General features: G+C 68.5%; 55 protein-coding genes, 1 tRNA gene and 1 pseudogene (2 of these 57 only partly in view). 26 read left to right on the plus strand and 31 right to left on the minus strand.

Annotated elements, in window-relative coordinates:
* The 5 genes from AB0J95_RS02125 to AB0J95_RS02145 form a co-directional block, all read right to left on the minus strand.
* On the minus strand, positions 1 to 277 hold the start of the coding sequence (locus tag AB0J95_RS02125; RefSeq protein WP_364751066.1) for a hypothetical protein. Its footprint begins 458 nt before the window's first position; 277 of the gene's 735 nt are visible here — the first part of the coding sequence; it begins with the start codon at positions 275 to 277; its stop codon lies beyond the left edge, outside the window.
* A gap of 135 nt (positions 278 to 412) precedes the next feature.
* A complete protein-coding gene (locus tag AB0J95_RS02130; protein ID WP_364751069.1) occupies positions 413 to 1,084 on the minus strand; it encodes a Crp/Fnr family transcriptional regulator in 672 nt (223 codons plus the stop codon).
* 152 nt (positions 1,085 to 1,236) lie between these two features.
* Complete coding sequence (locus AB0J95_RS02135) at positions 1,237 to 2,472, minus strand: DUF445 family protein (protein ID WP_364751072.1); 1,236 nt, start codon at positions 2,470 to 2,472, stop codon at positions 1,237 to 1,239.
* Complete coding sequence (locus tag AB0J95_RS02140; protein WP_364751074.1) at positions 2,469 to 3,218, minus strand: Abi-alpha family protein; 750 nt, start codon at positions 3,216 to 3,218, stop codon at positions 2,469 to 2,471. Before AB0J95_RS02140 ends, AB0J95_RS02135 begins: the two co-directional genes overlap by 4 nt.
* 83 nt (positions 3,219 to 3,301) lie before the next feature.
* Positions 3,302 to 3,700, minus strand: a complete 399-nt coding sequence (locus tag AB0J95_RS02145; RefSeq protein WP_364751077.1) for a hypothetical protein — start codon at positions 3,698 to 3,700, stop codon at positions 3,302 to 3,304.
* A gap of 112 nt (positions 3,701 to 3,812) precedes the next feature.
* On the opposite strand from AB0J95_RS02145, the gene AB0J95_RS02150 reads away from it, so the two are divergent.
* Both AB0J95_RS02150 and AB0J95_RS02155 read left to right on the plus strand, forming a co-directional pair.
* Complete coding sequence (locus AB0J95_RS02150; RefSeq protein WP_364751080.1) at positions 3,813 to 4,118, plus strand: DUF4326 domain-containing protein; 306 nt, start codon at positions 3,813 to 3,815, stop codon at positions 4,116 to 4,118.
* Positions 4,119 to 4,184: 66 nt separating this feature from the next.
* Positions 4,185 to 4,793 carry a TetR/AcrR family transcriptional regulator gene (locus AB0J95_RS02155; RefSeq protein ID WP_364751083.1) on the plus strand — a complete coding sequence of 203 codons (609 nt, stop codon included), beginning with the start codon at positions 4,185 to 4,187 and terminating at the stop codon, positions 4,791 to 4,793.
* A gap of 212 nt (positions 4,794 to 5,005) precedes the next feature.
* Here the strand turns inward: AB0J95_RS02155 and AB0J95_RS02160 are convergent.
* Positions 5,006 to 5,078: transfer RNA gene (locus tag AB0J95_RS02160), tRNA-Thr, on the minus strand.
* Between the two features lie 197 nt (positions 5,079 to 5,275).
* On the opposite strand from AB0J95_RS02160, the gene AB0J95_RS02165 reads away from it, so the two are divergent.
* The 4 genes from AB0J95_RS02165 (at position 5,276) to AB0J95_RS02180 (ending at position 11,105) form a co-directional block, all read left to right on the plus strand.
* A complete protein-coding gene (locus tag AB0J95_RS02165) occupies positions 5,276 to 6,700 on the plus strand; it encodes a trehalose-6-phosphate synthase (protein WP_364751086.1) in 1,425 nt (474 codons plus the stop codon).
* 66 nt (positions 6,701 to 6,766) lie between these two features.
* Positions 6,767 to 9,298 carry a trehalose-phosphatase gene (gene otsB / locus AB0J95_RS02170; RefSeq protein WP_364751089.1) on the plus strand — a complete coding sequence of 844 codons (2,532 nt, stop codon included), beginning with the start codon at positions 6,767 to 6,769 and terminating at the stop codon, positions 9,296 to 9,298.
* A 395-nt stretch (positions 9,299 to 9,693) separates the two neighbouring features.
* Positions 9,694 to 10,218, plus strand: a complete 525-nt coding sequence (locus AB0J95_RS02175) for a sigma-70 family RNA polymerase sigma factor (RefSeq protein ID WP_364751092.1) — start codon at positions 9,694 to 9,696, stop codon at positions 10,216 to 10,218.
* The gene (locus AB0J95_RS02180; RefSeq protein WP_364751094.1) at positions 10,215 to 11,105 is read left to right on the plus strand and encodes a hypothetical protein; all 891 of its coding nucleotides are present in this window, start codon (positions 10,215 to 10,217) and stop codon (positions 11,103 to 11,105) included. Before AB0J95_RS02175 ends, AB0J95_RS02180 begins: the two co-directional genes overlap by 4 nt.
* Here AB0J95_RS02180 and radA read toward each other — a convergent pair.
* The gene (radA, locus tag AB0J95_RS02185) at positions 11,095 to 12,462 is read right to left on the minus strand and encodes a DNA repair protein RadA (RefSeq protein WP_364751097.1); all 1,368 of its coding nucleotides are present in this window, start codon (positions 12,460 to 12,462) and stop codon (positions 11,095 to 11,097) included. The genes AB0J95_RS02180 and radA overlap by 11 nt on opposite strands.
* A gap of 30 nt (positions 12,463 to 12,492) precedes the next feature.
* On the minus strand, positions 12,493 to 13,233 hold the full coding sequence (locus tag AB0J95_RS02190; protein WP_364751100.1) for a hypothetical protein: 741 nt from the start codon (positions 13,231 to 13,233) through the stop codon (positions 12,493 to 12,495).
* 294 nt (positions 13,234 to 13,527) lie between these two features.
* Between AB0J95_RS02190 and AB0J95_RS02195 the strand changes: the two genes are divergently transcribed.
* The 7 genes from AB0J95_RS02195 (at position 13,528) to AB0J95_RS02225 (ending at position 19,711) form a co-directional block, all read left to right on the plus strand.
* Entirely contained in the window at positions 13,528 to 14,022 is a 495-nt protein-coding gene (locus AB0J95_RS02195; RefSeq protein WP_033392499.1) for a CarD family transcriptional regulator, read from the plus strand.
* Between the two features lie 47 nt (positions 14,023 to 14,069).
* Entirely contained in the window at positions 14,070 to 14,627 is a 558-nt protein-coding gene (locus tag AB0J95_RS02200) for a 2-C-methyl-D-erythritol 4-phosphate cytidylyltransferase (protein WP_364751103.1), read from the plus strand.
* Positions 14,624 to 15,100, plus strand: coding sequence for a 2-C-methyl-D-erythritol 2,4-cyclodiphosphate synthase (gene ispF / locus AB0J95_RS02205; protein WP_364751106.1), 477 nt, complete (start codon positions 14,624 to 14,626; stop codon positions 15,098 to 15,100). Before AB0J95_RS02200 ends, ispF begins: the two co-directional genes overlap by 4 nt.
* 47 nt (positions 15,101 to 15,147) lie before the next feature.
* Positions 15,148 to 15,813, plus strand: coding sequence for an HAD family hydrolase (locus tag AB0J95_RS02210; RefSeq protein ID WP_364751108.1), 666 nt, complete (start codon positions 15,148 to 15,150; stop codon positions 15,811 to 15,813).
* Between the two features lie 34 nt (positions 15,814 to 15,847).
* Positions 15,848 to 17,239, plus strand: a complete 1,392-nt coding sequence (gene cysS / locus AB0J95_RS02215; RefSeq protein ID WP_364751111.1) for a cysteine--tRNA ligase — start codon at positions 15,848 to 15,850, stop codon at positions 17,237 to 17,239.
* A gap of 1 nt (position 17,240) precedes the next feature.
* Positions 17,241 to 18,209, plus strand: a complete 969-nt coding sequence (gene rlmB, locus AB0J95_RS02220) for a 23S rRNA (guanosine(2251)-2'-O)-methyltransferase RlmB (RefSeq protein ID WP_364751114.1) — start codon at positions 17,241 to 17,243, stop codon at positions 18,207 to 18,209.
* Positions 18,210 to 18,277: 68 nt separating this feature from the next.
* Entirely contained in the window at positions 18,278 to 19,711 is a 1,434-nt protein-coding gene (locus AB0J95_RS02225) for an MBOAT family protein (protein WP_364751117.1), read from the plus strand.
* Here the strand turns inward: AB0J95_RS02225 and AB0J95_RS02230 are convergent.
* Positions 19,708 to 20,442 carry an SDR family oxidoreductase gene (locus AB0J95_RS02230; protein WP_364751120.1) on the minus strand — a complete coding sequence of 245 codons (735 nt, stop codon included), beginning with the start codon at positions 20,440 to 20,442 and terminating at the stop codon, positions 19,708 to 19,710. The two genes, AB0J95_RS02225 and AB0J95_RS02230, sit on opposite strands and share 4 nt — an antisense overlap.
* 148 nt (positions 20,443 to 20,590) lie before the next feature.
* On the opposite strand from AB0J95_RS02230, the gene AB0J95_RS02235 reads away from it, so the two are divergent.
* Positions 20,591 to 21,526, plus strand: coding sequence for an oxygenase MpaB family protein (locus AB0J95_RS02235; protein ID WP_364751123.1), 936 nt, complete (start codon positions 20,591 to 20,593; stop codon positions 21,524 to 21,526).
* Between the two features lie 10 nt (positions 21,527 to 21,536).
* The gene (locus AB0J95_RS02240; protein ID WP_364751126.1) at positions 21,537 to 22,730 is read left to right on the plus strand and encodes a DUF445 domain-containing protein; all 1,194 of its coding nucleotides are present in this window, start codon (positions 21,537 to 21,539) and stop codon (positions 22,728 to 22,730) included.
* Here AB0J95_RS02240 and AB0J95_RS02245 read toward each other — a convergent pair.
* The 4 genes from AB0J95_RS02245 to ugpC form a co-directional block, all read right to left on the minus strand.
* Positions 22,719 to 23,555 carry a metal ABC transporter permease gene (locus tag AB0J95_RS02245; protein ID WP_364751128.1) on the minus strand — a complete coding sequence of 279 codons (837 nt, stop codon included), beginning with the start codon at positions 23,553 to 23,555 and terminating at the stop codon, positions 22,719 to 22,721. The two genes, AB0J95_RS02240 and AB0J95_RS02245, sit on opposite strands and share 12 nt — an antisense overlap.
* 165 nt (positions 23,556 to 23,720) lie before the next feature.
* Positions 23,721 to 24,548, minus strand: a complete 828-nt coding sequence (locus tag AB0J95_RS02250) for a metal ABC transporter ATP-binding protein (RefSeq protein ID WP_364751131.1) — start codon at positions 24,546 to 24,548, stop codon at positions 23,721 to 23,723.
* Positions 24,545 to 25,435, minus strand: coding sequence for a zinc ABC transporter substrate-binding protein (locus tag AB0J95_RS02255; RefSeq protein ID WP_364751134.1), 891 nt, complete (start codon positions 25,433 to 25,435; stop codon positions 24,545 to 24,547). Before AB0J95_RS02255 ends, AB0J95_RS02250 begins: the two co-directional genes overlap by 4 nt.
* Before the next feature lie 151 nt (positions 25,436 to 25,586).
* Positions 25,587 to 26,687, minus strand: a complete 1,101-nt coding sequence (gene ugpC / locus AB0J95_RS02260) for a sn-glycerol-3-phosphate ABC transporter ATP-binding protein UgpC (protein ID WP_364751136.1) — start codon at positions 26,685 to 26,687, stop codon at positions 25,587 to 25,589.
* 295 nt (positions 26,688 to 26,982) lie between these two features.
* On the opposite strand from ugpC, the gene AB0J95_RS02265 reads away from it, so the two are divergent.
* The gene (locus tag AB0J95_RS02265) at positions 26,983 to 28,083 is read left to right on the plus strand and encodes a LacI family DNA-binding transcriptional regulator (RefSeq protein WP_364751139.1); all 1,101 of its coding nucleotides are present in this window, start codon (positions 26,983 to 26,985) and stop codon (positions 28,081 to 28,083) included.
* 92 nt (positions 28,084 to 28,175) lie between these two features.
* Here AB0J95_RS02265 and AB0J95_RS02270 read toward each other — a convergent pair whose 3' ends face one another.
* Positions 28,176 to 28,859 carry a hypothetical protein gene (locus AB0J95_RS02270; protein WP_364751141.1) on the minus strand — a complete coding sequence of 228 codons (684 nt, stop codon included), beginning with the start codon at positions 28,857 to 28,859 and terminating at the stop codon, positions 28,176 to 28,178.
* Between the two features lie 131 nt (positions 28,860 to 28,990).
* Here AB0J95_RS02270 and AB0J95_RS02275 point away from each other — a divergent pair, with 131 nt between their 5' ends.
* Both AB0J95_RS02275 and AB0J95_RS02280 read left to right on the plus strand, forming a co-directional pair.
* Positions 28,991 to 29,482 carry a carbonic anhydrase gene (locus AB0J95_RS02275; protein ID WP_364751144.1) on the plus strand — a complete coding sequence of 164 codons (492 nt, stop codon included), beginning with the start codon at positions 28,991 to 28,993 and terminating at the stop codon, positions 29,480 to 29,482.
* Between the two features lie 16 nt (positions 29,483 to 29,498).
* Complete coding sequence (locus AB0J95_RS02280; protein WP_364751147.1) at positions 29,499 to 30,362, plus strand: A/G-specific adenine glycosylase; 864 nt, start codon at positions 29,499 to 29,501, stop codon at positions 30,360 to 30,362.
* A 79-nt stretch (positions 30,363 to 30,441) separates the two neighbouring features.
* Here the strand turns inward: AB0J95_RS02280 and AB0J95_RS02285 are convergent, their stop codons facing one another.
* Positions 30,442 to 31,251 carry an NAD(P)H-binding protein gene (locus AB0J95_RS02285; RefSeq protein WP_364751148.1) on the minus strand — a complete coding sequence of 270 codons (810 nt, stop codon included), beginning with the start codon at positions 31,249 to 31,251 and terminating at the stop codon, positions 30,442 to 30,444.
* Positions 31,252 to 31,335: 84 nt separating this feature from the next.
* On the minus strand, positions 31,336 to 32,790 hold the full coding sequence (locus tag AB0J95_RS02290) for a M1 family metallopeptidase (protein ID WP_364751151.1): 1,455 nt from the start codon (positions 32,788 to 32,790) through the stop codon (positions 31,336 to 31,338).
* 40 nt (positions 32,791 to 32,830) lie between these two features.
* Between AB0J95_RS02290 and AB0J95_RS02295 the strand changes: the two genes are divergently transcribed.
* Positions 32,831 to 33,565: an alpha/beta hydrolase gene (locus AB0J95_RS02295; protein ID WP_364751153.1), complete on the plus strand. Its 735-nt coding sequence runs from the start codon at positions 32,831 to 32,833 to the stop codon at positions 33,563 to 33,565.
* Here AB0J95_RS02295 and AB0J95_RS02300 read toward each other — a convergent pair.
* Positions 33,558 to 34,079, minus strand: coding sequence for a 2'-5' RNA ligase family protein (locus AB0J95_RS02300; RefSeq protein ID WP_364751156.1), 522 nt, complete (start codon positions 34,077 to 34,079; stop codon positions 33,558 to 33,560). The two genes, AB0J95_RS02295 and AB0J95_RS02300, sit on opposite strands and share 8 nt — an antisense overlap.
* A gap of 198 nt (positions 34,080 to 34,277) precedes the next feature.
* On the opposite strand from AB0J95_RS02300, the gene AB0J95_RS02305 reads away from it, so the two are divergent.
* Positions 34,278 to 34,583: an antibiotic biosynthesis monooxygenase gene (locus AB0J95_RS02305; protein ID WP_364751159.1), complete on the plus strand. Its 306-nt coding sequence runs from the start codon at positions 34,278 to 34,280 to the stop codon at positions 34,581 to 34,583.
* Positions 34,580 to 35,386: a Sir2 family NAD-dependent protein deacetylase gene (locus AB0J95_RS02310; protein WP_364751162.1), complete on the plus strand. Its 807-nt coding sequence runs from the start codon at positions 34,580 to 34,582 to the stop codon at positions 35,384 to 35,386. Before AB0J95_RS02305 ends, AB0J95_RS02310 begins: the two co-directional genes overlap by 4 nt.
* Here the strand turns inward: AB0J95_RS02310 and AB0J95_RS02315 are convergent.
* Complete coding sequence (locus tag AB0J95_RS02315; protein WP_364751164.1) at positions 35,370 to 36,347, minus strand: endonuclease/exonuclease/phosphatase family protein; 978 nt, start codon at positions 36,345 to 36,347, stop codon at positions 35,370 to 35,372. The two genes, AB0J95_RS02310 and AB0J95_RS02315, sit on opposite strands and share 17 nt — an antisense overlap.
* A gap of 98 nt (positions 36,348 to 36,445) precedes the next feature.
* Between AB0J95_RS02315 and AB0J95_RS02320 the strand changes: the two genes are divergently transcribed.
* Positions 36,446 to 37,393, plus strand: a complete 948-nt coding sequence (locus tag AB0J95_RS02320; protein ID WP_364751167.1) for an ATP-binding cassette domain-containing protein — start codon at positions 36,446 to 36,448, stop codon at positions 37,391 to 37,393.
* Positions 37,390 to 38,190, plus strand: a complete 801-nt coding sequence (locus AB0J95_RS02325) for an ABC transporter permease (RefSeq protein ID WP_364751170.1) — start codon at positions 37,390 to 37,392, stop codon at positions 38,188 to 38,190. The genes AB0J95_RS02320 and AB0J95_RS02325 overlap by 4 nt, the downstream gene beginning before the upstream one ends.
* Positions 38,191 to 38,241: 51 nt before the next feature.
* On the opposite strand, the gene AB0J95_RS02330 is transcribed toward AB0J95_RS02325, so the two are convergent.
* Positions 38,242 to 41,397, minus strand: coding sequence for a BTAD domain-containing putative transcriptional regulator (locus tag AB0J95_RS02330; protein WP_364751173.1), 3,156 nt, complete (start codon positions 41,395 to 41,397; stop codon positions 38,242 to 38,244).
* Positions 41,398 to 41,455: 58 nt separating this feature from the next.
* Between AB0J95_RS02330 and AB0J95_RS02335 the strand changes: the two genes are divergently transcribed.
* Positions 41,456 to 42,181 (plus strand): glycerophosphodiester phosphodiesterase family protein, encoded by a 726-nt coding sequence (locus AB0J95_RS02335; RefSeq protein ID WP_364751175.1) that lies wholly within the window; start codon positions 41,456 to 41,458, stop codon positions 42,179 to 42,181.
* Complete coding sequence (locus AB0J95_RS02340; protein WP_364751178.1) at positions 42,178 to 43,014, plus strand: hypothetical protein; 837 nt, start codon at positions 42,178 to 42,180, stop codon at positions 43,012 to 43,014. The genes AB0J95_RS02335 and AB0J95_RS02340 overlap by 4 nt, the downstream gene beginning before the upstream one ends.
* A 114-nt stretch (positions 43,015 to 43,128) precedes the next feature.
* Here the strand turns inward: AB0J95_RS02340 and AB0J95_RS02345 are convergent, their stop codons facing one another.
* From AB0J95_RS02345 to AB0J95_RS02360, 4 genes and pseudogenes are all read right to left on the minus strand, one after another.
* The gene (locus AB0J95_RS02345) at positions 43,129 to 45,681 is read right to left on the minus strand and encodes an ATP-dependent Clp protease ATP-binding subunit (protein ID WP_364751181.1); all 2,553 of its coding nucleotides are present in this window, start codon (positions 45,679 to 45,681) and stop codon (positions 43,129 to 43,131) included.
* 326 nt (positions 45,682 to 46,007) lie between these two features.
* Positions 46,008 to 46,829: an ABC transporter ATP-binding protein gene (locus AB0J95_RS02350; protein WP_364751184.1), complete on the minus strand. Its 822-nt coding sequence runs from the start codon at positions 46,827 to 46,829 to the stop codon at positions 46,008 to 46,010.
* 119 nt (positions 46,830 to 46,948) lie between these two features.
* Entirely contained in the window at positions 46,949 to 47,299 is a 351-nt protein-coding gene (locus tag AB0J95_RS02355; RefSeq protein ID WP_364751186.1) for an Lsr2 family protein, read from the minus strand.
* Between the two features lie 111 nt (positions 47,300 to 47,410).
* A pseudogene (locus AB0J95_RS02360) lies at positions 47,411 to 47,565 on the minus strand (amino acid--tRNA ligase-related protein); the annotation flags it as partial.
* Positions 47,566 to 48,012: 447 nt separating this feature from the next.
* Between AB0J95_RS02360 and AB0J95_RS02365 the strand changes: the two are divergent.
* Positions 48,013 to 48,768 carry a class I SAM-dependent methyltransferase gene (locus AB0J95_RS02365; RefSeq protein WP_364751189.1) on the plus strand — a complete coding sequence of 252 codons (756 nt, stop codon included), beginning with the start codon at positions 48,013 to 48,015 and terminating at the stop codon, positions 48,766 to 48,768.
* On the opposite strand, the gene AB0J95_RS02370 is transcribed toward AB0J95_RS02365, so the two are convergent.
* The 8 genes from AB0J95_RS02370 to folK form a co-directional block, all read right to left on the minus strand.
* Entirely contained in the window at positions 48,765 to 49,547 is a 783-nt protein-coding gene (locus AB0J95_RS02370) for a type III pantothenate kinase (protein WP_364751191.1), read from the minus strand. The two genes, AB0J95_RS02365 and AB0J95_RS02370, sit on opposite strands and share 4 nt — an antisense overlap.
* A 1-nt stretch (position 49,548) precedes the next feature.
* Positions 49,549 to 50,007 carry an aspartate 1-decarboxylase gene (gene panD / locus AB0J95_RS02375; RefSeq protein ID WP_364751194.1) on the minus strand — a complete coding sequence of 153 codons (459 nt, stop codon included), beginning with the start codon at positions 50,005 to 50,007 and terminating at the stop codon, positions 49,549 to 49,551.
* Positions 50,008 to 50,020: 13 nt separating this feature from the next.
* Positions 50,021 to 50,929, minus strand: coding sequence for a pantoate--beta-alanine ligase (gene panC, locus AB0J95_RS02380; protein ID WP_364751196.1), 909 nt, complete (start codon positions 50,927 to 50,929; stop codon positions 50,021 to 50,023).
* Complete coding sequence (locus AB0J95_RS02385) at positions 50,916 to 51,803, minus strand: DUF2520 domain-containing protein (protein ID WP_364751199.1); 888 nt, start codon at positions 51,801 to 51,803, stop codon at positions 50,916 to 50,918. Before AB0J95_RS02385 ends, panC begins: the two co-directional genes overlap by 14 nt.
* Before the next feature lie 752 nt (positions 51,804 to 52,555).
* Complete coding sequence (locus AB0J95_RS02390) at positions 52,556 to 53,683, minus strand: PrsW family intramembrane metalloprotease (RefSeq protein ID WP_364753409.1); 1,128 nt, start codon at positions 53,681 to 53,683, stop codon at positions 52,556 to 52,558.
* A gap of 44 nt (positions 53,684 to 53,727) precedes the next feature.
* On the minus strand, positions 53,728 to 55,392 hold the full coding sequence (locus AB0J95_RS02395; RefSeq protein ID WP_364751202.1) for a DUF6779 domain-containing protein: 1,665 nt from the start codon (positions 55,390 to 55,392) through the stop codon (positions 53,728 to 53,730).
* 79 nt (positions 55,393 to 55,471) lie between these two features.
* Complete coding sequence (locus AB0J95_RS02400; protein ID WP_364751204.1) at positions 55,472 to 55,927, minus strand: DUF3180 domain-containing protein; 456 nt, start codon at positions 55,925 to 55,927, stop codon at positions 55,472 to 55,474.
* Positions 55,924 to 56,306, minus strand: partial view of a 2-amino-4-hydroxy-6-hydroxymethyldihydropteridine diphosphokinase gene (gene folK, locus AB0J95_RS02405; protein WP_364751207.1) — the 3' portion only. The gene runs 112 nt beyond the window's last position; only the last 383 of its 495 coding nucleotides appear in the window; its start codon lies off the right edge, out of view; its stop codon occupies positions 55,924 to 55,926. Before folK ends, AB0J95_RS02400 begins: the two co-directional genes overlap by 4 nt.

Genomic DNA, 56,306 nt, shown 5'->3' on the forward strand with positions numbered 1-56,306 from the left:
CTTCCTCGTTGTGCAGCCGCAGCTCGGACTCGAGTCTGCGGGTGAAACCGTCCACCACCAACGGTTCCGGCTCGTCGGCCGGCAGGACGCACAGTTCCGCGTCGCCGTGTTGCTGCCGGGCCCAGCGGCGCCGGTCGAGGCCCATGGACGCGGCCGAACGGTCGAGACATCTCAGCAGGGTTTCCTGCCATTTCTCCTGGCGCTGCTCCGGTGCGGAGCCATACCCACGGATATCGACTCCGACATACAACGATCGCCGGAAGCGCGAAGCTGACATGCACTAGGCCTTTCGTGTGTACGCATCCGAGGGAGGTTGGCGCTCTGCGTAACTATGCTCTAGTTCGTCCGGCTGAAAGCAGCATTGGTACGGGTTCGTAGGATTTGCGGTGAACAGTTTTCTACAGTACGACAGTTATGCTATTTCGGCCTGTCGGCGCAGCCGCTCCATGTCCAGTACGACGATGCCGCGGTAACGGCCACTCACCAGGCCGTCCTGCTGAAAGTTGCGGATGATCTTTTCCGCGGTGCTCAGTTTGATACCCGCGATCGACGCCAGCTCTTCGCGAGTCATCGGCACACCGAGGTCCCAACGGCTGCCGGTGCGTGTGCCATAGGACTCACACAAGTCGACGAGCACGCGTGCCACTCGCACACTCGCCGGACGGCCGTGTTCGATCCGGCGACGATCCGCCCAACGCAACCGTTCACTGAGCATGCTGGCCACTTCTATGGCCGCGTCCGGATGTCTGGCCAGAAAGTTGCGCAACTCCGCGCGGGTCATCCGCTTGTAGAAGATGTCGGTGCACGAGATCACCGTTGCCGAGCGCGGGCCGACATCCAGCGCGGCCATCTCGCCCAGCAGGTCACCGGCCACCCGGATGGCCAGCAGGGCGCGTTCCCCACCCGGGTCGGTGGCCTGCACTTTCACCGATCCGTGCAGCAACAACAGCGCACTGGAATCGAGTTCGCCCTGTTTGATGAGGGTCACGTTCGGCGGTTTGCTCTCCGAAACCCCGACCGCGAGGAATTCCTCCCTGGTCCGTTCGGACAGCCTGCCGAGCAGGCTCGCAGCCGGGAACGGCAAGGTGCCCGATGCCGCTCGTCTCGAATTGATCTTACCCACCTCGCCGGAATCCAAGGCCCCGATCTCAATACTCCTTCGAGCCGCCACCGGTCGATCGGCGCGTTTCCGCTAACCGTTAGCAATACTGACATACCGATAACAGCGGGCGGCCATCAGTGGGCCAGGTTCTCCACCAGCAGGACCTGAAGCTCGCCCACCGCGAACCCGAGCACCGCGCCGACCGTGATCAGAATCCATTCGTCCTGCTGGAACGCCGGACGGATCAGTTGCTCGAACTCTTCGGCGGTCAGCTCCTGCATCTTCTGGACCAGCGTGTTGCGGATATCCATCGCCTCTTCGGCGTAGTCCTCGATGAACGCGAGCGTCTCCGGCATCCGCCGCATCACCTTCTCGGCGACGCTGTGCCTGATCTCCTGATAGCGCCGACTGCCAACTGTTAATACCATCAACGGCCGCGCGATCCGGGTCTGCCGGTCCAGCGCGGTGGTCACCTGGCGCTCGACGACCGCGAACAACCGGTCGGCGAGCGGCCCGCGCAGCACCGCCTCCAGCACGTTGTGCGGGGTGATGATCTCCTTGGCGATCAGCTCGCCGTAGTCGGCCGCGACCTCCTTGCGGCGCTTGAGGAACAGTCCCTGCCAGCGGAACACCCCGAGGTAGCGCTTCGGCTCGCGCGGCTGGAAGATCATCTTCAGCGCCAGCCAGTCGGAGAACCAGCCGGTCAGGCCGCCGAAGATGGGCATCACCCATGGCGAGCGCAGGGTCGCCCACGCCACCATCTGCACCAGGCCGATGACGAACCCGAACACGATCCCCGAGCGGGCGATGAACTGGAACTCCCGCCGGCCGGCCTCCTGGAAGATCCGGTTGAGCAGTTCCTTGTCCCGCACCAGGTTCGTCACGACCATGCCCTTGAGGTCGAACACCGAGTCCACATCGGACTGGATGTTCGCCAGGATCGCCTTGACCACCTTGGGCGCCTCGGCCTGCACCCGCCGCACCACCAGGTCGCGCACCTGCGGGGGCAGGCTGTCCCACAGCCCCGGCTCGTACTCGTGCGCGATCTCCCTGGTGATCTCGTCGACCGCGGCCAGCAGCGGCCGCTCCAGCTCCTTGGCCACCCGCTCCGGGTCCAGCCTGCTGACCACCTCGCCCGCCGAGATCAGCCGGTCGGTCATGGTGTCGCAGGCGATCGCGGCCATCCGGGCGGCCTTGCGCGGCACGATGCCCTGCCAGCCGGGGAACGGCCTGATGCCGGTGTACTCGATCGGCCGGAACATCATCCGGATGGCGACGACCTTCGTGACGTACCCGATCAGCGCCGCGATCAGCGGCATGGACAGGTACACCGGCCAGTTGCGCTGGAAGTCCTCGAGGATCTCCGTCATCCCGGCCGTACCGCGTCCCAGAACTGGGTGCCCAAAGTGGACAGCCGGAGCGTGCGCCTGGCGAACCGCGGGCTGAGCTTGCCTGCCGAGCGCACCCCCTCCTCGGCCGCGCGCACCCGGTCGTCGGTCAGCAGGATGTCGTACTGCACCGACAGCGCCGGGTCCTCCGGGCCGATCTCGACCAGCCCCATGTGCTCCAGCCTGGTGACGTAGTTGGGCACCAGGTCGGGCAGGGTCACCCCGGCGGCCTTGCCCACCGCGGACGCGTTGCGCAGCACGATCCGCTGCGGCCCACCCAGGGCCGCACGGGCAGCGACGTGCACGAGCGCATACGGGGTGCCGTCCGAGAGCGCGGACAGGATCCGCGCCTCGTCCGGGAACAGCTGGCGGATGATCGCGGTGAAGATGTACTCCCGGCTGTGCTCACGGTCCATCTCGGTGGACAGCCGCAGCAGCTCGGCCATCTGCGTGCGCAACGGGTCGACCTGGCCGTCCAGCACCAGCGGCGCCGCTGGGGCGACGAGCCGGCCGCTGAGTGTGCCCTCCTCGTCGACCTCGTCGAGCTGGCGGCGCATCTGGTCCAGCACCGCCCGCTCGGCCTTGCGGAACTGCCGCTGCACGGCCTCGCCGCCGGGCAGCCGGGCCGCCGCCTGCCAGCTCGCGCGCGCCAGCCAGCCGGCGACCCGTCCGGCCTGTTCGACCACCCGGTCGACCCCGTCACGCTCCTGCGCCACAACGCCTCCCACCCGTCACAGGATCACAGGTGTATCACACGTCGTGGCCGTCCACGCTGGTCAACGGGTTGGGTTGAGGTTCTCCGGTGTCGTGCTCACCTCCGCTCGTGGCCCGCGAACACGCGCACGCTGATGGTGTCCAGGCGTCTTTCCACCACCGTGCCGGGCGGCCAGTACCGCGCCAGCTCGAGCAGCTCGTCCGCCTCGGACTCGGCGAGCCCGGGCGGCCAGCCCTGCTGCTCCAGGCTGGAGCGCAGCGCCTCGACGTAGTCGGCGTGGGTGAACCCGGGCAGGTCACGCACCATCGCCGTGGTGGTGCCCCGATGGGAGTTCAGCCCGCCGAACGACCGGCCGCAGCCACAGCGGCCGCCGTCCGGATCGGCCTGGTCGCTCGCGCAGACCAGGCCGATCCACACCAGCTCTCCCTCGACGCACCAGTTGAAATCCCCTTCCCGTTCCCCCTGTGTCCGCGCCGTCGCGACTAGCACCTTCATGTGGTTCTCCTCCCCGAAGCCGGGCTCACGGCAGCCACCCGGCTGGATCTTGTTTAGCACCCACCACCGACAGTTCCGGGCCGACGGCGTTCGTGGGCAGTACGGTCGGCTGATGGCGACCACCGTGGTGAACCTCAAGGGGCATCAGGGCGACCCTGACTACAGCGACGTCGTCTACGTCGGGCGTGCGATGCACCGGGGCGGCTGGCACCTGGACGGCTCTCCGTTCGCCAACCCGTTCCGCCCCGGCAAGGACGGCACGCGCGAGGAGGTCATGGCCCGCTACCGGGAGTGGCTCATGGGCCGGCCCGACCTGCTGGCCAAACTGCCGGAGCTACGGGGACACCGGCTGGGCTGCTGGTGCGTCCCGTTACCCTGTCACGCCGAGATCCTGGCCGAGCTGGCCGACAACCAGTAGCACTACGGCCACTGTGCGCTGTCCACAGAGCCTCCACTATGACGGTCGTCATAGTAGGGTGTCCGGATGGCCGGTGACGTTCGCAAGAACATGATCGTGAGCGCGACCCTGCTGATCCGCGAGCGGGGGATCGCCGGAACATCGCTCGCGGACGTGATCGAGCACAGCGGAGCCCCCCGAGGTTCGATCTACCACCATTTCCCAGGCGGCAAGAGCCAGCTGGCGGAGGAGGCCACCCGCTGGGCGGGCACGGTGATCAACCGCAAGCTGCGCACCGCCGCGAACGACCCGGTAGCCCTGGTGCGGATGCTGTTCTCCTTCTGGCGCAAAGAAATGGGCTCGGAGTTCGGGATCAGCTGCGCCGTTCTGGCCGCCGCCCTCGCCGACGACGAGTCCCCCGAGGCACACCAGGCGGCCGCCGAAGCCCTCGTCCGCTGGACCGAGATCATCACCGAAGTCCTGACAGACCAAGGAATCCCAACCGAACGCGCCTACCCAGTAGCCACCCTGATCGTCTCAGCGATCGAGGGAGCGGTAGTAATGGCCAGAGCCCAGCGAACCTTCCAACCACTCGATCGAGTGGAAACCGAACTAGTCCGCCTCCTCAACCACCTCCTCCCCACAGCACCTGACCCCACGCCAGCAGTAAGCACCCCAGCACGAAGCTCGGCGTGAATATGCCTGTCAAGACGGGCGGCCAGCCCGGCTACGCGCACCACGCGAGCCCACCAATCTGTCGAGCTACGCGCGCAGCGCGCCACCACGCTGGTAGGCAACGCCGCCGCAGGCGGCCGTGGGGGGTCTGGGGGGCTCGGCCCCCCAACACGATCCGGCGACGCCCCTGCGAAGGCGCGAGCACAGCGAGCACCGAGCAGGGGCCACCAAGGAGCCGGTGACGGGACTCGAACCCGTAACCTTTCGCTTACAAGGCGAGTGCTCTGCCAATTGAGCTACACCGGCGACTCGTTCATCGTAAGCAGTGGGTCCACTGGCTTTGCACACCGGCTCTTGTGGCGCGGGCCACTAGGGGCATAGCCGGGTTGGTTTCGGGTATGACCTGACGTGACACTTGCCACCCGACCGTTTGCCGGACGCGCCGTGCGGACTAACTGACTACTGTCTTGATGGCAGTGTCATCACAAGGAGGCTCTCTCCCGGTGAACAGTGGTGCGGATTTCATTGTGGTGGCCAACCGGCTGCCGGTCGACCTCGATCGTGCGCCGGACGGCACGGAGCGCTGGAAGCACAGTCCTGGTGGCCTGGTCAGCGCGCTTGAGCCGTTCCTGCGGTCCCGTAAGGGGGCGTGGGTGGGGTGGCCTGGGGTGGCCGATGTGGATGTCGACGACTTCGAGGACGACGGCCTGCGGCTGGCGCCCGTCACGTTGTCGGCCACCGAGGTCAGGGACTACTACGAGGGTTTCTCGAACGCGACGTTGTGGCCGCTCTACCACGACGTTGTCGAGGCGCCGGTGTTCGACCGGGCGTGGTGGGACTCGTATGTGAAGGTCAACCACAGGTTCGCCGAGGCCACGGCCGCGATCGCGGAGCCGGGTGCGACCGTGTGGATCCAGGACTACCAGCTGCAGCTGGTGCCCGCTCTGCTGCGGGAGCAGCGGCCGGATCTGCGGATCGGTTTCTTCCTGCACATCCCGTTCCCGCCGGTCGAGCTGTTCATGCAGCTGCCGTGGCGTACTGAGATCGTGCGCGGCCTGCTCGGCGCTGACCTGGTCGGGTTCCACCGGCCGGGTGGTGCGCAGAACTTCCTCTGGCTGGCGCGGCGGTTGGTCGGTCTGGAGCCGAGCCGGGCGGCGGTCGGGGTGCGGACCAGGCCCGGTCTGATCCATGTGGGGGACCGGCCGGTGCGGGTCGGCGCGTTCCCGATCTCGATCGATTCGGCCGGGCTGGACGGGATGGCCCGCAAGCGTGACGTCATCCAGCGGGCCCAGCAGATCCGTGCCGACCTGGGCAACCCTCGCAAGATCCTGCTGGGGGTCGACCGGCTGGACTACACCAAGGGCATCGACGTGCGCCTGCATGCGCTGCACGAGCTGCTGATGGAGGGCCGGATCGATCCGGACGAGGTCACCATGGTCCAACTGGCGACCCCGAGCCGCGAGCGGGTCGAGCATTATCAACGCATGCGGGCCGGGATCGAGCAGGTCGTGAGCCGGATCAACGGGGAGTTCGCCCGGGTGGGTCACCCGGTCGTGCACTACCTGCACCAGTCGGTGGACCGCCGTGAGCTGGTGGCCTTCTTCTCGGCCGCGGACGTCATGGTGGTCACGCCGGTCCGGGACGGCATGAACCTGGTCTGCAAGGAGTACGTCGCGTGCCGGCACGACCTGGGCGGCACGCTCGTGCTGTCCGAGTTCGCCGGTGCCGCCGCCGAACTCACCAGCGCGTTCCTGGTCAACCCTCATGATCTTGATGGGGTGAAGAATGCGCTGCATGCGGCCCTAACGATCGACCCTGCCGAGGGCCGCCGTAGGATGCGCGCTCTGCGACGTCAAGTCCTCACTCACGACGTTGACCGTTGGGCTCGGTCGTTCCTTGAGGCTCTGGGGTCGCAGGGGTTGAACTGAATCAGTTCAGATCGGAAAATTTCGCTTAGTGGCAATGGCTGCCACGCTGGAGCACGAGGAGAAGGCGTGACCGCCGAGGCTCTCCCCGCAGAACTGCGACGGGCGATCGTTCAGCTGGCCCGCACCCCGCGGCTGCTGGTCGCATGCGACTACGACGGCACTCTGTCACCGATCGTCGAAGACCCCGAGAAGGCCCGGCCGCAGCCGGAGTCGGTGGGCGCGCTGCGGTCGCTGGCGGGCCTGCACGAGACCACCACGGCGGTGATCTCCGGCCGTGCCCTGCGGGACCTGGCGACCATGTCCCGCCTGCCGTCCGAGGTGCACCTGGTCGGCAGCCACGGCTCGGAGTTCGACATCGGGTTCGTGCACTCGCTCAACGGCCCGGCCCGCGAGCTGCACGGCAGGCTGGAGGCCGAGCTGATCCGGCTGACCGAGGGCGTGCCGGGCGTGCACCTGGAGGTCAAGCCGGCCAGCGTCGCGGTGCACGTGCGCCGGGCCGAGCCGGAGGTGGCCGAGCGGATCGTCGCCGCCCTGCGTGAGGGGCCGTGCCTGTGGGACGGCATCCAGGTCACCGAGGGCAAGGCCGTCGTCGAGATGGCGGTCGTGCAGACCGACAAGGGCCACGCGCTGGACGTCCTGCGCCACCAGGTCGGCGCCACTGCCGCGATCTTCGTCGGCGACGACGTGACCGACGAGAAGGCGTTCGCCCGGCTGTCCGGCCCGGACCTGGGGGTGAAGGTCGGTCTCGGCGAGACGCTGGCCGAGTACCGGATCGCCGACACCATGGCGGTCGCCAGCATGCTGGCGTTCCTGCTGGAGGAGCGGCGGAACTGGCTGTACGGCGAGCAGGCCACGCCGATCGAGCGGCTGACCATGCTGGCCAACGAGCGTTCGGTCGCGCTGCTGACCCCCGAGGCCCGCGTCACCTGGCTGTGTCACCCGGAGCCGGACGCCGCCGCGGTGTTCGCCGACCTGCTGGGCGGCCCGTCCGCCGGGCACTTGTCGGTCACCCCGGAGCGTGGCGGTCTGCCGTTGGGCCAGCGGTACCTGCCGGGCACCATGACTGTTGAGACACGGTGGTCAGGCCTGTTGGTCACGGACTACCTGGAGCACTACCCACAGCCGCACCGGACCGACCTCATCCGCGTGATCACCGGCAGCAGCCGCGCGGTGCTGGACTTCGCGCCGCGGCCGGAGTTCGGCCAGGTCCCGGTGAAGCTGGTCAAGGACACCAATGGCCTGCGTGTGGTCGGTACGTCCGACCCCATGGCGTTGTACTCCCCCGGTGTCGACTGGGAGATCAGCTCCGACGGTATGCACGACACCGCGCGTGCGGTCGTCGCGCCCAACGGCGAGCCGATCCTGCTGGAACTGCGGTGCGGCACCGATGACCTCCAGCCGAACACCGTGCCGGAGCCGGAGCGCAAGGCACGCGCGAACGCGTACTGGTCCGAGTGGCTGGCCACCCTGACGTTGCCGGAGGTCGAGCGGGACCTCGTCGCACGCTCGGCGTTGACCCTGCGCGGCCTGTGCCACAGCGAGACCGGCGGCATCATGGCGGCCGCGACCACCTCGTTGCCCGAGGAGATCGGCGGCATCCGCAACTGGGACTACCGCTACTGCTGGCTGCGTGACGGCGCGTTGACCGCCAAGGCGCTGGTCTCGGTCGGCTCCACCTCCGAGGCCGAGGCGTTCCTCAACTGGGTCCACGGCGTACTCGCCACCGTCCCAGGCCCCGAGCGCCTGCACCCGCTGTACACGATCGCCGGCACCGGCCTCGGCCCCGAAGCCGTCATCGACACCCTCCCGGGCTACGCGGGTTCACGGCCCGTGCGCGTCGGCAACCTCGCCAACCAGCAGGTCCAGCTCGACGTGTTCGGACCCGTCGTCGACCTCGTGGCGGCCCTGTCGCTCGCGCGCGGCAAGCTCACCGACGACGACTGGAAGATGACCTGCGCGATGGCCGAGGCCGTGACGCGCCGGTGGGAAGAGCCCGACCACGGCATCTGGGAGGAGCGCCACCGCCCCCGCCACCACGTGTACTCCAAGGTCATGTGCTGGCTGACCATCGACCGCGCCATCACCCTCGCGGAGACCTACGGGCGGCAGCCGAGCCCCGAATGGCACGCGCTGCGCGACAAGATCGCGGAGAGCGTCCTCACCCGCGGCTGGAACGAAGAGGTCAAGTCCTTCACCACGGCATACGACGGCACTGACCTAGATGCGGCCAGCCTGTTCGTCGGCCTCTCGGGCCTGATCGACCCCTCCGACGAACGGTTCGGCGCCACGGTCAGCGCCATCGAGGCGGAACTGCGCAGCGGCTCCACCGTCTACCGCTACCACCGCGACGACGGCCTCCCGGGCAACGAGGGCGGCTTCCACCTCTGCGCGGCGTGGATGATCGAGGCCTACCTCCTCTGCGGCCGAAGGACAGAAGCGGAAGACCTCTTCGCGCAGATGGTCGACTGCGCCGGCCCCACCGGCCTCCTCCCCGAGGAATACGACCCCATCGCCGAACGCTCCCTCGGCAACCACCCCCAGGCCTACAGCCACCTGGGCCTGATCCGCTGCGCACAGCTGCTGAGCGCCAGCGACTGACCAGCACACCGAACCGAACAGCAAGGCCGGGCCGCTTGGCGGCCCGGCCTTCGCCATGTCTGGGACCGGGGCCAGGCGGGGCGGCGGGAGCAGGGCAAGGTGGGCGGGAACGGTGGGCGAAAGGGGGCGGGGGACGCGGAGGGGGTGCGCTGCGGGTGTTTGCGCGTGCTCGCGCCACAAGGAAGGCCCTCATGTCCTCTCCCTCCCGTATGGCCTGGACGAAGCCTCATCACAGGTGATTACCTCCGGCAGGCCATACGGGAGGGAGAGGGCACGCACCCAGCCCACAAGGATCCGAAGGATCCCCTGCCCCTCTTGGCGGCCTGCCGCGCGGCGAGCGCACTCTCAAGACCCGGGAACGTTAAACCCCCCACCGGGTAATAGCGGATGTGACGATGGAGAGGCCAGACCTAAGCGGAGCCGACGCGCCCGCAGTCCTGGAACGCCTCTACGACGAACACGCCCGAGACCTGCACCGATACCTAGCACGCCGACTGGACCCAACGACGGCAGACGACCTGGTAGCAGAGACGTACCTAGCTGCATGGGAACACCGCCACCGCTACGAACCCGCCCGCGCCACCGTGAAGTCATGGCTCTACGGCATCGCCACAAACCTCCTACGCAAACACGCGCGCAGCGAAGTGCGCGGCCTAAGAGCCACAGCACGTGAGGCAGCCAGACCCGTAGTCCACGACGGAACCGAAGCTGTAGCAATCCGGGTGGACGCCCAACGAGATCTAGGCACGGCACTCGCCGAACTACGCCCTGAGGAACGCGACGTACTCCTGCTCGTCGCGTGGGCAGGCCTGCGCCCAGCCGAGGCGGCCGAAGCGCTCAACATCGACCCGGTAACCGCGAGAACCCGCCTCCACCGCGCCCGAACAGCCCTCCGCAACCACCTGGAGCCGCGGAAATGAACCCCGACGACCAGCTGACGAAGTTCCGCGACGACATCCCGGAAATGACCGAAGCCGCCTTCCACCAAGGCAAAGCGCGCCTACAGGCAAGAACGGGAAAGACCCCAAAGCTGTGGCTGGTGGCAGCAGCGGTCGTAGTGGTAACGATAGGGGCAGCTGCCCTCAACAACAGAACAACCACCCCCGCGGCCCATGCCCTCTACCTCTACCTCTACATGGACGAGCAGCAATACGGCACCCCAGTCCCGGGCGCACAAGGCGATCTGATCACAAGCACGATAGGCGGCGACAACGTCGGCTACTGGCGCATGTGGATCCCCAGTGACCGCACCCAAACCTGGCGCCTCAGCAGGGATGTCCGCACCGGAACGCCAGACGGGCCGCTGCCGGCAGACCCACCCCTGCCGCACCTGGTCTCGGGTCTGTCCAAATGGGAGGGAACCTTCGAAGCCCCCAACGGCGACTTCTTCCCGATGAAAGGCAACTGGCTCGAGCCAACGGAAGCGTTCGTGAACGCCCTCCCCCGCACCCCCACGGAGCTCAACGAAAAGATCACCAACGAGGTCCTGGGACCGCCCTCAGCGGTCATAGACGCGGTGGAAGCCGTCCTGGCCCACCCAGCCCCCAAAGACCTCCGCACGGCGCTCTACGCGGCCCTGAAAACCCGCCCAGAGGTCAAAGAGACGACCGCGAAGACCAGAGACGGCCGCCCAGCGACCAGCTACGCGATCACCGACAACCCAGCGGACCCGAAGAACGCCACCACCCACGAACTCCTGGCCGACCCGGAAACCGGCGACCTCATCGGAACCCGCATCACCGGCTTCACCACACAGGAGACAGTGATCCACTGGACCGAAGTGAACGCCCTCGGCGCTACTTCTTAGACAGGGTGTCCACGAGGGTCCGCAGATCCGGCACCACGGTCGCCCGGATATCCGAAGGCAGCCGCCCGGAGTCCGGCGGAATGAGCGCCCGCTTGAACCCCAGCCGCGAAGCCTCGGACAACCGCCGCCCGACATTGCCCACCCGCCGCACCTCACCGGCGAGCCCGACCTCACCAATGATCACCATGTCCGGCGGCAACGGAATGTCGAGCTTCGCGCTGGCAACAGCCATCGCCAAAGCAAGATCGCCCGCGGGCTCGACGATCCGCATCCCGCCCACGGTCGCGGCGAAAACGTCTGACTTCCCCAACGGCAGACTCGCCCGGCGCTCCAGAACGGCAAGCACCTTGGCCACCCGTGACGACTCCAACCCGTTCACGGCACGCCGGGGCATAGGCAGGTCCGACGAGGCCACCAGAGCCTGAACCTCCCCCAGCAGAGCCCGTTTGCCCTCGGTGATGACTGTGATGGCAGTACCCGCAACGCCGATGTTCCGCTGGCTCATGAAGATCCCGGAAGGATCGGGCACGCCGAGGATGCCATCCTCGACCATCTCGAAGCAGCCGACCTCGTCCGCCGGGCCGAACCGGTTCTTCACCCCACGCACCAGCCGCAGCGACGAGTACTTGTCCCCCTCGAACTGCAGCACCACGTCCACGAGGTGCTCGAGCACGCGCGGACCGGCGACCGAGCCCTCCTTGGTGACGTGCCCGACGAGGATCACCGGCAGCCCGCGTTCCTTCGCCAGCGCCACCAGGCCCGCGGTCACCGCGCGAACCTGCGTCACCCCACCAGCGGAACTGTCGACAGCGGGCGACGACATGGTCTGCACGGAGTCGATGACGAGCATGGTCGGCTTGACCGCGTCGACGTGCCCGATCACGGTCGCGAGGTCGCTCTCCGAGGCCAGGTACATCTCCTGGTGGACGTTCCCGGTCCGCTCCGCACGCAGCCGGACCTGGCCCGCCGACTCCTCACCGGTGATGTACAGCGAACGCCCGGGCGAGCCCTCGCGCGAGGCCCACTGGTAGGCGACCTCCAGCAACAGCGTCGACTTGCCCACCCCGGGCTCACCCGCGAGCAACACCACCGCACCCGGCACCAGGCCGCCGCCGAGCACACGGTCCAGCTCGGGTACGCCGGTGACCACAGCGCGCGCGGACTCGACGTCGACCTCGGCGATCGGGCGCGCGGGCGAGCTCGGCGCGCCCGCGACGATCCTGGCCAGCGCCGGGCTGGCCGTCGCGACCTCGTCGATCGTCCCCCACGCCTGGCACTCCGGGCACCGGCCGAACCACTTGGGCGCGATCGCACCGCACTCACCACACCGGTACGACGGCCCCGCCTTTTTCACCACGGCAGCAACCTAGCGGTCACCGCCGACAGTTCAGGGCGACTCTTCGACCGGGGCCTGGCGTGGCGTGGTCGGCGTGGCGATCGGCACGGTCACCGTGGCCTGGCCACTGGCGAACACGAAGGTGATCTCGATCGTCTTGCCGGAGACGATGTCCTGGGTCAGGCCGGTGATGACAATGTTGATCTTGCCGATGACCACCGGCTGCGTCGAGCTGGTGGTGGTCGGCGCGCTCGTGGTCGTGGCGGCGCTACCCGAGGCGCTGCCAGAAGAAGCACTGCCGGACGCGCTGCCAGAAGCACCACCCGAGGCCGAAGGCGGCGTGGCCGAACCGGACGGGGCGCTGGGCGTCGTGGTCGTCGTCACGGTCGCCGACGATGAAGACGACGAGGAGGACGACTTCGTCGTGCCGCCTGAGCCGGGGGCGATCACGAGGGACGTGCCCGCGGGCAGCTTGCGGTCACCGGTGATCTCGGCCTCACCGGCCGGGCTGGTGACCCCGACCAGCTGGTCGTCGGCCTGCCCGGTGTTCACGATGACGCCCTCGACGACCGCGTCCGCACCAGAGCGGTAGACGCCGTCCTGCGGATATGCGAGCCGGACATCGCGGATGGCGATGGTGCCTGCCTGGCCGGTACCGCCGTTCACCGCGGGTTCCATCCCGGAGGTCTGGGCGATCTGGCCGGCCCCGCAGCCGGCGAGCGCCAGCGCGAGCCCCACGGCCGCCGGGGCGACGCGCAGCCATCCGGTGGAGTTCAGTCGTGCTCGACTCACGGTTGCCGGTCCTTCCTGGGAACGCATTACGGCCCGTCTGCCGCCGAAGCGTATCCGGCCGCCGTGGTTGAGCTTCCGGCGCCTCGCCCGCACCGGCCACCGGTCGTCCACTGTGGATCGAAACCGGGCTTGACAAGATCGTTTTTCCGCCTCCCGCAGCATGGTTGCCGGTATTTTGTCAACCCCCATGCGGTCCATACTGGTGCCGCTGACCTGCGCTTACCCGTTTCGAGCCGAGCTGAGGGGGATTGCGGGACGTGTTAGAATAGGGTCAGCGAAAGGGGCAGAGGACACATGGTTTTCAAGGTCGGAGAGACCGTCGTCTACCCGCACCACGGTGCCGCTCTCATCGAAGCAATAGAGACCCGCGTGATCAAGGGCGAGGAGAAGAAGTACCTCGTTCTCAAGGTCGCGCAAGGTGATCTCACGGTTCGCGTGCCTGCTGACAACGCCGAGATCGTAGGCGTGCGGGACGTCGTGGGTCAGGAAGGTCTCAACCGAGTCTTCGATGTTCTGCGTGCTCCTCACACCGAGGAGCCGACCAACTGGTCACGGCGGTATAAGGCCAACCTCGAGAAGCTCGCCTCCGGCGATGTGAACAAGGTGGCCGAAGTGGTGCGAGACCTCTGGCGGCGTGAGAAGGACCGTGGCCTGTCCGCGGGCGAGAAGCGGATGCTGGCCAAGGCGAGGCAGATTCTGGTCAGCGAACTGGCGCTGGCCGAGGGCACCGACGAGGACAAGGCGGAAGTCCTCCTCGACGAGGTCCTGGCCACAGCCGCGGCGGTCTGAACACACACCGCAGACAACAACACAGGCGGAAAGAGTCCTCGGACGCGATGAACAGTGCCGTCGCGCTCGTGATTCCGGCTACTTCCGTGCATGGCATCTCACTCACCAAGCGTGCCGTGCGTGGCCTGCTCGACGCGGGCTGCGTGCGGCACGTTTTTATTTGTACTCCTGATCCACTGACGCAGCCCGTGACCGATCACGTGAGTGTCGTCATAGGCGGCGTGCGAGCCGGTCTCGCCGAGGTGATGCGGATCTTGCCAGACACCCGGTACGTGCTCGTGCACGAGGCCTCCCGTGCGGCGACGCCGCCCGAGGTGATAAAAGCGGTGGTGGCGGAGCTGGAGCGAGGGGCTCAGGCGGTCGTTCCGGTGCTGCCGCTGACGGACACGGTCAAAGATGTCGACGAGGAAGGCCGGATCCTCGGCACCCGCGACCGGTCCGGGATACGTGTCATGCAGTCCCCTCTCGGTGTGACTACAGAACTGCTACAGGCCGCGGAGGGCCCGCTGCCTGCTGGGCTCGGCGTCGCACTGACCACAGTGCCGGGGCACCCGCAAGGCCTGCGCATCAGGACGGCGTTCGACGTCGCTACCGTGACGCCGTGATCCCACGCGTTGGCACCGGTTCGGACGTGCATCCCGTCGAGGCCGGGCGGGAGTGCTGGCTGGCCGGCTTGCGCTGGGATGGCGCCGACGGCTGCGCCGGGCACTCCGACGGTGACGTCGCCGCGCACGCGTTGTGTGACGCTGTTCTCGCCGCGGCGGGTCTGGGTGATCTGGGGGCGGTGTTCGGGACCGGCGATCCGCGCTGGCAGGGCGCGCACGGCGTTGAGCTGCTGACCGAGGTGCGGCGGCGGATCGAGGCGGCCGGGTTCCAGCTGGGGAACGCGTCGGTGCAGGTCATCGGGAACGCGCCCAAGATCAGCAAGCGCCGTGACGAGGCACAGCGGGCGCTGTCCGAGGCGATCGGCGGCCCGGTCTCGGTGTCCGGCACGACCACCGACGGACTTGGGCTGACCGGTCGGGGTGAAGGGATCGCGGCGATCGCCACAGCGCTGGTCGTCCGGCAGGTGAACTGACCCTCGATCGGCGCGGTCTGGACCAATCGCCCCCGTAGCCTGGCGGTATGAGCATCCACGGTGTCCTGTTCGACTTCTCCGGAACGTTGTTTCGCCTCGAGCCGGATCTGAGCGGCCTGGTCGACGTCGATGGCCGTCCGATGAACGGCGAGGCGCAGGCCGAGGTCATGCGGCGGATGACCGGCCCGACCGGACGGCCGGTGGGTCTGCCGGAGCACCTGCACGACGACTGGGAACAACGGGATCTCAACCCGCCGCTGCACCGCGAGCTGTACATGGCGGTGCTGCGCGGGTCCGGTGTCGGCAACCCGGACTTCCTGTACGACAGCATGCTCGGCGCGGAGAGCTGGCGTCCGTACCCGGACACCGTGGCGGCGCTGAAAACGGTGGCACAGGCCGGGATCCCGGTCGGCGTGGTCAGCAACATCGCGTGGGACATCCGGCCGGTGTTCGAGAACGTGGGCGCGGCCGAGTACGTCGACGCGTTCGTCCTGTCGTACGTGGAAGGCATGGTCAAGCCGGAGCCGCGACTGTTCACTGTGGCCTGTGAGCGCATCGGCGTGCCGCCCGGGCAGGTGCTCATGATCGGTGACAGCCGGGAGGCCGACGGCGGCGCCGAGCGGATCGGGTGCGCCTTCGCGGAAGTCGAGCCGCTGCCCGTTGACCAGCGGCCAACTGCGTTGCTCGACGTGCTCGCCGCCCACGGGCTGTGAGGAATCGGTTAGCGGCAGCCCGTACCATCCTTGTGTGAGCCTTCACCTGTATGACACCGCGACCCGGAGCACGAGGGAGTTCCACCCCTCGCGGAACGGAACGGCGTCCATCTACGTGTGTGGGGCCACAGTTCAGGGCGTCCCGCACATCGGGCACGTCCGTGGCGCGCTGAACTACGACGTGCTGCGCCGGTGGCTGGCCGCCGGTGGTCTGGACGTCCTGCTCGTGCGCAACGTCACGGACATCGACGACAAGATCCTGACCAAGGCCGCCGCCGCGGGCCGGCCCTGGTGGGAGTGGGCACAGACGCACGAGCGCGCGTTCGAGGACGCGTACGAGGCGCTGGGCTGCCTGCCGCCGTCGTACATGCCCCGAGCGACCGGGCACGTCACGCAGATGATCGAGCTGATGCAACGGCTGATCGACCGCGGGCACGCGTACGCGGCCGCCGGCGACGTTTACTTCTCCGTGGCCTCGTTCCCGGAGTACGGCGCGCTTTCCGGGCAGCGGCCGGACGAGGTGCAGCAGGGCGAGAGCGCCGCCGAGGGCAAGCGGGACAGCCGCGACTTCACGTTGTGGAAGGCTGCCAAGCCCGGTGAGCCGTCCTGGCCGACCCCGTGGGGCGACGGGCGCCCCGGCTGGCACCTCGAGTGCTCCGCCATGGCCACGACGTACCTGGGCGGCGAGTTCGACATCCACGGCGGCGGGATCGACCTGATCTTCCCGCACCACGAGAACGAGCAGGCCCAGTCGCACGCCGCGGGCGACAAGTTCGCGAACTACTGGCTGCACAACGGCTGGGTCACCATGTCCGGCGAGAAGATGAGCAAGTCGCTGGGCAACGTGGTGGCCATCCCGGAGATGCTCAACTCGGTGCGCGCGCCCGAGCTGCGGTACTACCTGGTCACCCCGCACTACCGGTCGACCATCGAGTACTCGAAGACCGCGCTCGCCGAGGCGGTGGCCGCGTACGGGCGGATCGAGACGTTCCTGCGCAACGTCGCCGGCCGGCTCGGCGCGGTCGAGCCGGCCTCGTTCAGCCCCGAGTTCATCGCGGCGATGGACGACGACCTCGGCACCCCGGCGGCCATCGCGGCCGTGCACACCGCTGTCCGGGAGGGCAACATCGCGCTGGCGTCCGGTCAGGACGCCGAGGCGATCGCGGCCGCCGGGTCGGTGCGGGCGATGATGGGCGTGCTGGGCCTGGACCCGTTGTCGCGGCTGTGGTCCGAGGAGTCCACAACGGACGGTGCGCACCGCAACGCGCTCGCCTCCCTTGTGGACGGTCTGCTCGAGGAACGCGAGAAGGCCCGCAAGGACAAGAACTTCGCCGTCGCCGATGTAGTGCGTGATCGCCTGCTCGCGGCCGGCATCACCGTCGAGGACACCCCCGACGGTCCACTATGGACGTTGAAGGACAGCTAGCGTGGCCGGGAACTCAAGGCGTAAGGGTGCGATGCGGAAGCCCGGCTCCAAAAAGGGGGCGGTCGTCGGCTCCGGCGGGCAGCGCCGCAAGGGCCTGGAGGGCAAGGGCCCGACGCCCAAGGCGCAGGACCGCCCCAACCACAAGGCGTACCGCAAGCCAGCCGCGCGGCCGGCTCAGCAGCAACAGCGCAAGCCGGAGCGCCGGGACTCGGCGCCCTCGTCCGAGCTGGTGGCGGGCCGCAACCCCGTCGTGGAGTGTCTGCGTGCCGAGGTCCCGTCGACCGCGTTGTACGTGGCCCTCGGCATCGACGCGGACGACCGGGTCAACGACGCGGTCCAGCTGGCGGCCGACCGGGGCATCTCGGTGCTGGAGGTCTCCCGGCCCGAGCTGGACCGGTTGACGCACAACGCCACCCACCAGGGCATCGCGCTGCAGATCCCGCCGTACGAGTACGCGCACCCGGACGACCTGCTGGAGATCGCCAAGAACTCCGGCGAGGACGCGTTGCTGGTGGCCCTCGACGGCGTCACCGACCCGCGCAACCTCGGCGCGATCATCCGGTCGGCCGCGGCCTTCGGCGCCCACGGTGTCGTCGTGCCGCAGCGCCGCAGCGCCGGGATCACGGCGGTCGCATGGCGCACCAGCGCGGGCACCGCCGCCCGCCTGCCGGTCGCCGTGGCCACGAACCTGACCCGGACCTTGAAGGACTGGGCGGACACCGGCCTGATGGTCGTCGGCCTCGACGCCGACAGCACCATCACGGTGGACGAGCTGGAACTCGCCAACGGCCCGATCGTGGTCGTGGTGGGCTCCGAAGGCCGTGGCCTGAGCCGTCTGGTGCGGGAACGCTGCGACGAAACGGTGTCCATCCCGATGGCCGCCGGCGTCGAGTCGCTGAACGCCTCCGTGGCCGCCGGAGTGGTCCTCGCCGAGATCGCCCGCCGCCGCCGCACAGCAGGGCGCATCTAGCCGAAGCGTCACCGCAGGTCCGCCTGGTCGGATAGGGTCAGCTGGCCCTGTCCCGCTACGAGGTTCCGATGTCCTTCGCCAGCCCGCTGTTCCTGTGGTACTTCACGCCGCTCGTGCTCGTGGCGGTGCTCGTCGCACCCAGGTCCTGGCGCAACGGCATCATCGCGGTGGCCAGCCTGTTCTTCTACGCCACCGCGGCCGGTTCGGACACGTGGATCCTGCTGATCACCATGGTGGTCAACTTCGTGGCCGGCCCGTTCCTGGAGCCCGACCAGTGGGACCGCAACCACTCCCGGCGCAAGCAGCTGCTGATCGGGGTGGTCGGGGTCGACCTGACCGTGCTGGTGATCTGGAAGTACGCGGGGTTCGCGACCGAGCAGCTGGCGGCGCTCGCGCACCTGTTCGGCGGGGACTTCCCGGTCACGCACCTGTTGCTGCCGATCGGGATCTCGTTCTTCACCTTCCACCACATCTCGTACGTCGTGGACGTGTACCGCGGCGAGCGGCTGGCGCTGCGCAACCCGGTGTCATTCGTGACGTACATCGCGATGTTCCCGCAGCTGATCGCCGGCCCGATCGTGCGCTACCGGGAGATCTCCGACCAGCTGCCGCAGCAGCGCAGCCACCGGCTGGACGACATCGCCGCCGGGTTCCCGCGGTTCGCGCTGGGGCTGTGCAAGAAGGCGATCATCGCCGACTCGTTGTCCCCCATGGTGAACGCGTGCTTCGCCACGCCCGCGGACAAGATGACGTTCGCGGTCGCGTGGCTGGGCGCGATCGGGTACACGCTGCAGCTGTACTTCGACTTCTCCGGGTACTCGGACATGGCGATCGGACTCGGCCGGATGCTCGGCTTCCGGCTGCCGGAGAACTTCGCGCGGCCGTACTCCAGCGTCACCATCACCGAGTTCTGGCGGCGCTGGCACATGTCGCTGTCCCGGTGGTTCCGCGACTACGTGTACATCCCGTTGGGCGGCAACCGGCACGGCGCCGCCCGGACCTACCGGAACCTGTGCGTCGTGTTCGTGCTCACCGGGTTCTGGCACGGCGCGAACTGGACGTTCCTGGTGTGGGGCATCTACCACGGCGCGCTGCTGATCATCGAGCGCGGCTTCCACCTGGAGGACGCGCCCACCGAACGCCGGCCCCGCATCGCCCGCCGCGCGCTCACGATGTTCCTCGTGGTCATCGGCTGGGTGTACTTCAAGTCGAGTGACCTGCCCAGCGCCCTGACCATGGTCGGCCACATGTTCCTGCCCGACTTCACGGGTCTGACCGACGCGGTCACCACGGCCCTGACCAACCAGCGGCTGTTCATCCTGTTGGCGGCCATGGCGATCCTGTTCATGCCCGCGCAGCCCGTGGCCGGTCCGCTGATCGAGTCGTCCCGCAGCCTCCCGGCCACGATCCTGCGCGTTGGCGTGATGACCGCCGGTGTGGCCTACGCGGCCCTCCTGGTCGCCTCGGGCACCTTCAGCCCGTTCCTCTACTACCAGTTCTAAGCTGTGTAACCGCCGTCGACGGCGATCTCCGCTCCCGTGACGTACCGGCCGCTGTCACCGGCCAAATAGGACACCGCGGCGGCGATGTCGGCGGATTCGCCGTAGTGGCCGAGGGCGGTGTGGCTGCGGTTCTCGTCGGCGACCGGGCTGTCGGCGGGGTTCATCGCGGTGTCGATGGGGCCGGGGTGGATGAGGTTGGCGGTGATGCCGCGGGGGCCGAGGTCGCGGGCGAGCGCCTTGGTGAGGCCGACCAGCGCGGACTTGCTCAACGAGTAGACCGCGTAGCCCGGACCGGTCACCCGGGTGGCCGCGCAGCTGCCGATGTTGACGATCCGGCCGCCCTCGCCCAGGACGTTGGCCGCCGCTCGCGCCGCGAGGAACGGCGCCTTCACGTTGATGTCCACGACCTCGTCGAAGTCCGAGCCGGTCAGCTCGCCGATCGCGCCGAACGCCGCCACCCCCGCGTTGTTCACGAGGATGTCCAACCGCCCGAACTCCGCCACCGCGGCCTCGACCGCCCCGACCACACTGGCGGAGTCCGAGGTCTGGACCACCAGCGCCCGCCGCCCCACGGCCTTCACCGACTCGACCACCTCCGCGGCCTGCGCCGCGCTGTTGGAATGGGTCAGCACGATGTCCGCGCCGTCCTGCGCCAGCCGCACCGCCACCGCCGCACCGATCCCCCTGCTGCCCCCGGTGACCAGCGCCACCCTGCCTTCGATGTTGTTCATGGCAACCATGAAAGGGCCTGTCGGCTGGGTAGTCCGGCGGCTTTCCGACCGCGCGTTCGAGGGCCACAATTCATTGACAAGAAGGATCACCTGCGAGACATTGGAACAAGTCGGTCTTTTTGTCTCACTCCCGGCTCAGGAGGCGCAGGTGCTGACCACGCGGCTGTTGGACCTCGGCGACCTGGCGACGATGGGCACGCTCAAGCGTGGGATAGCGAGCTCGTGGGCGAAGGCGCTGAACTCCGACTCGTTGCCCGGCGAGCAGTACACCGACCCGCCCGGCGACCCCGGGCTGTTCGGGCCGGACTCGGCGATCTGGTACGTGCACGACGACCCGTGCGGCGTGATCGGTGGCGTGATGGGGTTGATCCTGGGGTCCCTGCACGAGCCGACCATGCACGGCACCAACAAGCACTCCGTCTACAAGGACGACCCCGCGGGGCGGTTAGGCAGGACGGTCTCGTTCGTCAACGCGATGGCCTTCGCGAGCACGCCGGTGGCCGAGAAGATGGCGCTCACCGTGCGGCGCATGCACAAACACGTCCAGGGCACGATGCCCGACGGCCGCCCGTACTCCGCCACCGCGTCGGAGAACCTGATCTGGACCGGTGTTACGCAGGCGCACGGCATCATCCAGGCGCACCTGCGCTACCACCCTAAGCCCGTCGACAAGGCCGGAGTGGACCAGTACTACGCCGAATACGCTGTCATCACCGAGATGCTCGGCGCCACCGGCGTTCCCAAAACAGCGTCCGAAGTGGACGAATACTTCCGGATGATGCGCCCCAGGCTGACCTACTCCGAGGAGACCGCCGGGGCGGTGGCGTTCTTCGCGCATCCCTTCGGCCCCACCAACGCCGCCCGCGCCGGCAGCCGGATCCTCAGCAAGGCCGCGTTCGACCTGCTGCCCGGCTGGGCCGCCAAGTTGTACCGGCTGCACACCAACCCCGTCGAGCAGATGATCACCCGTCGTTCGATGCGCGTGATGCTGCAGCTGCTGCGGGACGCGGTGGGCCCGTCGATCATCAAAACCCAAGCGGTGAAACGAGCCTCAGCGCCTGCGGCGGCCGTGTCCATCCACTAGGGTCCGGGCTGTGACGGACTGGGCGGTCTATGTGGCGATGCCGTTCGTCGCGGCCGCCCTCGGCTACGTCACCAAACGGATCGCCATCGAGATGATGTTCCGGCCGATCGAGTTCGTCGGCATCAGGGGGACGTTCATCGGCTGGCAGGGTGTGGTGCCGCGCAACGCCGAGCGCACCATCCGGATCGCGGTGGAGCTGCTCACCAGCAAGCTGATCGACGCCCGCGAGGTGTTCGCCCGGGTCGACCCGGACCGGCTCACCCGCGAGCTGGAAACCGCGCTGCTACTCCAGATCGACCGGATCGCGCGGGACATCATCGCCCGCAACCACCCCGCGCTCTGGGACACGATGCCCGCGCTCGCGCAGGACGTTGTGGTCAAACAGGTCCAGGCGGGCGCGCCGGAAGCGGTCCGCCGACTGGTCGAGGAGGTCCACGACAACATCGACCACCTGCTGGACCTCAAGGAGCTCGCGGTCGACACGCTGCGGCGCGACCGGCGGCTGATGGTCCGGCTGGTCAAGGACATCTCCCAGCCGGAGATGCGGTTCATCGCCCGCAGCGGCATCTACTTCGGCTTCGTCCTCGGCCTCGTCCAGACCGTGGTGTGGGCGTTCAGCAAGGACCCGATCATCCTGCCGCTGTTCGGCGCGGGCATCGGCTGGGTCACCGACTGGCTGGCGATCAAGCTCGTGTTCTTCCCGCGGGAGCGCAAGCGGATCCTCGGAGTCGTTCCGTTCCAAGGGATCTTCCAGCGGCGCCGGGACGAAGTGGCGCGCCAGTACGGGGATCTGGTCGCCCGCGAGGTGATGACCGTGCCCAACATCATGGCCGCGGTGCTCAACAGCCCGCGCGCGGACCGGCTGGAAGCGTTGGTGCGCCGGGTGGTCTGGGAGACGGTGGACGCGCAGGCCGGGATCGCGCGGCGGGTGATCGGCGAACAGCAGCTGCTGAAGATGAAGCGTGAGGCCGCGAACCAAGCGATGGCAACGCTTCCGCAGACCGTGCTGCAGGCTCAGGAGTACCTCACCGAGGCGCTCGACGTCGGGAACACCATCGCGCGCAAGATGAACGATCTGTCCCGTGTGGAGTATGAGGAGCTGCTGCGGCCCGCGTTCCGGCAGGACGAGTGGAAGCTGATCGCGGTCGGCGCGGTGATCGGGTTCCTGGTCGGCGAGCTGCAGGTGCACCTGCTAGTGCGCTGAGACCCGGACCTTCGCGAACAGCCGCGCCCCCAGGTAGATCAGGAACGAGATCGCGGTGACGAACGCGCTCACCGGAACCCCAGGCGCCAGCGAGAGAATGATTCCGCCCAGCACGGAAACCTCGGCGAACACCACCGACAGGATCGTCGCGCGCAACGGGTTCGCGGTGATCCGGCAGGCGGCGGCCGCGGGCGTGACCATCAACGACAGAACCAGCAGCGCCCCAACGGTCTGCACGCCCAGCGCGGTCGCGACCCCGACGAGCACAGCGAAAATCGGCGACAACGCGCCAGTCGGCACGCCACGCGCCCGAGCCACATCCGGGTCCACGGAAGCGAACATCAACGGCCGGTAGATCACGGCGAGCACGCCGAGCACAACCACCGCGCACACCGACAGCAGCAGGATCGACGCGAAGTCCACGCTCACGATCTGCCCGACCAGCAGGCCGAACTTGTTCGACGCGCGCCCCGGGTACATCCACAGGAACAACACGCCGAGCCCGAGCCCGAACGCGAGCACGACACCGATCACCGAGTCCGTCTCGGTGGACCGGCGGGACAACAGACCCAGCACCAGCGCGGCCACGATCGACCCGGCCAGCGCGCCGTAGCCGACCCCGATCCCCATCAACAGCGCCGCCGCACCACCGGTGACCGCGAGTTCGCTCGTGCCGTGCACGGAGAACGCCATGTTCCGGCTGACGATCAACGGCCCCAGGATCCCAGCCAGCAGACCCAAGATGGCCGCAGCGAGCAACGCATCCCGCACGAAGGCGTACTGGAGCACCTCGAGGGTCTTGTCGAAGTCGAAGAACTTGTTCATGTCAATGGTCCTCGCTGCGCTCCGACGGACTTGGCCGCCGGAAGCCGATCATTTCCACCTCGCGCCACGCGACCGGCATCGCTCTCGATCAGGCGACCAGCCGGGCGGGGCGATGCCGGGCGTGTCGCGAGGCGTAAATGATCGGCGCGGCCAAGTCGGGCCAGGTCACAGCGCTAGGTCGGTCGGCCCTCCCAGGTGGTGTGGCTGGCCGGACTCCATGGCGCCGTGGGCGCCGACGACGAGGATCTGGCCGCGCACGCGGACCACGTCGATCTGGGTCCGGTACAGCTCGGTGAGCACCTCCGTGGTCATCACCTCGTCCGGCGTGCCGATCCGGAACCGGCCGTCGACGAGGTACAGCACGCGGTCGACCAACGGCAGGATCGGGTTGATCTCGTGTGTGACGAACAACACAGCCGTATCCGCCTCGGTGCGCCGCTTGTCGATCAGCTCGCTGACGGCCCGCTGGTGCGCCAGATCCAGCGACAGGAGTGGTTCGTCGCAGAGCAGCACCTCGGGGTCGCTGACGAGCGCCTGGGCCACTCTGAGGCGCTGCTGCTCGCCGCCGGACAACAGCCCGACGGGCCGGTCCGCGAACGCGGTCGCGCCCACCGCCCGGACCGCCTCGTCCACGCGGCGGCGGCGCTCGCGCATGCCCTTGAGCCCGATCCCCCATTTGTGACCGTCGAACCCGAGGGCGACCAGATCGCGGCCACGCAGGGTGATCGTTGGGTCGATGGCCCGCTGTTGCGGGATGTACCCGATCCGCCGGTCGGCGATCTCCAGCTGCCCGCCCGTGAGTTTCTGCAGGCCCAGCAGCACGCGCAGCAGGCTGGTCTTGCCCGACCCGTTCGGCCCGAGCACCGCGACGAACTCCCCGGGGCACAGGTCCAGGTCCACGCCGGACCAGAGCGTGCGCTTGCCGTAGGACAGCGTGGCATCGCGCAGCGACACCACGGCCGCCTTGCGGCCGGTGTCCGCTGTGGTCGTCACTTCGTCACTGCGCTGGATAGTGCGTCCACCTGCTTCGTCATCCAGTCCACGTACCCGCTCACGCCCTCGGGCAGGGTCTCGGTCACGTTCACGACCGGCACCCCCGCGGCCCCGGCGGCCTGGTTGAGCTGCTTGGTGACCGGGGTCTCGGTCTGCTCATTATTGACCAGGGCGGCGACCTGCTTGTTCCTGACCAGGTCGGTGATGGCCGCGATGGCCGCGGCGGGCGGGTCGGTCTCCTCCTCGACCGCCTCGGAGAACTCCTCCGGCGTCGCGTCCTTCACCCCGGCGGTCTCCAGCAGGTAGAACGCCACCGGCTCGGTGACCACGACCTGCGAGCCCGGCTTGGCCCTGCCGATCCCCTCGGCCTTGGCGATCAGCTCGTCCAGCTTGCCGTCGAACGCCTTGGCGTTGGCGGTGAAGGTGGCGGCCTTGTCCGGCGCGATCTTGCCGAGCCGGTCGGCCAGCTGGTCGGCGACCTTCTTGACGGTCGGCAGGTCGTACCAGACGTGCTCGTTCGTGCCCTGCTTCTTGCCGGACAGGTCGAACGCGGCGATCTGCGGCACGTCCTGGCCGTTCTCCTTGACCAGGGAGGTGAAGAAGTCGTCGTAGCCGCCGCCGTTGTACAGCGCGAGCTTGGCGTTCTTCAGGGTGATCGCGTCGGTAGGGCTGCTCTGGTACGAGTGCGGGTCCGCGGCCGGGTCGCTGAGGATGGCCTTCACGTCGACGGCGTCCCCGCCCACGGCCTGGACCACGCTGCCCCAGACGTTCGTCGAGGCCACGACCGGGATCTTGCCCGGTGCGGGGGGCTCACCAGCGGACTTTCCCCCGCACGCGGTCAGGGTCAGGGCTAAGGCTGCGACTCCAGCGACAAGCCGGGGGTTCATGCGCACTCCTGCATGGAAATGGAAACCGTTGTCGTTAGCAGTGAGTCTACGGCACCCACCCCCGATTGATGCCACCAAATGGGTGACGCCCATTACAGAAAGCGACCCCTGGCCGGGCCGGCCAGGGGTCGCTTCGCTGGGTGAACAGAGGTCAGGCGGTCAGCCGCTCGCCGGTCTCCGGGTGGAACAGGTGCACCTCGGAGGCGTCCCGGACCGCGATCTTCACGGTCTGGCCCAGGCCAGGAGGCGTCCGGCCGTCGACGCGGACGACGAAGCGCTCGGACGCGTCACCGATCCGGACCGCACCGTGCACCAGGGCGTCGGCGCCGAGCTCCTCGACCAGCTCGACCGTCATCTCGATGCCCTCGTCCTCGACGCTGGCCAGGCTCAGCGCCTCGGGCCGGATGCCGAAGGTGACCGTGGACAGGCCGGCCTCGGAGGCGGCGTCGAGCGCGGTGCGCTCCAGCGGGACCACGATGCCGTCGAGCTTCGCGCCACCGGACACCAGCGGAACGGTCTTGAGGTTCATCGCGGGCGAGCCGATGAACCCGGCCACGAAGGCGTTCGCGGGCTTGTCGTACAGCGCACGCGGGGTGTCGCACTGCTGGAGCAGGCCGTCCTTGAGCACCGCCACGCGGTGACCCATGGTCATGGCCTCGACCTGGTCGTGCGTCACGTAGATGGTGGTGGTGCCGAGGCGCTGCTGCAGCGCGGCGATGTTCGCGCGGGTCTCGACGCGCAGCTTGGCGTCGAGGTTCGACAGCGGCTCGTCCATCAGGAACACGCTGGGCTCGCGCACGATGGCGCGGCCCATGGCGACGCGCTGCCGCTGGCCACCGGAGAGGGCCTTGGGCTTGCGGTCCAGGTACTTGGTCAGGTCCAGCATGGCCGCCGCCTCGGCCACCTTCTCCTTGATCTGGGCCTTCGGCGTGCCGCGCAGCTTGAGGGCGAAGCCCATGTTCTCCGCGACGGTCATGTGCGGGTACAGCGCGTAGGACTGGAACACCATGGCGATGTCGCGGCCCTTGGGGGGCACGTTGGTGACGTCCTTGCTACCGATCTGGATGGTGCCTTCGTCGACGTCCTCGAGCCCGGCCAGCATCCGCAGCGCCGTCGACTTGCCCGAACCGGACGGACCCACCAGCACCAGGAACTCGCCGTCGGCGACATCCAGGTCGAGCTGGTCCACCGCGCGTACCGGCGGACTGCCGGCGAACACCCTGGAGGCACCTACGTACGAGACCTCGGCCATCTGTTGTCCCTTTCGTTACTGCGCCGCTCACCCTGCGGCCAGGTTCACGGCGTGTTCTCGCTCACCGTAGCTGTTGTTTCCGGATACGTCAGCCATCAGCGCGTACCGAAGTGGTGTAGACCAAAGAAACCGATTACCCGCTGCGTATGACCCCCGCCGCCGGTCTCTCCGCTCGCCCGCTTTGGTCTAGACCAAAGTCGGCGGCAAGCAGGCCTGGACCTGGTGAAACAAAGACGTGATCTAGCTCCGGCGCGCATCACTTCTCGTATTGGTTCTGAACCGTTACCGTCACGGCATGGCGCGGTCAATTCATGTTCGGCGGCCGGCGACGCTCGCCTCGCTGGCGGCGGAGCTGGGAGTCTCGCGGACCACGGTGTCCAACGCCTACAACCGGCCTGACCAGCTCTCCCCAGAGCTTCGCCGACGGGTGCTGGAAACCGCAAGGAGATTGGGCTATCCGGGCCCCGACCCGGTAGCCCGTTCGCTGCGCACCCGGAAAGCGGGGGCGGTCGGACTGCTGCTGACGGAGAACCTTTCCTATGCGTTCCGCGACCCCGCGGCGCTGGGTTTCCTGGAGGGCCTGGCGCTGGCCTGTGAAGGTGCCGGCCAGGGCCTGCACCTCGTTCCGGTGAACCCCGAACGGGAGGACGTCGCGGCGGTGCACCGGGCCGGGGTGGACGGTTTCGTGGTCTATTCGGTGCCCGACGACGATCCGCACCTCGCCGCGGTGTTGTCCCGCCCAGTGCCGACCGTGGTGGCCGACCAGCCGCAGATCGACGGCGTCGACCGCGTCGGCATCGATGACCACACAGCCATCACCGAGCTGGCCCGGCACCTGATCAACCTCGGGCACCGCCGGATCGGCGTGGTGTGCATGCGCCTCTCCAGGGACCGCAACGACGACTTCGCGCCGGTCGAACGCCAGCAGAACGCGCACTTCCACGTGCAGCGCACCCGCCTCGGCGGCCTGGCGGCGGCGTTCGAGACCGTGGGCGTCGAATGGGCCACCGTGCCCGTGGTGGAGCGGTTCGACCACTCCAGCGCGATGGGCGCCTCCGCCGCGGCCCAGCTCCTCGACGCGGACTCGCAGATCACCGCCCTGATCTGCACCTCGGACATCCTCGCGCTGGGAGCGCTGGCCGAGGCCAAACGCCGGGGCCTGCGCGTCCCCCAGGATTTGACGGTCACCGGCTTCGACGGCATCGCCGACGCCGAACGTGTGGGCTTGACCACAGTCCGCCAGCCGGTGCTCGAGAAGGGCAAGGCAGCGGGCCGGTTGTTGCTGAGCCCCTCCGAACGAACCCGCCCTCGCAGCATCACCCTGGAGACCGAGTTCATCCCAGGCACCACCGCGGCCTCCCCCCGAACCGCCGAAGAACGCTGGTTCGGCCCCTGATCCCACACCCCGGACCCCATACCCCTCTGTCGGCCGGGGGCTCTTAGGCGCGGGGTGGCAGAGCACCGCCACTCACGCGGCCCAGCCTGAGCTCAGGTAAGAACAATCGGCACGGGCTGACTCGACAGCGCCCCCAGTTTGCCGACGACCGAGTAAGTCCCAGCAGGCACGACGCTCCGCTTTGAAGGACACCCAGGAGCCGAAGTCCGGCCGGCCCACTTGATCTCGTAGCCCAGGCGTTCACCAGCCTGCACGATCTGCGCCCCAGGCTCGTTGTAGTGGTAGCAGTCGTTGCTCGACCACAAGCGGGTCTGCCCGTCCTGACTCATGACCAGGATCTCGCGCAACTGCCGACTCAGGTCACGCGTACAAGGCACCTGCCCCGCGTTCACCACGATGAGTCTCAGCACTGGACGCTGCCCCACCTTGTACTGCGGCGCCCCCAGCTCGACACCCACCTGAATGGCCTGGTCGGGGCACGGCTGGTTGGGATCCGGAGGCGGCGGTGGGGGTGGGGGCGGCGGAGCGCTGGGGCTCGGCGACGGCGGCGGAGAAGTCGATGACGACGAGGAGGAGCCGCCAGGACCAGCGGCGGGCATGGTCGAAGGGCTCGACGGGGGCTGGGTCTCGCGGATCCCGCCGCTCGCGCCCTGGACCGACGGTGAGCCGTCGGTGAAGAACCCGCCGGCCGCCCAGCCGACGATCACCAGCGCGATCACCACGCCGCTGATGGCAACCATGCGCCGGCGCCAGTAAATGGACGCCTGCTCGTTCATGATCCGCAAAGTAACTCCGGACCTGCCGGAAGCTGCGGATCTTACCGTCACCCGATCAGGTTGTGTTGCTCTTCGTGACGAACGCCAACCGATAATTGCCCAATCGGCTGATCCCGGGTTCCATGGCTTGTATGAGCGCCATCGACGAGCTTGTGAGCCGCAATGCCAGCCTCACCGAACGGGTACTCGGTGATCGCTCGACACCGCAGCCTTCGCTCAAGGTCGCCCTGCTCACCTGCATGGACGCCCGGATCCGGGTGTTCGCGATCTTCGGGTTGCTGCAGGGTGAGGCCCATGTGCTGCGCAACGCGGGCGGTGTGGTCACCGACGACGTGATCCGGTCGCTCGCGCTGAGCCAGCGCAAGCTGGGCACCCGCGAGGTGATGATCATCCAGCACACCAACTGCGGGTTGCAGACGGTCACCGAGGACGGGTTCAAGGACGAGCTGGAACAGGCCAGCGGCCTGCGCCCGACCTGGTCCGTGGAGGCCTTCAAGGAAGTGAAGGACAGCGTGCGTCGGTCGATGGCACGCGTACGGCACGCCGCTTACCTTCCGTACACCGACAACGTCCGCGGGTTCGTGTACGACGTCCACACCGGCGAGCTGACCGAGGTCGTCTGACAGAATCCAGGGCATCATGGATGTCCTGATCGACTGGTACACCAACAACAAGCGCGACCTGCCGTGGCGCTCTCCGGGCGTCACGGCATGGGGCGTCCTCGTCAGCGAGATCATGCTGCAGCAGACCCCGGTCGCCCGCGTGGAACCGATCTGGCTCGAGTGGATGGACCGCTGGCCGGTGCCGTCGAAGCTCGCGGCGGTCGCCCAGGGCGAGGTCGTCCGCGCGTGGGGCAAACTCGGCTATCCCCGGCGCGCCCTGCGGTTGCACGCGGCCGCGGCCGAAATCGCCGCCTCGCACAACGACATCGTCCCATCCGATGTGGAAACCCTGTTGTCGTTGCCCGGGATCGGTGACTACACCGCCCGGGCCGTCGCCGCTTTCGCATACGGCAAGCGGGTTCCCGTGGTGGACACCAACGTCCGCCGTGTGGTCGCGCGGGCCGTGCACGGAGCAGGCGACGCCGGACCCGCGTCCAACACCCGCGACATGGCCGACGTCGACAAGCTCCTGCCGATGGACGACGCGCCTGCCGCGGTGATGTCGATCGCGTTGATGGAACTCGGCGCTTTGGTCTGCACCGCAAAGACTCCGCGATGTGTGGACTGTCCACTGTTGACAGACTGCGCGTGGCAGAAAGCGGGGCGTCCCGAGTACACCGGACCCGCGAAACCCGTGCAGCGGTTCGCCGGAACCGACCGTCAGGTGCGCGGGCTGCTGCTGGATGTGTTGCGGGACACCGACGGCCCGGTCGAGCGGGCCCGGCTGGACACGGTCTGGGCCGACGCCGTCCAACGCGACCGCTGCCTGGACTCCCTCCTGGTCGACGGCCTGCTGGAACAAACCGACTCCGGCCTGTTCGCGCTCCCCGGAGAGCACTAACGGAAACCGGCGGCGTGTTCCCGCGCCCATTCCCGAATGGCGTCGCACGCCGCCCCAGCATCCGCTGGCCGGAGAAGCATTACCGGAAATCGACCGCGTGCTCCCGGGCCCACTGCTCGAACGGTGTCGCAAATCCCAGCGCCCGCTGGATCGTGTCCGTGGCCGGTGAGCCGCCGTTCGCCGCCTCGGCGATGAACCGCAGCACCGCGTCCACGGTCGGCGAGTCGCCGAACCGTTGCCGCGCCTGGGATTCGGTCATCTCCACGACCTCGATGTCCCGGCCCGTGGCCGCGGCGATCAGCTCGACCTGCCGCCGTTGTGTGATCAACTCCGGCCCGGTCAGCATGCCGTCCTCGGGCCGCCCCAGCAGAGCCGCGACCGCCACCGCGGCGACATCCCGCTCGTGCACCGGAGCGGTCATCGCCTCCGGCCGGAACAACCGCACCACGCCCTCGGCGCGGATGGAGTCCGCCCAGTTCAGCGCGTTGTTGGCGAGCACGAGCGGCCGGATCGGCGTCCAGCTCAGCCCCGAGTCCGCCAGCACCCGTTCGACCGCACGGTGCTCCTCAGCGATTGCGTTTCCCCTGGCAGACGGCAGCAGGACGCTCCCCGAGGACAGCATCACGACGTGCTCGAGATCGGCGTCCCTGGCCACGTCGACGAAGTCCTGAGCCGGTGACGCATAAAGGAAAACCCTCCGCACGCCGGTCAGAGCAGCCCAGAGAGTCTCCGGCTTGGTCAGGTCCGCTTCGACGACCTCCACCGCGGCCGGAAAGTCCGCCTTCGCACGGTCCCGGACGGATGCGCGAACTGGTTGCCCTGCCGCGAGAAGCTGCTCGACGACGTGCCGCCCGATACCGCCACGGGCCCCGATCACCAAAGTGCGCACAGCTCACCCCTTGCTCATGGCGCCAAGGGGGTCACCGCTGTGACGGGTGGAGCGTTCCGACGCTGCACTCCACGTTCTTCGACCCTACCCGTGCAGCGATCCTGGGAACAGGTACTGGTCGGCGGGCATTTTGTCGCCGTGGAACCAGGCGTCGAAAAAGCCGCGGAGGTCCTGGCCGCCGGCGGTTTTCTGGACAAACTCCTCGAACTGGCTCCACGAGGCGTTGCCGTCCTTGTGGGTGGCGGGCCATTCCTTGAGGACCTTGCCGAAGGCCTCGTCGCCGATCTGGCGGCGCAACGCGTGGATGGCCAGCACGCCTTTGTCGTAGACGCCGTGGAACTCGTTGCCCTGGCCCATTCCGTAGAGCTTGTTGGCCCAGAAGGCGTCGCGGGTCTTCATCTTGTCGACCGCGGTCTTGTACCGCTGGTCGAGGTTCTGGTGTTCCTTCGCCTCGGTCCACAGCCATTGGGCGTAGCTGGCGAAGCACTCGTTCAGGCAGATGTCCGCCCATTTGGCCACCGACACCGAGTCGCCGAACCATTGGTGCGCATTCTCGTGGACGACCGTTTCGAGGTTGGTCCATTTGGCGTAGGTGGGCCGGGTCTGGGTCTCCAGGGAGAACCCGATGTCCTCGTTCAGGTAGATCCCACCCGCCGCATCCTGCGGGTACGGGCCGAACTTCTCACTCAGGAACGCCAGGATCTCCGGCAGCCGGGATTCGAGCTGTTTCTTGTTCTCCACGCCCGGGGCGTACGCGCTGACAATCGGCGTGCCGTCCGGCAGCTTACCGCGTTCTATTGTCCATTTGTCGACACTGATCGTGGTCAGATAGGTGGCGATCCGGGTCTTCTCCGACCATTTGAACGTGGTCCAGCCGTCCTTCTCCTCGGTGCCGTCCTCCAGCCCGTTCGACATCACACTCCACCCGTTCGGCACGCGCGCGGCGAGGTGAAATGTCGCTTTGTCGGTCGGATGGTCGTTCGCCGGGAACCAGAACGTCGCCGAATGCGGCTCGCCGGCCGCGAACGCTCCGCCGGATTTCGCCAGCTGCCAGCCGTTCACGCCGAGCTGCCCGGCCTCGGCCTGGGTCGGTTTCCCGGAATAACGCACCCGGGTGTGAAATGTCGATTTGTCGGCGATCGGTTCGGCGGGGGTTATCACCAGTTCGTGTTGCCCCGACCGGGAGAACTTCGCGGGCTTTCCGTCGATCTCGACGCCGGCGACATCGAGGCCGTTGAGGTCCAGGTTGAACTGGTTGAGCGCGGCGGTGGCCGTGGCGGTGACGGTGGTGTCGCCGTCCAGACGCTGCGAACCGGGGTCGTAGCTGACCGAGACGTTGTAGTCACCGACGTCGTAGCCGCCGTTGCCGTCATCCGGGTAGTACTCGTCACCGGCGCCTTCCGATCCCGCCCCGGCCGCGCTGACGGTGGGCGAGGGCGCGGCGGTGGGCTCGGCCTGTCCGGGTTCGCTGGTACAACTCACGACAAGGGCTGCGGCCAGGGTGAGCGCCATGGCGAGTCGCTGGCGTGGTTGGTCCATGCGGTCCAACCTAGCCAACCGCATGTCAGAGGGAGGTTGAATGCACCAGATGGTCGAGTTCGGCGGTTCTGGCCGGACGATCCTGCTGCTGCACGGCCTGATGGGCCGCGCGACCACCTGGTGGCCGGTGGCCCAGTGGCTGCAGCGGTACGGCCGGGTCGTCGGGATCGACGCCCGCGCGCACGGCCGCAATCCCAATCACAAGGGCCGGACCGAGGACTTCGTCGCCGACGCGGCCGCTGTGCTGACCGAGCCGTCGATCGTGATCGGGCACTCGATGGGCGGCCTGCACGCCTGGGCGCTCGCGGCGGCGCACCCCGAGCTGGTCAGCGGGATCGTGGTCGAGGACATGGCGCCCGATCAGCGCGGCAAGTCGGTCACCGTGTGGAAGTCGTACTTCAACTCGTGGCCGGTGCCGTTCCAGTCGCTGGCGCACGTCCGGTCGTTCTTCGGCACCAGCGGGGACTACTTCATCGAGTGCTTCGAGGAACGCGAGGACGGCTACCACCTGATCGCCGACCTGGAGAACCTGTACCCGATCGCGGCGGAATGGGGCGAACGGGACTACTGGCCGCTGATCGAGCGGGTCCAGTGCCCGATGCTGGCGCTGGAGGCGGAGAACAGCGCCATGCCGGCCGGTCAGATGAGCGACATGCCGCTGCGCTCCCCCGGCGGCGGCAAGCACGTCCTGGTGCCCGGCTCCGACCATGTGATCCACCGGTCGGCGCCGGAGTTCTACCGGGGCGCGGTGGAGGCGTTCCTGTCCGCTATTTGACGACCTCGACCTCGCGGGTCACCGTGTCCACGATCGAGACCTCGGACACGCGCGCCTCGATCCGGTCGATCGGGTGCAGCGCGGCGAACCCCTCGACCATCTGCTGGTGCTCGATGCTCTGCGTCAGCGTGCAGTGCGGGATCCACGCGCCCGGCAGGTAGTACGCCGACGGCGCCTGAACCGCGCCGGCGAGCACGTCGTGGATCGCGGAGTGCACGGCCAGCAGCTCGTTGTCGACGACCGCGCCGAGCATCAGCACGTTCTCGGTGGTCGGGAACGTGCCGAGGGTGGACAGCCAGAGGTTCGGGATCGTCAGCGTGCGCAGCTCGTCCTTGAGCAGATCCCTGGTTCGCCGCGGGATCGACTTGGTCAGCGCGAACGTGACGTGCGGCGGCCAGTTCCCCTCCGGGCGTTTGATCACCGGCGGCACCCCGGCCGCCTCGAGCCGCCGCCACAGCGCCCGCACGGCCCGGTCCGCCCGCTCGTCGAAGAAGACCACAACCCCTTGTGCCACGCCCCATGCTCCCACGCCGCGTGTCCCACACTCGCCGCCCCCGTGTCCCCCATTCGCCGCCCCCGAAATCCACACTGGCCCCACATCCCGGCCGGACGAACGTGGGACACACCCCGGACGAAAGGGGGACACGCCCTGGAGGAAAGGGGGACACGCGACCAAGGGATCGGTTAGTTGTGGCGTGGGTAGATTGGGGGCATGGCTGTGGTGAAGATCAACGCGATCGAGGTGCCCGAGGGCGCCGGCCCCGAGCTCGAGAAGCGGTTCGCCGCGCGGGCGGACTCCGTCAAGGGCTCCAAAGGGTTCCTGGGGTTCGAGCTGCTGCGGCCCACCGCCGGGCAGGACCGCTACTTCGTCTACACCAAGTGGGAGACCGAGGAGGACTTCCAGGCGTGGGCGGAGAGCCGGCCGCAGCACGGCGGCGGCGAGGGGCGGCCGAAGCCGGTGGCGACCGGGGCCGACCTGCTCGAGTTCGAGGTTGTGCAGCTGGTCACGCCGGAGTGAACGAGCTCGACCGGGCCGCGGAGCTGATCCGCGCCGCGAGTGCGCTGCTGATCTGCGCGGGCGCCGGGATGGGCGTGGACTCCGGGTTGCCGGACTTCCGCGGGGATGAAGGGTTCTGGCAGGCCTACCCGCCGTACCAGCGGTTAGGACTGCGGTTCGTCGAGCTGGCGGACCCGGTGCACTTCGCCGAGGATCCGGAGCTGGCATGGGGCTTCTACGGCCACCGGCTCCAGCTCTACCGGGACACCGTGCCGCACAAGGGTTTCACGATCCTGCGGAACTGGGGCAAGCCCGCCAGGGTGTTCACCTCCAATGTGGACGGACAGTTCCAGAAGGCCGGGTTCCCGGACGAGCACGTGGCCGAGGTGCACGGCTCGATCCACCACCTGCAGTGCTTCGTCCACTGTGGACAACCGATCTGGCCCGCCACGGACGACATCGACGTCGACCCGGACACCATGCGCGCCACGAGTCCGCTCCCCCGCTGCCCGAACTGCGGAAGCCTGGCCCGGCCGAACATACTGATGTTCGGCGACTTCGACTGGGAGTCCGGCCGCAGCGACCGAACGCTCACCGAGGTCGCGAAATGGCGTGCCCAGCAGGACAACCTCGTCGTCATCGAACTGGGCGCGGGCACGGCGATCCCGACCGTCCGGCGGATGTCCGAACTGGCCTCGGCCCGGACCGGGGCGCTCATCCGGATCAACCCGAGGGAACCGCGGATCCGGCACGGCCGCGGCGTGGAGCTCCCGATGGGCTCGGCCGAGGCCCTGACCGAACTGGACATCAGGGTGGCAGGGTGATCCAGGCCAGCACCGCCCGGTGGTCGCTGCCGCCGAGGTCCTCCACCCGGTAGTCGTCGACCGCCGCCCGGTTGTCGACCAGCACGTGGTCGATGGTGACGGGCGGCGGCCACAACCCGGCTGGCCACGTCGGGACCATCCCCGCGCCCCGGCGTTCCCCGGCGTCCACATAGCCACGGCCGAGCAGCGTCCGCATACCCGGGTGGTCCAGCGTCGCGTTGAAGTCGCCGACCAGCAGCCGGGGCCGCACGTCGAACACGGCGGGCGGCATCTCGTCCAACTCGTGCTTCCACGTCGACGGGTTCTCCACGCCCGGGACGGCGTGCACGACCAGGATGTCCGGGTCGAGCCCGAACGGCAGGTCGATGATGGCGCTGGGCTGCGCGAACGTCGCCGGGTCGGCGATCGGCTCCTCGGTCAGCGGGTACTTCGAGGCCAGCCCGGACCCCTCGCCGCCCGGGATCGGCTGGAACATCCGGTACGGCAGCAGCGAGTTGATGCCGGCGCGCAGCAGGTCGTCGGACATCGCGGGGGTGAGCTCCTGCAGGCTCAGCACGTCGACGTGGTTGTCCCGGACCATCCGCACGATCTGGGTGGCGTCCGCGCGCCCCACGTACAGGTTCGCCGACATCACCACGAGCTTCGGCCCGTGCGCGTCCGGCTGCTGGTGCGAGACGAGCCGGGGCGCGACCGAGGCCGCGGTGATCAGCGCGACCGCCATCACCAGCCCGCCGGACACCCACCGGCGCATCAGCAGCCCGCTCACACCGAGTACCAGGCCGATCACGGCCACGTACGGCGTCAGCGCGATCATCCCGATGATGTACTGGTTCCCGGCCACCCCGAACAGCCGCAGAGCTGCGAAAAGGACGAACAGCACGGCCGGCAGGCCCCAGAGCACGACGGAGGCCTTGCCCCCACGCCGTGGTCTCGCCGTCTCGACATCGGCCGTCGCTGTCACGACACCAGCTTGCCCGAATCCGGCTGACAGCGTCCTGTGCGCGGCCCGACAGCGTGTCGGCGCACAGTCTGCCCAGGAACAACGTGGGGAGAACGCGAATGTCGAATGCGATCGAGGCCGAAGGGCTGGTGAAGCGGTATGGCGAGACGACCGCGCTGGGTGGGGTCGATCTCGTCGTGCCTGCCGGGAAGATCCTCGGCGTGCTGGGACCCAACGGCGCCGGCAAGACCACCGCCGTGCGGATCCTGGCGACCCTGCTGCGGCCGGACGCGGGCCGCGCCACGGTCGGCGGGTACGACGTGGTGAAGGAGCCCGTCGCGGTCCGTCAGCTGATCGGGCTGACCGGCCAGTACGCGTCGGTGGACGAGGACCTGTCCGGCCGGGAGAACCTGGTTCTCATCGCGCGGCTGCTGGAGAGGTCCAAGGCCGAGGCCCGGGCGCGGGCCGTTGAGCTGCTGGCGCAGTTCGAGCTGACCGACGCGGCCGACCGCGCGGTCAAGACCTACTCCGGCGGCATGCGGCGGCGGATCGACCTGGCCTGCAGCCTGGTCGGCCGCCCGCAGGTGCTCTACCTGGACGAGCCGACCACCGGGCTGGACCCGCACGCCCGCAACGAGGTCTGGGCGGTGGTCCGCCGATTGGTGAACGAGGGGGTGACGGTGCTGCTGACCACGCAGTACCTGGAGGAGGCCGACCAGCTGGCCGACCGGATCACCGTGTTCGACCACGGCATGGTGGTCGCCGACGGCAAACCCGACGAGCTGAAGCGCAAGACCGGCGGGCAGACGCTGCAGGTGCGGCCGGCCCGGATGGCCGACATGGACCTGGTCGACCGGATCCTGCTGGACCTGACCGGGATGCGCCCGGTCAAGGACTACGACACCGGCATGCTCAGCACGCCGGTGGACGACCCGGTGCTGCTGTCCACTTTGGTCCGGCGGCTGGACGAGGCCGGGATCGTCGCCGACGAGCTGGCACTGCGGCTGCCCAGCCTGGACGAGGTGTTCCTGGCCATCACCGGGGACCGTGAGGGGGCGAAGGTATGACGACCGCGATCGCGACCCGGGTGAGCCCGGGCCGGGCCGTGGGCCACGGCCTGACGCTGGCCGGGCGCAGCATCAAGAAGGTGATGAAGAGCCCGGAGCAGCTGGTCGAGGTGACCATCTCGCCGATCATCATGCTGGTGCTGTTCAGCGTGTTCTTCGGCGGCGCCATCGCCATGGGCGACCGGACGGCGTACACGCAGGACCTGTTGCCGGGCTTGATGGTTCAGACGACGTTGTTCGCCAGCCTGGGTACGGGTGTGGCGTTGTGCACGGACATCAGCAAGGGCGTGTTCGACCGGTTCCGCAGCCTGCCGATCGCGCGGTCGGCGCCGTTGCTGGGGGCGGTGTTCGGCGATGTGGTGCGTTACGTGATCTCCCTGTTGATCATGATCGTCTGCGGGGTGATCCTCGGGTTCCGGATCCACACCGGCTTCTTCTCCGCCGTGCTCGACCTGTTGCTGATGGTCGGGTTCGGCCTGTGCCTGTGCTGGATCTCGGTGCTCGTAGGGCTTCTGGTGAAGTCGCCGCAGGCCGTGCCGGGCATCATGGTCGCGCTGATCTTCCCGCTTTCCTTCGCCAGCAACGTGTTCGTGCCGACCGCGACGCTGCCGAGCTGGGTGCGCGGGTTCACCGAGATCCAGCCGGTGAGCCTGTTGACCGAGGTCAACCGCGGCCTGCTGACCGGCGGCACGGACGTCTCCGGGCCACTGCTGGGTTCCCTGGCCTGGATGGTCGGCGTAGTGGCGGTGTTCTACCCGCTGGCGATGCGCGCCTACAAACGCCGCATGGGCGGCTGACCCACAGGGGGTCTCGTGAGCGGTTGTACTGGTTGCAACCAGTGCGACCACTCACGAGGGGTGAGCTGGGGAGACGCTTTGCTCGAGGAGGGCCATGGCTTCGTCGCGGGGCAGGATCCGGTGCTGGTCAAGGAGTTCGCGCTCGGTGTCGCCGAACTTGTCCAGCAGGGCACGGATCTCCGGGGAACCCACGTCGAGGGCGCCGCGGACCGCGGCGGCGGCGCCGAGCAGGCGGGCCGCCTCGGGGAGTTCACCGGCCATGGCGGCCACTTCGGCCAGCGATTCACCAATGCCCGCAACGCTTTGGTAGTCGACCATGAACGCGCGGCGGATCCCGGCCAGCGCGGACCGGGCGCGAGTCATGGCCTTGTCCGGCTCGCCTTCGGCCGCCAGCAACGGGATCTCCGCGGTGTCAACCCACGCGTACATCGGGTCGCCCTGGTTGTCCTTGCGGCCGGTGAGCAGCTCCCGCGCCTGCCGCAGGTACTTGCGTGACCTGGGCAGGTCGCCGTGCGCGCGGGCGATCTGGCTGAGCTTGCACAGGTTCACGATGGAGACCGCCTGCTGGCCCTGTTCCTGGCTGATCACGACGGCCTGTTCGAGGTCGCGCATGGCGCCCTCGATGTCGCCGTCACGGTACCGGATGTCGGCGAGCCGGCCGCAGGCCATGGGCGGCAACGGCAACGGCCCCAGCTCGATCTCCATCCCCATGGCCGCAACGAAAAGATCCATCGCACCGGCCAGATCACCGCGTACCGAACGGATCCCGGCCAGCCCGTTCATCGCCATCATCCCGCCCCACCGGTCGCCCAGGGTGCGGAACCGGCGGATGGCCAAGGCGAACCACCGCTCGGCCCGGTCCACGTTGCCGAAGTTCTCCGACGCCAGCGCACCGCCGAGCACGCTCACCGCGCGGCCCCACGGGTCCGGGTACCGCAGCGAACGCCGGAAGGCCACCGTCGCCGCGTGGTCCGTGTCGCCGAGCAACGCGTGCGCGATGGCCTCGACCATCGACAGCAACGGATAACGCGCCGCCGGCCCGACCCGTTGGCACAGCTCGATCAGCTCGTTGAGCCGGGCCGGGTCCGGGTCCCCGGTGCCGCTGGCCATCTCCAGCATTCGCAGCATGATCCGGGCATCCGCCGGGGCGTCCCGCTCCAGCCGCATGATCCGGTCGATCGGCATGATCTGCTCGGACAGCGACTCGCCGAACACGCCCTGGCGCAGCATCCAGAACCACGTCCAGGCGGCCGCGATCCGCGAGGACGTGTCGCCGTCCTCGTTGTCGACCGCGGTCCGCACGGCTTCGAGCACGTTGTCCCGCTCGGCGTCCATTGTGGACAAGGCCTGGAGCTGGCCGGGGCCACGGAGTTTCGGGTCGCACTCCTCCACGAACGCCAGCATGTACGCGGCGAGCCGGGTGCGGATCTCCCGCGGTTCGTCCAGCCGTTCCGCCGCGTAGGCCCGGACCGTCTGCAGCATGCGGTACCGCGGCGGCCCGTCCGGCCCCTCGCCCGCTTCCACCAACGACTTCTCGACGAGCGAGGCCAGCACGTACAGCACGTCACCGGAGGGCAGGTCACCGCCCGCGCAGACCGCCGTGATGGCTTCGAGGGTGGCCGCGCTGGCGAACACCGACAGCCTCGTGGCCAGCGTGCGTTCCGAATCGGTGAGCAGGCTCCAGCTCCACTCCACCACCGCGCCCAGGGTCTGGTGGCGCGGCAGGGAGGTCCGGCTGCCGCCGGTGAGCAGGCGGAACCGGTCATCGAGGCGGTCCGCGACCTGGCCGATCGTCATCGACCGCAGCCGCGCCGCCGCGAGTTCGAGCGCCAGCGGCAGACCGTCGAGCTGGCGGCAGATCGCCACGATGTCCTTGACATTGCTGTCATCCATGACGAACCCGGGCCGGACCGCGGCCGCCCGGTCGAGGAAAAGCCTTACCGCGGCGCGTTCCTGTGCCTGCTCCGGCGTGGCGTTCTCCTCGGGCAGGTCCAACGGCCCGACCTGGAGCAGCGTTTCCCCTGTGATGGCAAGGGGTTCACGGCTCGTGGCCATCACCCGCAGCCGTGGGCAGCCCGCCAGCAAGACATCCACGAGGTGCGCGGCGGCCGAGATCAGGTGTTCGCAGTTGTCCAGCACGATGAGATCCGCGCGGTCGCCCAGGGCGTCCACCAGCCGTTCGGTCACGTCACCCGCGGAACCGTGCCAGATCCGCCGTCCTTCGGCGACGCGCGGGTCGCCCAGTCCCAGCTCGGATGCCAGCGCCAGCGGCACATCGGAGGCCTCGCGCAGACCGGCCAGCGGCACGAACCACACGCGTTCATGGACTTTGGCCGCCGCTTCCGTCGCCAGCCTCGTCTTTCCAGCTCCGCCTGGGCCGACGAGGGTGACCAGGCGTCCGTCCATTTTGGTCAGTTCGACGAGTTCGTCGTGCCTGCCGACGAAGCTGGTCAGCTGGGCCGGGACCTTGGGCGGGCGCTTCGGCTGGTCGCGCAGCACCTCGAGGTGGACAGCCTTGAGATCCTGGCTCGGGTCGACGCCGAGCTCATCGCGGAGGTTCGTGCGGATGGTCTCGAACGCGGTGAGCGCGTCGGCCTGCCGTCCCGCCAGGTGCAACGCGCGGATCAACAGCCCCGCCAGGCGTTCGCGCAACGGGTGTTCGCGGGCAAGCGCGTACAGCTCGACGATGACATCGCCTTCCCGGCCGCGCCGGATGTCCGCGTCGATCCGGTCCTCCAGCGCGGTCAGCCGCAGCTCGGTCAGCCTGGCGACCGCGGGCGCGGCGAAGGGCGCGTCGGCGACGTCCACGAGGGCCGGCCCGCGCCACAGGTCGAGGGCTTCGCGGAGCACCTCGGCGGCCCGGGTGATGTGGTCCTTGCGCAGCAGGTCCCCGCCCTCGGCGGCGAGGCGCTCGAAGGTGTGCGCGTCCACGTCGGTGACCGCGAGCGAGTAGCCCACCGGGTGGGACTGCAGGGCCTGGCCCATGCCGGTCTTGCGCAACCGGGACACCAGCGACTGCAGGGCGTTCGTCGCGTCCGCGGGCGGCTGTTCACCCCAGAGCCCGTCGATCAGCGACTCGCTGGGCACGATCCGGCCCGCGTCCAGCGCCAGCCGGACCAGCAGCATGCGCAGCCGTACCCCGCCGACCTCGATCTCCCGGTCGGCGGCGTCCCAGAGGCCGAGCGGCCCCAGCATCGCTACCCGCACCCCTCTAGCTTCCCAGACGACCCCGGAACCTTGCCTCCTCGCCGTTCGTCTGATCCGTATGGACGAATGGCTCAGCACCGTGCCCGTCGCACACCGCGGTCTGCACTCCCCCGGCGTCCCGGAGAACAGCCTGGCCGCGTTCGCCGCGGCCGCCGACGCCGGTTACGCCATTGAGCTGGACGTCCACCTGTCCTCGGACGGCGAGATCGTGGTGTTCCACGATGACACCACGACCCGGCTGACCGGCACGCACCACAAGGTGACGGCCACGTCCGCGGCCGTCCTGACGGCTCTGTCGTTGGACGGCACTTCGGAGCGCATTCCGTTGCTGCGGGAGGTGCTCGACCTGGTCGCGGGGCGGGTGCCGCTGCTGATCGAGGTCAAGACCGGGACGCCGTCGGCGCTGATCGGCAAGCCGTTGCTGGCTTTGCTGGCGGGGTACGCGGGCACTTATGCGGTGCAGTCGTTCGACCCTCGGATCGTGTTGTGGTTGCGGCGTAACGCTCCTGGGGTGACGCGGGGGCAGATCTCCGGGTCGTTCGCCGGCGACGGGGTGCCGTTCGGGCAGCGGATCTTGTTGCGCAGCATGGTGCTCAACGCGGTTACCCGGCCGGATTTCCTGGCGTTTCAGCTGGATGCGTTGCCGAGTGTGGTGGTTGCGTTGTGGCGGCGGGTGTTGAAGGCGCCGCTGCTGGTGTGGACGGTGCGTGACCCGGGGCAGTTGCGGGCGGCGCAGAGGTTCGGAGCGAACCCGATCTTCGAGTCCATGGACCCGCGGCTGTGATCGTCAAGTACCTCGACGAGGTGGTGGTCAACCTCGTCGCCGTGGTCGTCGTGTTCGTCGCGCGGCTGCTGGGGTTCGACCTGTACAGCCGGTCGATCCGGGCCGGGCGCCGGTGGTTCGTGCTGTTCCGGCGGTTGTTCCGGACCAAGACGATCCTGCTGTACACAGACTGCAACGACGAGTTGATCACCAGCCGCGCGTTGGCCGGGCGGCTGCGGGAGGAGCTGCGCGGCCGTGGCGTGAAGACGCGTGTGAAGGTGACTCGCGACAGCGTCGACCTCATGCGGTGGACGTTTTCGCGGTCGATCCTGAGCATTGTCGTGCTGATCACCGATGTCACCCAGCTGAGCGCCCGCCCGCGCGACCGTGACCGGATCCAGAAGCGCCTCGTGCGCTATGTCCACCGGGGTGGCTGCCTGGTCCTCGGCCACGACGCCATCTACACCCGCAGCCGCAACGACCGTCTCCAGAAACTCGCCGGCGGCACGCTCGACGATTTCAAGACGATCGACGACCCCCTCATCTACACCCGCGTGGACACCGGCCCCCGATCCACCGCGGACATCACCCTCCGCAACGCCCTCCCACCCACCATCACGTTGGTGGACAACGAGATCGTCACCGGCACCTGGCACACCGCCGTCGATTTCCTGTACTGCCACAACAACGACACCACCAAACCCCTCATCACCCACCGCCGGGTCGACCGCGGCCGCGTGTTCTGGATGAACAGCGGCAACACCACCCGCACCGGCCCACCCCCATCCCTAACCCGCCCCGAAACCTTCACGCGCGTGTTGTCCACCCTGATCCACCACGCCACCACCACCTAGCCACGCCGCGGTGGGCACCGCGATGCGGCCCATAGAGCGCCCACAAGGCCGCCCCATCCCCCAAAACAAAAGAGGCGGCTCCCGGATGGGAACCGCCTCTTCGCGCTCTAACTCCTAGTCTTCCAGACCCTCCACGATGTCGCCCGACTTCGACGACGCCGCGAGGTCGACCGGGGGGCTGTCCGGCACGCGGCGGGGCTTGGACTCGCCGCGGAACACGAAGTGCGCCCGGTCGTCGGCGGTGCCCTCGCCGTCCCAGCCCTCAACGTCGGTGATGACGATCTGGCCGGGCTCGAGCTCGCCGAACAGGATCTTCTCGCTCAATTGGTCCTCGATCTCGCGCTGGATGGTGCGGCGCAGCGGCCGGGCACCGAGCACGGGGTCGAAACCACGCTGGGCGAGCAGGGACTTGGCCTTGTCGGTCAGTTCCAGGGCCATGTCCTTGTTGCGCAGCTGGGTCTCCACGCGGGTGATCATCAGGTCGACCATGCGGATGATCTCGTCGCGGGTGAGCTGGTGGAACACGATGATGTCGTCGATGCGGTTGAGGAACTCCGGGCGGAAGTGCTTCTTCAGCTCGTCGTTGACCTTCTGCTTCATCCGCTCGTAGTTGTTCGAGGAGTCGCTGCCGCCGGCGAAGCCGAGCGACACGGCCTTCGAGATGTCCTGGGTGCCCAGGTTCGAGGTGAAGATGATCACCGTGTTCTTGAAGTCCACGGTGCGGCCCTGACCGTCGGTCAGGCGACCGTCCTCGAGCACCTGCAGGAGGGTGTTGTAGACCTCCTGGTGCGCCTTCTCGATCTCGTCGAACAGCACCACCGAGAACGGCTTGCGCCGCACCTTCTCGGTCAGCTGGCCGCCCTCCTCGTAACCGACGTACCCGGGAGGGGCACCGAACAGCCGCGAGGCGGTGTAGCGGTCGTGGAACTCGCCCATGTCGATCTGGATGAGCGCGTCGTCCTCGCCGAACAGGAAGTTCGCCAGCGCCTTGGACAGCTCGGTCTTACCGACACCGGACGGGCCGGCGAAGATGAACGAACCGCTGGGCCGCTTGGGGTCCTTCAGGCCGGCACGAGTACGGCGGATCGCCTTGGAGACGGCCTTGACCGCCTCTTCCTGGCCGATGATCCGCTTGTGCAGCTCGTCCTCCATGCGCAGCAGGCGGGTGGTCTCCTCCTCGGTCAGCTTGAAGACCGGGATACCCGTCCAGTGCGCCAGGACCTCGGCGATCTGCTCCTCGTCGACCTCGGCGACGACGTCGAGGTCGCCGTCCTTCCACTGCTTCTCCCGCTCCGCCTTCTGGCCCAGGAGCTGCTTCTCCTGGTCGCGCAGTTTGGCGGCACGCTCGAAGTCCTGAGCGTCTATGGCCGATTCCTTCTCCCGGCGCACGTCCGCGATCTTCTCGTCGAACTCACGCAGGTCCGGCGGCGCCGTCATGCGGCGGATGCGCATCCGGGCACCGGCCTCGTCGATCAGGTCGATCGCCTTGTCCGGCAGGAAGCGGTCGTTGATGTACCGGTCGGCCAGGGTGGCCGCCTGCACCAGCGCGCCGTCGGTGATCGACACGCGGTGGTGCGCCTCGTACCGGTCGCGCAGACCCTTCAGGATCTCGATGGTGTGCTCCAGGTTCGGCTCGCCGACCTGGATGGGCTGGAACCGCCGCTCGAGAGCGGGGTCCTTCTCCACGTACTTGCGGTACTCCTCGAGCGTGGTCGCGCCGATGGTCTGCAGCTCACCACGGGCCAGCATCGGCTTGAGGATCGAGGCCGCGTCGATCGCGCCCTCCGCGGCACCCGCACCGACGAGCGTGTGGATCTCGTCGATGAACAGGATGATGTCGCCGCGGGTGCGGATCTCCTTGAGCACCTTCTTGAGGCGCTCCTCGAAGTCACCGCGGTAGCGGGAGCCGGCGACCAGCGAGCCGAGGTCCAGCGTGTAGAGCTGCTTGTCCTTCAGCGTCTCGGGCACCTCGCCCTTGACCACCATCTGCGCCAGGCCCTCGACGACCGCGGTCTTGCCGACACCCGGCTCGCCGATCAGGACCGGGTTGTTCTTGGTACGGCGGGACAGCACCTGCATGACCCGCTCGATCTCCTTGGACCGGCCGATCACCGGGTCCAGCTTGCCCTCGCGGGCGGAGGCCGTCAGGTTGCGGCCGAACTGGTCGAGCACCAGCGACGAGGACGGCGTGCCCTCACCGCGGCTGCCCGGCTCGGTCTCCGGCTTGCCCTGGTAGCCCGACAGGAGCTGCAGCACCTGCTGGCGGACCCGGTTGAGGTCGGCGCCGAGCTTGACCAGCACCTGGGCGGCCACGCCCTCGCCCTCTCGGATCAGGCCCAGCAGGATGTGCTCCGTGCCGATGTAGTTGTGGCCGAGCTGCAGCGCCTCGCGCAGCGACAGCTCCAGCACCTTCTTGGCCCGAGGTGTGAAGGGGATGTGCCCGCTCGGCGCGTGCTGCCCCTGGCCGATGATCTCCTCGACCTGCTGACGCACGCCCTCCAGCGCGATCCCCAGCGACTCGAGCGCCTTGGCCGCGACACCCTCACCCTCGTGGATCAAGCCCAGGAGGATGTGCTCGGTGCCGATGTAGTTGTGGTTGAGCATCCTGGCCTCTTCCTGGGCCAGGACAACCACCCGCCTCGCGCGGTCGGTGAACCTCTCGAACATTCGCACTCCCTGACTGCTGCGCCGGCGGCCCTAATCCACCCCGTTCCCGCGTTGGTGGATTCAGCACCGTAGGACCACTGTAGTCGCCCGGCCTGTCGCGCTCAGTGCCACGCACGACCACAGATTGATGACAGGCACTCTGCACCGGGCACCGTCTTACCGGACATCCCTCACAACGTGCGGTCAGAAGCACGGATTCCAGAAGATGGAACCTGTCCGCTGTCCGCGAACACCGCACTTCGCGGGGACGTCCGGTCACCCGATCAGATCAACCCGGCACCGGGTGCCTTGTCCGGTTGGACGGACAAAACGGGCGCATGACCCGGCTACATCCGGCCACGGTGGCGCGAGCCGATCGGCACCACCATCGGCGTGCCGGCCACCGGGTCGGTCATGATCTTGGCGTCCAGGTCGAAGACGTCCCGCAGCAGCTGCTCGGTCAGCACGTCGTGCGGGTCGCCCTGGGCCACGATCTCGCCGGCCCGCATGGCCACCAGCCGGTGCGAGTAGCGGGCGGCGAGGTTGAGGTCGTGCAGCACCATCACCACGGTCGTGCCGCGGGTCGCGTGCAGGTCCTGGACCAGGTCCAGCACATCCACCTGGTGGGCCAGGTCCAGGTAGGTGATCGGCTCGTCGAGCAGCAGCAGCTCGGTCTCCTGGGCCAGCGTCATCGAGATCCATGCCCGCTGCCGTTGCCCGCCGGACAACTCGTCCACGACCCGGTGAGCATGCTCGTCCATGCCGGTGAGCTTCAGCGCGTCGGTCACAGCGGCCTCGTCGGTCACCGACCACTGCCGGTACCAGGTCTGGTGCGGGTGCCGGCCACGCGCGACCAGGTCGGCTACGGTCAGCCCGTCGGGCGCCTGCGGGGTCTGCGGCAGCAGGCCGACTGTCCGGGCGACCTCCTTGGTCGGCAGCTTGTCGATCCGCTTGCCGTCCAGCAGCACCTCACCGGCCCGCGGGGCCAGCAGCCGGCCCAGCGCACGCAGCAAGGTGGACTTGCCACAGCCGTTCGGGCCGATCACCGACGTGATGGTGCCCTGCTCGACCGCCAGGTCGAGGTCGTCGACCACCAGCCGCTCGCCGTAGCCCAGGCCCAGGCCGCTCGCGTGCAACCGGACCCGGGTCTTCACCTGCGTACCTGCCACCACCGCAGCATAGCCGGGCAGGTTAGGCATACCTAACCCCTGGTCAGGGCGCATTTTGACGCGAAAAAGGCCCGTGGCGGCGCCACGGGCCAGTGGATTTTTCGCCACTCCGCGCGGTTTTAGTCCCGGTTGTTGTGGTAAGCCTCGGTGACTTCCTTCGGGATACGTCCGCGATCGGAAACTTTGTATCCCTTCTTGCGGGCCCACTCGCGAATTGCCTGGTTCTGGTCGCGATCCACCGCCGCGGTGCGGGCGGCGCGGCCCACGGCCGGCCTTCCCGGTGCGCGCTTACGGCCGCCGGAACGCCGGGCGTGATCCACGTAGTCACTCAGGATCTCCCTGAGCTTCTCCGCATTGCCACCGGACAGATCGATCTGGTACGAAACGCCGTCCAGCCCGAACTCGAGGGTCTCCTCGGCTTCTGATCCGTCAATGTCGTCAACGAGGGTCACCGTGACCTTCTGCGCCATACGTCGCCTCCTCGGGTCAATGCTGGTTGCGGATAGCTGGCGTGACCGGCATGTAATGAATACTCCGTACGCGTAGGCTAGCGCAAATTCTTCGAACAGGCGATGCCGGTTTCATTGCCGGCGAACCGGCGGGAACTGGCGATCGTGTCGGCGATCGCGAACCCGGTGAGTGCCATCAACGGCCGATCGATACCCATTCCGACTCCACCACTGGGTGGCATTCCGTACTCCAGTGCGCGCAGAAAGTCCTCGTCCGACCGCATCGCCAGGTCATCGGGGGCGTGTACGGCAGCGTGACCGGGTCGTCACCGAAAACGTGGTCCGCCGCCTGGCGCGATCGACTGCCTGGTCAGAACTCCTGCCGCGGGTATGCGGGCGCGGACCTGGAGAACTTCGCTATGCGAACTCGGGCGAATGCGAGGAATCACGTCGCTCATTCCACGAACGGCCGAACGGCAGGACCGCCATGAAGCGGCCGTGGCATCGGCGTTTCGACCTCGGTGAATGCCCCGCTGTGGAACGAGTCACGCAATGACCGGACGACTGCGTGTCGTTGCGTACCATGCAGCGCCCCCTGCCGGGTACATGATCAGGTCGGCATAACGTCGCCGCGGCCGATTCCCCGCCAACGTTCGCGAGGCCGGGCCACCTGGCCATGGGCGCAAAGCGCACGGAAAAACCGGGACGGCTTTCCGGCGGGATACCTTGGGAGGGTGAGCACACCCGAAGCGGAACTGCGTGCCCGGCGGGCCGGCTCGTTCGGTGCGCAAGCGCGGGCCTATGCGGAGCACCGGCCCGATTATCCCGATCCGGCAATCGACTGGGTGTTACCGCCCGATCCCGTGCATGTCCTGGACTTGGCGGCCGGAACCGGAAAACTCACCCAATCGTTGGTTGCCCGCGGGCTGCGGGTGACCGCGGTGGAACCCGATCCGGGGATGCGCGCGGAACTGCGGAAAAGGTTTCCCGGCACCAAGGCGCTGGCCGGGACGGCCGAAGACATTCCGCTGGCCGGCGCTTCGGTGGACGCGGTCCTGGTCGGGCAGGCCTTTCACTGGTTCGACGTGCCCAAAGCGCTCAACGAGATCGGCCGGGTGCTGCGGCCGGGCGGGGCGCTGGGCGCGATGTGGAACCTGGAGGACGAGCGGGTCGAATGGGTGGCGCAGTTCGAGGAGCTGATCCGGCCCCGGGTGAGCCGCGAGTGGACGGCCCGCAACCCCATGCCGGACAGGCACCCGTTGTTCGAGCCGTTTCAGCAGCAGGCGTTCGACCACTCGTTCCGCCGGACCGCCGAGACCCTGGCCGCGACCGTCGGCACGCATTCGCACATGCTCGTGTCCTCCGACGAGGACCGGGCGGCGGTCCTGACCCGGCTGCACGCCTTTCTCGAGTCGCGCCCGGAAACCGCGGGCGGCGGCGAGTTCGAGGTCCCGCTGCGCACCCTCGTCATGCGCACGTACCGCCGCTAACGCTGATTGCGTTCGAAGACCAGGCGCAGGCCCAAGAGGGTCAGATCCGGGTGGTGGAACTGGATCGTCTCCGACTCGGCCACCACGACCGGGGCGAGGCCACCGGTGGCGATCACCGTGACCGGACCGGTCTTGTCGTGGCCCTGCTCGTGCAGCTCCGCGATGATCCGCCGGACCAGGCCGTCGACCTGGCCGGTGAACCCGTAGAGGATCCCGGACTGCAGGCATTCCACGGTGTTCTTGCCGATCACCGACCGGGGCTTGGCGATCTCCACCTTGCGCAGCGCCGCCGCCCGCGCGGCCAGCGCGTCCACCGAGATCTCGATGCCGGGCGCGAACACCCCGCCGAGGAACTCGCCCTTGGCGGAGATCACGTCGATGTTCGTGGACGTGCCGAAGTCGACGACCACGCACGCAGTGCTGTAGAGGTGGTGCGCGGCCAGGGTGTTGATCACCCGGTCGCCGCCGACCTCCTTGGGGTTGTCGACCAGCAACGGCACACCCGTGCGGACGCCGGGCTCGACGATCAGCTTGGGCACGCCGTCGTAGTACCGGCCGAGCATCACCCGCAGTTCCCGCAACACGGCCGGGACTGTGGACAGCGCCGACACCGCGGTGACCTTGTCCGCGTTCTCGCCGAGCAGGCCGCGCATGGTCAGGGCCAGCTCGTCCGCGGTCATCCGGGCGTCGGTGCGCATCCGCCAGTCGTGGACGAGGCGTTCACCGTCGTACAGGCCCAGGACGATGTTGGTGTTGCCGACGTCGATCGCGAACAGCACGTCAGGAGTTCTCCAGCAGCGCGTCCAGCATCGCCGCGTCGGCCGTCTCGGCGGAGACCGCGCCGCTCTGCAGGCCGGAGCCCTCGGGCGCGTGCGCGGGGTCGTCGCCCAGGCTGACCGGCTTGTTCTCGGCGTCCACGAACACCACCTTGGGCCGGAACGCGGCGGCCTCGGCGCTGTCCATCAGCCCGTAGGAGATCACGATGACCAGGTCACCGGGGTGCACCAGGTGCGCCGCGGCGCCGTTGATGCCGATCACGCCGGTGCCGCGCTCGCCCTCGATGACGTAGGTCTCCAGGCGCGCGCCGTTGGTGACGTCCACGATCGCCACCTGCTCGCCGGGCAGCAGGTCGGCGGCCTCCATCAGGTCCGGATCCAGCGTCAGCGAACCCACGTAGTGCAGGTCCGCCTGGGTCACCGTGGCCCGGTGGATCTTGGATTTCAGCATCGTGCGCAGCATTCCGGTCGCCCCTCTAGTGCTGTTCCGGCTCGGGTGGTTCGCCCAGCCACAGCGCGGTGTTGTCGATAAGTCTGGTTGTTCCGACCTTGGCGGCGACAAGCAGCCTGCCCTCACCCCGTTCGGGCGGCGCGGCCAGGTCCGGCGAACGGACCTCGACGTAGTCGACGTCGAGGTCGGGGTGCGCGGCCAGGACCTCCTGGGCGGCTTTCTGGACGGCCTCGGCGCCGCCACGGCCCGCATGCGCGCCCGCGGTGAGCGCCGCCGACAACGCCACCGCGCTCTGCCGCTGCGGTTCGGTCAGGTAGACGTTGCGGGAGGACAAGGCCAGGCCGTCGGACTCGCGCACGGTCGGCACGCCAAGGACACGGGTCTCCATGTCCAGGTCCTTGACCATCTGCTTGACCAGGGTGAGCTGCTGGTAGTCCTTCTCGCCGAACATCGCGTAGTCGGGGCGGACGATGTTGAACAGCTTGTTCACCACTGTCAGCACGCCCGCGAAGTGACCGGGCCGGACCGCGCCCTCGAGCTGGTCGCCGAGCGGGCCAGGGTGCACCTGGACCTGCGAGCCGGGCGGGTACATGTCCTCGACACCCGGGGTGAAGACGATCTCCACGCGCTCGTCCGAGCAGACCTCGAGGTCCTTCTCGATGGGGCGCGGGTAGCGGGACAGGTCCTCGTTCGGGCCGAACTGCAGCGGGTTCACGAAGATGGACGTGACCAGGACGGTGTTCGGGATGTTGCGGGCCCGGCGGATCAGCTCCCGGTGGCCCGCGTGCAACGCGCCCATCGTCGGCACGAACGCGATCTTGGTGCCCACCGCCCGCAGGGCACGCGTCACCCGCGCGACCTCCTGGGGGCTGCTGTGCACATGCAGCCTGCCACGGGTGAACTGTGGTGCGGTCGTCAACTCAGGGCTCCTCATCAATGGCCTTGAACACATCCGGCGCGAGGTCCGGGCGCAGCAGGCCGTTGGCCGCCGCCCGGTCCGCGGTCCTGCGGGCAAGCTCCCGATAGGCGGGCAACATCTCGGGTGCCTTGTCCCGCAACACATCCAAGTGTTTCCGGACGGTACCCGCGTCACCGCGCGCCACCGGCCCGGTCAACGCGCGGTCACCATGCCGCAGCGCGTTGTCCAGCGCGGCGGACAGCAACGGGCCGATCAGCCGCTCCGGGGTCGCGATGCCTTGTTTGCGCAGCAGGTCGACCGCGTCACTGACCAGGGTCATCAGGTGGTTCGCACCGTGCGTGAGCGCCGTGTGGTACGCCGCCCGCGCCTCCGAGGGCACCCGGACCGGATCCGACCCCATCTCGACCACCAGGGCCTCACCGACGTTCCACGCGGCCTCATCCCCGTCGGCCGCGGTGATCCCGACCGAGCAGGCCGTGATCCGGTCCAAGTCCTCCGGGCGCCCGGTGAACGTCATCACCGGGTGCAGCGCAAGCGGCAGCGCCCCATGCTCGGCAGCGGGCCCGAGGACCTCGATCCCGTGCGCCCCAGACGTGTGCACAACGATCTGCCCCGGCCGCAACGACCCAGTGGCCGCCAACCCACGGACCATCCCGTTCAACGCGTCATCCGGCAGCGCCAGCAACACGAGGTCGGCCTTGCTCACCACTTCGTCGGGCGGCAGCAACGGCACACCCGGCAACATCTCCTCGGCCCGCCGCACCGAGTCCCGCGAGACCCCCGAGGCGGCCACCACCGTGTGCCCGGCCCGCGCCAACGCCGCGCCGAGCACCACACCCACCCTCCCAGCGGACACAACGCCCACTCCGAGACGCGCGGGGCGGCTCATGACAAGTCATCTCCCTTTCGTTCCAGTCCCGATCCCGGGTACCGGACGATTGGCGCGAGGGTAACCGGGCAGAAAAGACACCGCATCATCCAGGTGACCACCACCACCCACCCAACCACCCCCGAATCGTTACCCCACCCACCCCAGCGCACGCCGCAACCAGGGTCCCCCGCCGGGGGATCCCCTGCTTTCACGATCGCACGGAGGGGCGACAGTTCGGAGCGGACGGCCTCAGTCGTGGGGGAGTTATCCACAGGGTGCGGGGTTATCCACAACAGCCTGCGGACAGTGGACGACCAAGACTTTGTGTGCTTGCGGCACACCCAGAAACCGACCAGTCAGGGATTCGGGCGCCTCATCGATCGCGGCCGAGCAGCGACTCGGGCCGCACGACATACAGCGACTCCGGTCCCACACCGTTGTGTTGCCCACCGCGACCACACGGTGACCCGAGCCAGTCCCAAGCAGGAGCCTTTCCTCGGAACGGCACGATCTCACCGTCCGGAGCCACGCGAGCGACTACCCCGGCACGAACAAGACGCTCCGCACCGGCCAGGACTCGACATCCCAAAGTTGACGCAAAAGCCCACCATTCACAGCCCACCACCATCGTATTGGCGCGCAAGCGCACACGTGATCTTCGTGCCTTCTCCCTCTGGGTGGCCCTGCCGCGCGGCGAGCGCATTCTTTTCAGCGCCCCCAAAACGCCCCAGACACCCCAATGCCCCAATACGCCCCAGAGGCCAAAAGAGTCAGCGGCGAGAAGCCTCACGGGCAGCAGCCCGGCTCCGCCGAACCACCCCAGCCAACTCCCCCTCCCGCCCATTCCGGCTGTGCAAAGCAAAAGCAAGCTCGGTAACGGCAACCTGATACTCCCCAACAGCGGCCCCAGCCCCAGCCCCGAACTGCCGCCGAGCCTTGACCCGCCACTCCTTCCGCCGCTTGAGACTCGAGAGGAGCTCAACCTCACTCGGCGCCACCAGCCCCTCCTCGACCAGCCTGGGCAGCGCAGCGGCGACGATCTTCTGCTCCCGCTTCCGAGCCCAGTTGACCAGCACACCGGCCGCGACGAACAACGGAACCATGATCAAGAAGTAGACGTTCAAGAACGTGGTCCCCGACCCGAGAGTCGCCGCAGCGTTCCAAAGCGCATGCAACCCAACAGCCAGCAGATACCCGCCCAGAGGCGCACCAATACGCCCAGCCCGAGTCCGAGCCTGCGAAGAAATCCCCAGCCCAATCCCAGTCATCACAGTGAACAACGGATGGATGAAAGGCGCGAGCACCCCACGAAGAATGAAAGCAGCAAGCACCCCCGCAGTAGTCGCAGTCCCAAACCCGTGCTCAACGAAGATCCGCCCGAAGTAATAGATGTTCTCCGTGAACGCGAACCCCGCCGCACACATCCCCGCGTAGACAATCCCGTCGATGACGCCATCGAACTCATGCCGCCGCTTCAACAAGATCGCCAGCACGAAGGCGCCCTTAGCGGCCTCCTCCACGAGCGGCGCCGACACCACCGCGCTGATGGTGTCCCCGCCCTGCCTGCCCAGCAGCAAGTCACCCACGGCTTCCGCTGTGTTGTTGATGAGCAGGGCCGTCAGTGTCGCTCCGCAGGCGCCCCAGGCGAACGCCAGCCACAGGAGCTTGGCGGGTTCCGGTTCCCAGCGGTCGATCCACAGGAACACGGCGACCACGGGCACGACGGGCAACAGCGCGCCCGCCAAACCCACCAGCTCGGCGACTATCCCCACCCGCGCGGTGAGGTAGGCGAACACGCCCAGTCCACAAAGGCTCAGAACTATCAGGCCAAGCACCGGCAACAGAACGGTCAGCCGGCGCGGTGTCGGCCGTTTGGTCACAGCCGGCTCCTCGATCATCACGACGCGAAACCCTAGCGGGCGACCTGGGAACGCGCCGGAAGCTAGTCGTCGTCGCGGCGACGGCGGCGGCGCGGGCTGTCGGCGGTGCCGTAGGCGGCGAGCAGTTCGCTGACGGACTTGCCCTCGGCGTGCGAACCGGTTGGTGGGGGTGGGGCAACGGGTTTGGCGTGGCTGCCGGTGTTCCGCGCACCCGACATGGAGTCCTGCCAGGACGCAACGTCGTCGGGGCGGCGACGGCGCCCGCCGGTGGACGCGCCCGGCTCCTCAACGGCCCGGCGGCGGCCACCGGTCTCCTCGGCGCGGCGGCGGCCACCCGAGTCGGCAGGCGGCGGGGTGTCGACAACCCGCGACTCCGGTACGCGTGTCTGGAACGAAGGCTGCACCCGGGTCTCCGCGGCCGCGGGCACCATCGGCACGGGCATCTCGGCGGAAGGCTGGCTGCGCGGCGGGCGGGGCTCGGCGGGAGGCGGCATGCGGTTCTCAGCCGGTTTCACGGGCTGAACACGAGTCTGCGAGGCCGAAGAGGACATAGCCGGAGGCAACGGCTGCACACGAGTCTCAGCGGCTGCAGGAGACAACGGCTGTACCCGAGTCTCTGCGGCAGCTGGGGAGACTGGTGGCTGCACACGAGTTTCCGCTGCTGCAGGCGACACCGGCCGAACGCGCGTCGCGGGATCCGCCGGGATGGGCGCCTGCACGCGGGTCTCAGCCTCCGGACGCGGCAACGGCTGGCTCTGCTGGCCCTTCGGCGGACGCGGCGGACGGCCCGGCTGAACAGGCGGCTGGGGCGGTTGTTGTGGAGCAGCGGCCTGGCGCTCCCACGACGGCGTCCAGTTCGGATCGATGCCCTCACCAAGGCTGCGCGCCGAGTCACCGGCCAACGGCCGCTGGTAGGAGTCCTGACGCGACGGGGTGGCCTGTCCTGGTTGGACGACCGGCTCCCACCAGCCCGAACCGGGATCGGCCGGGTCGATGCGCTCCTCGCGGGTCAACGGCCGCGGCTGCTGGCGAGCCTGCCGCTCCTGCGGGCGCTGCGCCTCACGCGCGGCCGGACGCTGGGGCTGCTGACGTTGGGTCGGTGGGCGGCGCGGTGCCTGGCGGTCCGCCGGCACGCGGTCCATCAGCTCGGTCTGCGGCTCGGCCGGGATGATCACCTGTTCGCGGGACACTGCTCCGGACGACTGACTAGGGCTGAGCCGTTTCACCTGCGACTGCCGGGAGATCTGCGGGGCCTCGTCACCGAGCGACCGCATCCGGGTCGCCTGCAGCGCGAGCCGCTCGACCAGCACCTCGCCGCCCAGCAGGCCTTGCAGCGTCTCGCGCAGCGCGCCCAGCTCGGTGCGCAGCGCGGCGATCTCGTTGCTGGACTGCTCCTCGGCCTTGCGCTTGGCCTCGGCCTCCAGCTCCAGCTCGTACTCCCGCCGGGCGGCGATCTCCCGCTCCAGTTCCAGCTCGTAGATCGCGCGCAGCTCGGCGGAGTTGTCGGTCCTGTCGGTCACCTGGCGGCGGAACCGGGCGGCGAGGAACGCGCCGACCAGGGCGGCCCACAGCGCGGCCACGATCCCCAGCTTGAGGAACCGGGCGTCGTCGCTGAACACCAGGACGAGCGTGGCACCGAGCCCCAGCACCAGTGCACCGCCCAGCAACAGGCGCGCCGTGCTCGGCACCCTGCGGCCTTCACGCGGCGAGGGCGCACGGCTCGTCATGCCCTACACCGTACCGGGCAGTTACAAGGTCGAGACCAAGTCGTGTCGGTTCAAAAGTTAAATCCGCGTTGAGCAGCGGTCAGTGGTCGCCGGGATCGTCCGGGTCCTTGGGCGTCCGCAAGCAGTGCTCCAGCCACAGACCCGCGCCGATCAGCAGGGCCGCGCACACGATGCCGATCACCGAACTGGTGGTGTCGTTCGCCGCGGCGACGATGTCCGACCGCTTCGGCAGGACGTAGACGAGCACCCCCAGCCAGGCGCCGAGCATGATCGCGCCCAGCATGGACGACGCCTTGGCCAGCGCCACCGCCCGCGCCGCCGCAAGCGCTTGCACCGGACGGCCCGTCTTCGACCGGATCCGCGCGCGCAGCGAGAACCCCAGCACCACGTCGATAACGGCGATGACCACCAGGGTCACACCGGCCAAAGTGGGCAACGGCGGCAGCGAGCCGTACGCCGACTGCATGATCAGGTACAGCACGATCCCGGCGACCAGCCCGGCGGCGATCAGGTCGCGCGGCTTGGTGAACCTCACACGGCCTCCAGCTTCAGGTCCTCGCGCCGCCGCACACCCGCGATCTCGCTCGCGGGCAGCGCGGCCACCAGGTCCGCAATCCTGCCGTGCCCGGGAAGTTCGGCGTCGGGCTGCACCTCGAGCCACGGCACCAGCACGAACGCCCGCTCGTGCGCACGTGGATGCGGCAGCTCCAAGGTGGGATCTTCGCTGGTCACGCCCGCTACGGTGATCACGTCGACGTCCAACGTCCGCGGTCCCCAACGGACTTCACGCACCCGGCCGGCCGCGTTCTCCAGCGTATGCGCGCGATGCAACCAGCCCCATTCGTCGATGTCCTCATGGGACACGACGACGATGGCGTTGAGGTAGTCGTCCTGGCCGGTGACACCCCACGGCG

This window comes from Actinocrispum sp. NPDC049592 (assembly GCF_040675465.1).
Classification (GTDB): Bacteria; Actinomycetota; Actinomycetes; order Mycobacteriales; family Pseudonocardiaceae; genus Kibdelosporangium.

Coding starts and splice junctions, on each gene's coding strand:
- AB0J95_RS02135 (WP_364751072.1), bottom strand. CDS start 2,472: ATGACGGAGATCCTCGAGGACTTCCAGCGCAACTGGCCGGTGTACCTG.
- AB0J95_RS02145 (WP_364751077.1), bottom strand. CDS start 3,700: ATGAAGGTGCTAGTCGCGACGGCGCGGACACAGGGGGAACGGGAAGGG.
- AB0J95_RS02150 (WP_364751080.1), top strand. CDS start 3,813: ATGGCGACCACCGTGGTGAACCTCAAGGGGCATCAGGGCGACCCTGAC.
- AB0J95_RS02155 (WP_364751083.1), top strand. CDS start 4,185: ATGGCCGGTGACGTTCGCAAGAACATGATCGTGAGCGCGACCCTGCTG.
- AB0J95_RS02175 (WP_364751092.1), top strand. CDS start 9,694: ATGGAGAGGCCAGACCTAAGCGGAGCCGACGCGCCCGCAGTCCTGGAA.
- AB0J95_RS02180 (WP_364751094.1), top strand. CDS start 10,215: ATGAACCCCGACGACCAGCTGACGAAGTTCCGCGACGACATCCCGGAA.
- AB0J95_RS02195 (WP_033392499.1), top strand. CDS start 13,528: ATGGTTTTCAAGGTCGGAGAGACCGTCGTCTACCCGCACCACGGTGCC.
- AB0J95_RS02200 (WP_364751103.1), top strand. CDS start 14,070: ATGAACAGTGCCGTCGCGCTCGTGATTCCGGCTACTTCCGTGCATGGC.
- AB0J95_RS02210 (WP_364751108.1), top strand. CDS start 15,148: ATGAGCATCCACGGTGTCCTGTTCGACTTCTCCGGAACGTTGTTTCGC.
- AB0J95_RS02225 (WP_364751117.1), top strand. CDS start 18,278: ATGTCCTTCGCCAGCCCGCTGTTCCTGTGGTACTTCACGCCGCTCGTG.
- AB0J95_RS02230 (WP_364751120.1), bottom strand. CDS start 20,442: ATGAACAACATCGAAGGCAGGGTGGCGCTGGTCACCGGGGGCAGCAGG.
- AB0J95_RS02245 (WP_364751128.1), bottom strand. CDS start 23,555: ATGAACAAGTTCTTCGACTTCGACAAGACCCTCGAGGTGCTCCAGTAC.
- AB0J95_RS02255 (WP_364751134.1), bottom strand. CDS start 25,435: ATGAACCCCCGGCTTGTCGCTGGAGTCGCAGCCTTAGCCCTGACCCTG.
- ugpC (WP_364751136.1), bottom strand. CDS start 26,687: ATGGCCGAGGTCTCGTACGTAGGTGCCTCCAGGGTGTTCGCCGGCAGT.
- AB0J95_RS02265 (WP_364751139.1), top strand. CDS start 26,983: ATGGCGCGGTCAATTCATGTTCGGCGGCCGGCGACGCTCGCCTCGCTG.
- AB0J95_RS02270 (WP_364751141.1), bottom strand. CDS start 28,859: ATGAACGAGCAGGCGTCCATTTACTGGCGCCGGCGCATGGTTGCCATC.
- AB0J95_RS02275 (WP_364751144.1), top strand. CDS start 28,991: ATGAGCGCCATCGACGAGCTTGTGAGCCGCAATGCCAGCCTCACCGAA.
- AB0J95_RS02280 (WP_364751147.1), top strand. CDS start 29,499: ATGGATGTCCTGATCGACTGGTACACCAACAACAAGCGCGACCTGCCG.
- AB0J95_RS02290 (WP_364751151.1), bottom strand. CDS start 32,790: ATGGACCAACCACGCCAGCGACTCGCCATGGCGCTCACCCTGGCCGCA.
- AB0J95_RS02295 (WP_364751153.1), top strand. CDS start 32,831: ATGCACCAGATGGTCGAGTTCGGCGGTTCTGGCCGGACGATCCTGCTG.
- AB0J95_RS02305 (WP_364751159.1), top strand. CDS start 34,278: ATGGCTGTGGTGAAGATCAACGCGATCGAGGTGCCCGAGGGCGCCGGC.
- AB0J95_RS02320 (WP_364751167.1), top strand. CDS start 36,446: ATGTCGAATGCGATCGAGGCCGAAGGGCTGGTGAAGCGGTATGGCGAG.
- AB0J95_RS02325 (WP_364751170.1), top strand. CDS start 37,390: ATGACGACCGCGATCGCGACCCGGGTGAGCCCGGGCCGGGCCGTGGGC.
- AB0J95_RS02335 (WP_364751175.1), top strand. CDS start 41,456: ATGGACGAATGGCTCAGCACCGTGCCCGTCGCACACCGCGGTCTGCAC.
- AB0J95_RS02345 (WP_364751181.1), bottom strand. CDS start 45,681: ATGTTCGAGAGGTTCACCGACCGCGCGAGGCGGGTGGTTGTCCTGGCC.
- AB0J95_RS02355 (WP_364751186.1), bottom strand. CDS start 47,299: ATGGCGCAGAAGGTCACGGTGACCCTCGTTGACGACATTGACGGATCA.
- panD (WP_364751194.1), bottom strand. CDS start 50,007: ATGCTGCGCACGATGCTGAAATCCAAGATCCACCGGGCCACGGTGACC.
- panC (WP_364751196.1), bottom strand. CDS start 50,929: ATGAGGAGCCCTGAGTTGACGACCGCACCACAGTTCACCCGTGGCAGG.
- AB0J95_RS02385 (WP_364751199.1), bottom strand. CDS start 51,803: ATGAGCCGCCCCGCGCGTCTCGGAGTGGGCGTTGTGTCCGCTGGGAGG.
- AB0J95_RS02390 (WP_364753409.1), bottom strand. CDS start 53,683: ATGATCGAGGAGCCGGCTGTGACCAAACGGCCGACACCGCGCCGGCTG.
- AB0J95_RS02395 (WP_364751202.1), bottom strand. CDS start 55,392: ATGACGAGCCGTGCGCCCTCGCCGCGTGAAGGCCGCAGGGTGCCGAGC.